This is a genomic window from Bifidobacterium sp. LH_416 (genome assembly GCF_056357055.1).
In genome coordinates this window covers 57,672-115,342 of record NZ_JBKEVJ010000003.1, presented here as the reverse complement: position 1 = coordinate 115,342, position 57,671 = coordinate 57,672, and the positions used below count along the sequence as shown (strand labels likewise).

Annotated in this window: 47 protein-coding genes, 1 tRNA gene and 1 riboswitch (2 of these 49 cut by a window edge); of the genes, 17 read left to right on the top strand and 31 right to left on the bottom strand. The window is 55.0% G+C overall.

Annotated features, from left to right (window positions below):
• From AC1AY0_RS07615 to AC1AY0_RS07585, 7 genes are all read right to left on the bottom strand, one after another.
• Positions 1 to 17: the 5' end (the start) of a DivIVA domain-containing protein gene (locus AC1AY0_RS07615; RefSeq protein ID WP_476523596.1), read on the bottom strand. Its footprint begins 1,294 nt before the window's first position; 17 of the gene's 1,311 nt are visible here — the first part of the coding sequence; its start codon is at positions 15 to 17; its stop codon lies off the left edge, out of view.
• Between the two features lie 148 nt (positions 18 to 165).
• Positions 166 to 468, bottom strand: coding sequence for a YggT family protein (locus AC1AY0_RS07610; protein ID WP_476523816.1), 303 nt, complete (start codon positions 466 to 468; stop codon positions 166 to 168).
• Between the two features lie 136 nt (positions 469 to 604).
• The gene (locus AC1AY0_RS07605) at positions 605 to 1,093 is read right to left on the bottom strand and encodes a cell division protein SepF (protein WP_476523597.1); all 489 of its coding nucleotides are present in this window, start codon (positions 1,091 to 1,093) and stop codon (positions 605 to 607) included.
• A gap of 12 nt (positions 1,094 to 1,105) precedes the next feature.
• Positions 1,106 to 2,311: a cell division protein FtsZ gene (gene ftsZ, locus AC1AY0_RS07600; RefSeq protein ID WP_476523598.1), complete on the bottom strand. Its 1,206-nt coding sequence runs from the start codon at positions 2,309 to 2,311 to the stop codon at positions 1,106 to 1,108.
• Between the two features lie 185 nt (positions 2,312 to 2,496).
• The gene (gene dusB / locus AC1AY0_RS07595; protein WP_476523600.1) at positions 2,497 to 3,741 is read right to left on the bottom strand and encodes a tRNA dihydrouridine synthase DusB; all 1,245 of its coding nucleotides are present in this window, start codon (positions 3,739 to 3,741) and stop codon (positions 2,497 to 2,499) included.
• 155 nt (positions 3,742 to 3,896) lie between these two features.
• Positions 3,897 to 5,369 (bottom strand): glycine--tRNA ligase, encoded by a 1,473-nt coding sequence (locus tag AC1AY0_RS07590; RefSeq protein ID WP_476523602.1) that lies wholly within the window; start codon positions 5,367 to 5,369, stop codon positions 3,897 to 3,899.
• A gap of 71 nt (positions 5,370 to 5,440) precedes the next feature.
• Entirely contained in the window at positions 5,441 to 6,844 is a 1,404-nt protein-coding gene (locus AC1AY0_RS07585; RefSeq protein ID WP_476523603.1) for a C1 family peptidase, read from the bottom strand.
• Between the two features lie 199 nt (positions 6,845 to 7,043).
• Positions 7,044 to 7,150: riboswitch (TPP riboswitch) on the top strand.
• Here AC1AY0_RS07585 and thiM point away from each other — a divergent pair.
• From thiM to AC1AY0_RS07530, 11 genes are all read left to right on the top strand, one after another.
• Positions 7,142 to 8,038, top strand: coding sequence for a hydroxyethylthiazole kinase (gene thiM / locus AC1AY0_RS07580; RefSeq protein WP_476523604.1), 897 nt, complete (start codon positions 7,142 to 7,144; stop codon positions 8,036 to 8,038). Its footprint overlaps the riboswitch before it by 9 nt.
• Positions 8,039 to 8,128: 90 nt before the next feature.
• The gene (gene thiC, locus AC1AY0_RS07575; RefSeq protein WP_476523606.1) at positions 8,129 to 10,891 is read left to right on the top strand and encodes a phosphomethylpyrimidine synthase ThiC; all 2,763 of its coding nucleotides are present in this window, start codon (positions 8,129 to 8,131) and stop codon (positions 10,889 to 10,891) included.
• A 57-nt stretch (positions 10,892 to 10,948) separates the two neighbouring features.
• Positions 10,949 to 11,746: a bifunctional hydroxymethylpyrimidine kinase/phosphomethylpyrimidine kinase gene (thiD, locus tag AC1AY0_RS07570; RefSeq protein WP_476523607.1), complete on the top strand. Its 798-nt coding sequence runs from the start codon at positions 10,949 to 10,951 to the stop codon at positions 11,744 to 11,746.
• 78 nt (positions 11,747 to 11,824) lie between these two features.
• The gene (locus AC1AY0_RS07565) at positions 11,825 to 12,205 is read left to right on the top strand and encodes a thiamine-binding protein (RefSeq protein WP_476523609.1); all 381 of its coding nucleotides are present in this window, start codon (positions 11,825 to 11,827) and stop codon (positions 12,203 to 12,205) included.
• Between the two features lie 259 nt (positions 12,206 to 12,464).
• On the top strand, positions 12,465 to 13,841 hold the full coding sequence (locus AC1AY0_RS07560; RefSeq protein ID WP_476523611.1) for an MFS transporter: 1,377 nt from the start codon (positions 12,465 to 12,467) through the stop codon (positions 13,839 to 13,841).
• Between the two features lie 122 nt (positions 13,842 to 13,963).
• The gene (locus tag AC1AY0_RS07555; protein ID WP_476523612.1) at positions 13,964 to 15,328 is read left to right on the top strand and encodes a serpin family protein; all 1,365 of its coding nucleotides are present in this window, start codon (positions 13,964 to 13,966) and stop codon (positions 15,326 to 15,328) included.
• A gap of 51 nt (positions 15,329 to 15,379) precedes the next feature.
• Positions 15,380 to 16,423 carry a LacI family DNA-binding transcriptional regulator gene (locus tag AC1AY0_RS07550; RefSeq protein ID WP_476523614.1) on the top strand — a complete coding sequence of 348 codons (1,044 nt, stop codon included), beginning with the start codon at positions 15,380 to 15,382 and terminating at the stop codon, positions 16,421 to 16,423.
• Between the two features lie 211 nt (positions 16,424 to 16,634).
• Entirely contained in the window at positions 16,635 to 17,975 is a 1,341-nt protein-coding gene (locus tag AC1AY0_RS07545) for an oligosaccharide MFS transporter (RefSeq protein WP_476526139.1), read from the top strand.
• 183 nt (positions 17,976 to 18,158) lie between these two features.
• A complete protein-coding gene (locus tag AC1AY0_RS07540) occupies positions 18,159 to 19,715 on the top strand; it encodes a glycoside hydrolase family 32 protein (protein WP_476523617.1) in 1,557 nt (518 codons plus the stop codon).
• A 287-nt stretch (positions 19,716 to 20,002) separates the two neighbouring features.
• Positions 20,003 to 21,058, top strand: coding sequence for an ABC transporter substrate-binding protein (locus AC1AY0_RS07535; RefSeq protein WP_476523818.1), 1,056 nt, complete (start codon positions 20,003 to 20,005; stop codon positions 21,056 to 21,058).
• A gap of 110 nt (positions 21,059 to 21,168) precedes the next feature.
• On the top strand, positions 21,169 to 21,945 hold the full coding sequence (locus AC1AY0_RS07530; RefSeq protein WP_476523619.1) for an ABC transporter permease: 777 nt from the start codon (positions 21,169 to 21,171) through the stop codon (positions 21,943 to 21,945).
• Positions 21,946 to 22,205: 260 nt separating this feature from the next.
• On the opposite strand, the gene AC1AY0_RS07525 is transcribed toward AC1AY0_RS07530, so the two are convergent.
• The 10 genes from AC1AY0_RS07525 to AC1AY0_RS07480 form a co-directional block, all read right to left on the bottom strand.
• Positions 22,206 to 22,997, bottom strand: a complete 792-nt coding sequence (locus AC1AY0_RS07525; RefSeq protein WP_476523621.1) for an isoprenyl transferase — start codon at positions 22,995 to 22,997, stop codon at positions 22,206 to 22,208.
• Positions 22,998 to 22,999: 2 nt separating this feature from the next.
• The gene (gene recO, locus AC1AY0_RS07520) at positions 23,000 to 23,719 is read right to left on the bottom strand and encodes a DNA repair protein RecO (RefSeq protein ID WP_476523623.1); all 720 of its coding nucleotides are present in this window, start codon (positions 23,717 to 23,719) and stop codon (positions 23,000 to 23,002) included.
• 58 nt (positions 23,720 to 23,777) lie between these two features.
• A complete protein-coding gene (locus tag AC1AY0_RS07515; protein WP_476523624.1) occupies positions 23,778 to 27,404 on the bottom strand; it encodes a tetratricopeptide repeat protein in 3,627 nt (1,208 codons plus the stop codon).
• A gap of 99 nt (positions 27,405 to 27,503) precedes the next feature.
• A complete protein-coding gene (locus AC1AY0_RS07510; protein ID WP_476523820.1) occupies positions 27,504 to 29,216 on the bottom strand; it encodes an alpha/beta hydrolase family protein in 1,713 nt (570 codons plus the stop codon).
• A gap of 155 nt (positions 29,217 to 29,371) precedes the next feature.
• Positions 29,372 to 30,574, bottom strand: coding sequence for a flavodoxin-dependent (E)-4-hydroxy-3-methylbut-2-enyl-diphosphate synthase (gene ispG, locus AC1AY0_RS07505; protein WP_476523625.1), 1,203 nt, complete (start codon positions 30,572 to 30,574; stop codon positions 29,372 to 29,374).
• A 72-nt stretch (positions 30,575 to 30,646) separates the two neighbouring features.
• Positions 30,647 to 31,834, bottom strand: coding sequence for a 1-deoxy-D-xylulose-5-phosphate reductoisomerase (dxr, locus tag AC1AY0_RS07500; RefSeq protein WP_476523626.1), 1,188 nt, complete (start codon positions 31,832 to 31,834; stop codon positions 30,647 to 30,649).
• Positions 31,831 to 33,504 (bottom strand): DivIVA domain-containing protein, encoded by a 1,674-nt coding sequence (locus AC1AY0_RS07495; RefSeq protein WP_476523627.1) that lies wholly within the window; start codon positions 33,502 to 33,504, stop codon positions 31,831 to 31,833. The genes dxr and AC1AY0_RS07495 overlap by 4 nt, the downstream gene beginning before the upstream one ends.
• A 188-nt stretch (positions 33,505 to 33,692) precedes the next feature.
• Positions 33,693 to 33,766, bottom strand: a tRNA-Val gene (locus AC1AY0_RS07490).
• Between the two features lie 109 nt (positions 33,767 to 33,875).
• Entirely contained in the window at positions 33,876 to 34,301 is a 426-nt protein-coding gene (locus AC1AY0_RS07485) for a DUF3052 domain-containing protein (protein WP_476523629.1), read from the bottom strand.
• Between the two features lie 126 nt (positions 34,302 to 34,427).
• Complete coding sequence (locus AC1AY0_RS07480) at positions 34,428 to 35,288, bottom strand: YlbL family protein (protein WP_476523822.1); 861 nt, start codon at positions 35,286 to 35,288, stop codon at positions 34,428 to 34,430.
• Between the two features lie 154 nt (positions 35,289 to 35,442).
• On the opposite strand from AC1AY0_RS07480, the gene AC1AY0_RS07475 reads away from it, so the two are divergent.
• Entirely contained in the window at positions 35,443 to 37,116 is a 1,674-nt protein-coding gene (locus AC1AY0_RS07475; RefSeq protein WP_476523631.1) for a zinc-dependent metalloprotease, read from the top strand.
• 32 nt (positions 37,117 to 37,148) lie between these two features.
• Here the strand turns inward: AC1AY0_RS07475 and AC1AY0_RS07470 are convergent, their stop codons facing one another.
• Positions 37,149 to 38,708, bottom strand: coding sequence for an ATP-dependent helicase (locus AC1AY0_RS07470; protein WP_476523632.1), 1,560 nt, complete (start codon positions 38,706 to 38,708; stop codon positions 37,149 to 37,151).
• Positions 38,709 to 38,819: 111 nt separating this feature from the next.
• On the opposite strand from AC1AY0_RS07470, the gene AC1AY0_RS07465 reads away from it, so the two are divergent.
• Positions 38,820 to 40,508 carry a phosphotransferase gene (locus AC1AY0_RS07465; RefSeq protein ID WP_476523634.1) on the top strand — a complete coding sequence of 563 codons (1,689 nt, stop codon included), beginning with the start codon at positions 38,820 to 38,822 and terminating at the stop codon, positions 40,506 to 40,508.
• Positions 40,509 to 40,570: 62 nt separating this feature from the next.
• The gene (locus tag AC1AY0_RS07460; protein ID WP_476523636.1) at positions 40,571 to 40,795 is read left to right on the top strand and encodes a DUF3107 domain-containing protein; all 225 of its coding nucleotides are present in this window, start codon (positions 40,571 to 40,573) and stop codon (positions 40,793 to 40,795) included.
• 126 nt (positions 40,796 to 40,921) lie between these two features.
• Here AC1AY0_RS07460 and AC1AY0_RS07455 read toward each other — a convergent pair whose 3' ends face one another.
• The 6 genes from AC1AY0_RS07455 to AC1AY0_RS07430 form a co-directional block, all read right to left on the bottom strand.
• Positions 40,922 to 41,980 carry a LacI family DNA-binding transcriptional regulator gene (locus AC1AY0_RS07455; RefSeq protein WP_476523637.1) on the bottom strand — a complete coding sequence of 353 codons (1,059 nt, stop codon included), beginning with the start codon at positions 41,978 to 41,980 and terminating at the stop codon, positions 40,922 to 40,924.
• A 42-nt stretch (positions 41,981 to 42,022) separates the two neighbouring features.
• Positions 42,023 to 44,107: a beta-galactosidase gene (locus AC1AY0_RS07450; RefSeq protein WP_476526137.1), complete on the bottom strand. Its 2,085-nt coding sequence runs from the start codon at positions 44,105 to 44,107 to the stop codon at positions 42,023 to 42,025.
• A 192-nt stretch (positions 44,108 to 44,299) separates the two neighbouring features.
• The gene (locus tag AC1AY0_RS07445; RefSeq protein ID WP_476523640.1) at positions 44,300 to 45,307 is read right to left on the bottom strand and encodes a carbohydrate ABC transporter permease; all 1,008 of its coding nucleotides are present in this window, start codon (positions 45,305 to 45,307) and stop codon (positions 44,300 to 44,302) included.
• A 2-nt stretch (positions 45,308 to 45,309) separates the two neighbouring features.
• A complete protein-coding gene (locus AC1AY0_RS07440; RefSeq protein ID WP_476523642.1) occupies positions 45,310 to 46,269 on the bottom strand; it encodes a carbohydrate ABC transporter permease in 960 nt (319 codons plus the stop codon).
• Positions 46,270 to 46,526: 257 nt separating this feature from the next.
• The gene (locus AC1AY0_RS07435) at positions 46,527 to 47,879 is read right to left on the bottom strand and encodes an ABC transporter substrate-binding protein (RefSeq protein WP_476523644.1); all 1,353 of its coding nucleotides are present in this window, start codon (positions 47,877 to 47,879) and stop codon (positions 46,527 to 46,529) included.
• Between the two features lie 136 nt (positions 47,880 to 48,015).
• Entirely contained in the window at positions 48,016 to 48,909 is an 894-nt protein-coding gene (locus AC1AY0_RS07430; protein WP_476523645.1) for a PHP domain-containing protein, read from the bottom strand.
• Between the two features lie 140 nt (positions 48,910 to 49,049).
• On the opposite strand from AC1AY0_RS07430, the gene AC1AY0_RS07425 reads away from it, so the two are divergent.
• Positions 49,050 to 49,763, top strand: a complete 714-nt coding sequence (locus AC1AY0_RS07425; protein WP_476523646.1) for a vitamin K epoxide reductase family protein — start codon at positions 49,050 to 49,052, stop codon at positions 49,761 to 49,763.
• A gap of 37 nt (positions 49,764 to 49,800) precedes the next feature.
• Here the strand turns inward: AC1AY0_RS07425 and dapF are convergent, their stop codons facing one another.
• Positions 49,801 to 50,694 (bottom strand): diaminopimelate epimerase, encoded by an 894-nt coding sequence (gene dapF, locus AC1AY0_RS07420; RefSeq protein ID WP_476523648.1) that lies wholly within the window; start codon positions 50,692 to 50,694, stop codon positions 49,801 to 49,803.
• A 51-nt stretch (positions 50,695 to 50,745) separates the two neighbouring features.
• Here dapF and murI point away from each other — a divergent pair, with 51 nt between their 5' ends.
• Together murI and AC1AY0_RS07410 are read left to right on the top strand one after the other, a co-directional pair.
• Positions 50,746 to 51,540, top strand: coding sequence for a glutamate racemase (murI, locus tag AC1AY0_RS07415; RefSeq protein WP_476523649.1), 795 nt, complete (start codon positions 50,746 to 50,748; stop codon positions 51,538 to 51,540).
• A gap of 111 nt (positions 51,541 to 51,651) precedes the next feature.
• On the top strand, positions 51,652 to 52,500 hold the full coding sequence (locus tag AC1AY0_RS07410) for a patatin family protein (RefSeq protein WP_476523650.1): 849 nt from the start codon (positions 51,652 to 51,654) through the stop codon (positions 52,498 to 52,500).
• Positions 52,501 to 52,544: 44 nt separating this feature from the next.
• Here the strand turns inward: AC1AY0_RS07410 and AC1AY0_RS07405 are convergent, their stop codons facing one another.
• The 6 genes from AC1AY0_RS07405 to AC1AY0_RS07380 form a co-directional block, all read right to left on the bottom strand.
• Positions 52,545 to 53,432 (bottom strand): SPFH domain-containing protein, encoded by an 888-nt coding sequence (locus AC1AY0_RS07405; RefSeq protein WP_476523824.1) that lies wholly within the window; start codon positions 53,430 to 53,432, stop codon positions 52,545 to 52,547.
• Between the two features lie 222 nt (positions 53,433 to 53,654).
• Positions 53,655 to 54,317 carry an amino acid ABC transporter permease gene (locus AC1AY0_RS07400; RefSeq protein WP_476523652.1) on the bottom strand — a complete coding sequence of 221 codons (663 nt, stop codon included), beginning with the start codon at positions 54,315 to 54,317 and terminating at the stop codon, positions 53,655 to 53,657.
• A gap of 89 nt (positions 54,318 to 54,406) precedes the next feature.
• Positions 54,407 to 55,222 (bottom strand): transporter substrate-binding domain-containing protein, encoded by an 816-nt coding sequence (locus AC1AY0_RS07395; protein WP_476523653.1) that lies wholly within the window; start codon positions 55,220 to 55,222, stop codon positions 54,407 to 54,409.
• 73 nt (positions 55,223 to 55,295) lie between these two features.
• Positions 55,296 to 56,054, bottom strand: coding sequence for an amino acid ABC transporter ATP-binding protein (locus tag AC1AY0_RS07390; RefSeq protein WP_476523654.1), 759 nt, complete (start codon positions 56,052 to 56,054; stop codon positions 55,296 to 55,298).
• Between the two features lie 156 nt (positions 56,055 to 56,210).
• Entirely contained in the window at positions 56,211 to 56,453 is a 243-nt protein-coding gene (locus AC1AY0_RS07385) for a mycoredoxin (protein ID WP_476523656.1), read from the bottom strand.
• Between the two features lie 111 nt (positions 56,454 to 56,564).
• A protein-coding gene (locus AC1AY0_RS07380; protein WP_476523658.1) for an O-acetylhomoserine aminocarboxypropyltransferase/cysteine synthase family protein crosses the window boundary here: on the bottom strand, positions 56,565 to 57,671 show its 3' portion. Its footprint extends 204 nt past the window's final position; 1,107 of the gene's 1,311 nt are visible here — the last part of the coding sequence; its start codon lies beyond the right edge, outside the window; its stop codon occupies positions 56,565 to 56,567.

The window sequence follows — 57,671 nt, the reverse complement described above, 5'->3', positions numbered from 1 at the left end:
GGCGTCAACAGAGCCATAAATATTGCACCTCGCTTTGGGGCTTTGCCCTCGCTTACGTTGGTATCAAGTATTGATGCTATCACGACCCCTTCGATTCATGGGAGTTTTGTGCCGATTTTCAAGGTGCGACATGCCGTATTCGGCACAAAAATCAGCAATCAAGCATCAGAAAATAAGATAAACGACGCTTTCGAGCACAACCAGCGCAAAATACAGCACTATAAAGCTCATATCAAGATAGACAGCTCCCAACGGAAGCGGCTTGATGTACTGACGCAACCAGCGCAACGGCGGCTCAGCAATCGTGTACACCAAATTGATGAGCTGGGCCACAATACCACGTGGATACCAATTGCGGGCCAAAATGGACACCCAATCAAGAACCATACGAATAATGAGCACGGTGATATATGCATTAATCAGCCACGCAAGAATACGGCCAATCAGCGAAAAGACAAAAGGCAACATGGGGGTAAGCGTAACAAGGCTATGTGAAAAGTTTGCTGGGAGCTCAATGAGAATTGGCCGACTCCCTCGAAAGGAATCGGCCAATTCTTAACAGCTCAATAAGTGCAACGTGCGATGCAACGTGTACTTGTGCAGGTCAGTCGGAGAACAAATCTCGAGCAGACGCCGCGTTTGCAGGCTCTTCAACCTTGATGTTCACCTGAGCAGGACTCAGCAGGAACACACGCGGAGTGACACGTTCAAGAGAACCGCGCACACCAAATACCACACCTGCAGAGAAGTCAACAATGCGGTATGCCACCGCTTCAGATACGCCGGTCAGGTTCAGCACCACAGGCACACCGTCGCGCAATGCACGGCCTACCAACTGAGCATCCTCATATGACTTCGGATGAATCGTGGTGATTCGGTTGACTCGCCCGCCTTGGAAAGGCGTAGTCTTCGAACTCTGGCTCGGTGCCGGAGTGGTCTGAGCCAACGGGGTTACCGTGTGGTCAGAGTCAAAGTTCGACTTCGGCTGAGGCTTCTGCTGCTGCTCCTCTTCCTCCTCAACGAACTCGTCATCGTCATCTGCCACATCGCTCATGCCCAGGTAAGACATCGCGTTTTTCATGAACCCAGCCATGGTTCAGTCCTTTCAGCGCAGGAAGTCGGGGATGTCGAGATCGCCCGCCGGATCGTTGAGAGAAATGGTCGGATGTTCGGAAGTCGGATCATCGAACGGCAGCGAAGCGGAATCACCGGTGCTCGGGGTGAACGTCGGCTGCACGGTTGGCTGCGCCACTGGAGTGGGCTGAGCGGCCTGAGTCGGGACAGCGGCAGGCTTAACAGGCTGTGCAGGCACAACCGGAGTCACCACTTCCTGATCGTCAGCATCCTGTGCGGAAACATGATCAAAGCCGGCAGCGATAACCGTAACGCGGACTTCGTCACCGTAAGCATCATCCAGAGCAAGACCCCAAATAATCTGAGCCTCAGGGTGAATAGCCTTACGAACCAGTTCGGTAGCTGCGGAAGCTTCCTGCAGCTTCAGATCAGTCGGGCCAGCGATGTTAATCAACGCACCATGAGCGCCCTCGATGCTTTCCTCCAGCAGCGGGGAGCTGATAGCAATTTCGGCGGCCTGCGTAGCACGATCCTCGCCCCGCGCGGAACCAATGCCGAACAGTGCGGTACCTGCACCACGCAGAATGGAATTCACGTCATTGAAATCGACGTGAATGTAGGAATTCATGGAAATAAGATCCGTGATGCCCTGCACACCAGCAAGCAAAGCGGTATCTGCGGTCTTGAACGCTTCAATGATGCCGATGGAACGATCGGAGAGCTCAAGCAGACGATCGTTCGGGATAACGATCAAAGCATCGACTTCTTTACGAAGGTTCTCGATACCGTAATCAGCAGATGCGGAACGCTGCGGACCTTCGAAGCTGAACGGACGGGTCACCACAGCAATGGTCAAAGCACCCTGCTGATGAGCCGTACGAGCCACAATCGGGCTGGCACCCGTACCGGTGCCGCCGCCCTCGCCACAGGTGACGAAGACCATATCGGCACCCTTCAGGGCCTCCTCGATATCGGACTGATGATCCTGAGCGGCCTTTGCACCACGCTCGGGGTCGGCACCGGCGCCAAGACCACGGCTGGTTTTATCAGACAAAGAGATCTTGACGTCAGCGTCAGAACGCAACAAATCCTTGGCATCGGTATTTACCGCCACAAATTCAACGTTCTGCAATCCTTCGGCGATCATACGGTTAACGGCATTGCCGCCGGCTCCGCCTACGCCGACGACCTTAATGTTGGTCTTGTCGTTGAACTCAGTCTGGGCGATCTCGCTCACGTTTGGCTCCTGTCACTTCACGGTTACACCCAAGAGTAGCGCAACTGCCCTACTCGTGGAGTCAATTCGCACATGGATTAGTGCGTGTTGTGCAATTTTTTCTGCGAGCAGACCAAAAAGTGCCGTCAAAGCACCTTCCCAGTCCAACTCGTTGTCTATTCCCAACAGGGAATTACTGGAAAGAATTAATAGCTGGCGTCCATCGGATCATCACCGAAGAGGGCTTCTCTCTCCTCATGGGAGGTGGTACGGGATTCCAGCCAGCCGTAAGGAAGATGCACTTTTTTAGCGAAGCGCACACGTCCACGGGGTTTGTCGATCACTCGCGGCGGATATTCGATGGTGGGGTCAAGGCGAGCAATCTCACGATCCACGTCGGCGAGATTCTCGCATTCCATGAAGGCTTTTCTCGTTGATCCACCTACAGGGAATCCCTTGAGATACCAAGCGATGTGCTTGCGCAAATCATGCACAGCCATCATTTCATCGCCATCGTAGAATTCGGTCAACAATTCTGCATGTCTATGGATGACCTGGCAGACTTCGCCAAGGTTCGGATTGATTCGCTCAGGCTTGCCGGCGAATGCGTTCTTGATATTGGCGAACAACCATGGGCGGCCTTGGCATCCACGGCCAATCGCCACGCCATCGCATCCGGTTTCGCGAACCATTTCCAAAGCGTCTTCGGCACCCCAAATATCACCATTGCCGAATACAGGAATGCTCACATGCTCTTTGAGCTCACCAATCCGGGACCAATCCGAATGACCACCGTAATATTCAGCGGTGGTACGAGCATGCAAAGTTACTGCTTTGCAGCCTTCTTCCTGTGCAATATGCCCAGCTTCAAGGAAGGTCTCATGCTGATGATCAATGCCCACACGAATTTTTGCAGTAACAGGAATACCTGCCGGCTCGCATACCGCAACAACGCGCGACAGCAAGTCGGTGAATATATCTGTTTTCCAAGGCAGCGCTGATCCGCCGCCACGACGGGTGACTTTAGGAACAGGGCAACCGAAATTCAGATCCACATGATCAGCCATGCCTTCATCGACCACGATTTTGGCGGCTTGCTCAGTGATAGAAGGGTTTACTCCATACAGCTGAAGCGAACGAATCTTTTCACTCGGCGCAAAATGACACAGTCGCAACGCTTTAGGGTTCCTTGCCACCAAAGCGCGCGCGGTAATCATTTCCGCTACATAGAGGCCATCTGGACCGTATTCCTCACAAATCACACGGAAAGGCCAATTCGTTACACCGGCCATTGGAGAAAGTACCACCGGAGTCGGCACAGTAATATTGCCAAGTTTCACGGGAGCGATATGCACAGGCTCGTCTGAACGAGTTGGCGAATCTGTACGAGGATCGAGATTATCAGTCTCGTGAGGTTCAGTAATGACGGTTTCGAGATTGGGTTCTACCATGTGTTTCCCTGTTGGATACTGCTGCTCGAGATGCAAAAGAGCCTGCGATGAAGCAGACTGAGGGGAGCCCCGTATTTTAGCAGGGCTCCCCTCAGTCACCTTCTGGTGACAGCTCCCCTCTTGTGCGAGGGGAAATCACGTTAGACGGCTATGGCTTAGTACAGGCCGCCAGCTTCCTGAATGCCGGAGGCAGGCCAAGGTTCGCCACCCATTTCGACCGGCTTGAGCGGCACGCGGGTACGCTTTTCGCTGATGCGAGCGGCAACGTAATCGGCCACCTTGTCCAGAGCAACGCGTTCCTGAGCCATCGTGTCACGTTCACGAATGGTCACGGCGTGATCTTCAAGCGTATCGAAGTCCACGGTGATGCACAGCGGGGTGCCGATTTCGTCCTGACGACGGTAACGACGGCCGATAGCACCGGACTCATCGTAATCAATCATCCATTCGTTGAAGCGCAGATCAGCAGCCAGGTTGTGGGCAACCTCCTGCAGCTCCGGCTTCTTGGACAGCGGCAACACAGCAGCCTTAATCGGGGCCAAGCGCGGGTCAAGACGCAGCACAGTACGCTTGTCAACGCCACCCTTGGTGTTCGGAGCCTCGTCCACATCGTAGGCGTCCACCAGGAAGCACATGAGAGAGCGGGTCAGGCCAGCGGCCGGCTCGATGACGTACGGAATGTACTTCTCGCCAGTGGCCTGGTTGAAGTAGCTCAGGTCTTCGCCGGAGTGCTTGGCATGAGCGGTAAGATCGAAGTCCGTACGGTTGGCGATACCTTCAAGCTCGCCCCAATCGGAGCCCTGGAAGCCGAACTTGTATTCGATGTCCACGGTGCGCTTGGAGTAGTGAGCCAGCTTTTCCTTCGGATGCTCGTAGTGGCGCAGGTTCTCCGGCTTGACACCGAGATCCAAGTACCACTGGGTACGGGCGTCAATCCAGTACTGATGCCATTCCTCATCGGTGCCAGGCTTAACGAAGAACTCCATCTCCATCTGCTCGAACTCGCGGGTACGGAAGATGAAGTTGCCAGGGGTGATCTCGTTACGGAAGGACTTACCCATGTTCGCAATGCCGAACGGCGGCTTGGAACGGGAGGAGGTCATCACGTTCTTGAAGTCCACGAAAATACCCTGCGCGGTTTCCGGGCGCAGGTAGTGGAGGCTGTTCTCGTCCTCAACCGGGCCAAGGTGGGTGCGCAGCATCATGTTGAAGTCACGCGGTTCGGTCCACTCGCCACGGGTGCCGCAGTTCGGGCAAACGATATCCTTCATGCCGTTTTCCGGCATCTTGTCGCCGTGCTTTTCGGCATAGGATTCTTCAAGCTTGTCAGCGCGGTTGCGCTTGTGGCAGTTCAGGCATTCGACGAGAGGATCGTTGAATACGCTCACGTGACCGGAAGCCACCCATACTTCAGGAGGCAGAATAATGGAGGTATCCACGCCGACCACGTCAGGGCGAGTGACGACCATAGAACGCCACCACTCACGCTTGATGTTGTCCTTCAGCGCGACGCCGAGCGGACCGTAATCCCAAGCGGAACGAGTGCCGCCATAGATTTCACCGGCAGGGAATACGAAGCCACGACGCTTTGCGAGGGATACGACTTCATCGAGTTTAGATTGAGCCACAATGCACCTTCTGGTTTGAACGGTTTGGGGACTTACTTACAACCGCTTCAGAATAGCGGCACTCCCCTACATCAGCGGCAGGGGCGAGTGAGTGGTTCCCACGGTTCGAGCTCGACCGGCTCGGACTGGGCGATGGCCAGCGTCGCCTCATCGAGCACATCCTTGCGAATAATCATTTCGGTGACGTACTGGTCGAACCACGCATCGGAGGCCACATAGTAACCGTCCTTGCCGTTGTCTTTGCCCCAGCTGTTTTCAATCTTCCAGCGATTCGGCTTACCGTTGCTATCAAGATTGACACCGGTGAGGGTCATGGCATGGTTGCTCGGTCGGTCGCCATATTCAAGTCCATTGGCCTTGTCAAACGTGAATTCAGTGCCGAACAGCTGATCAATACGCACAGTGTCACGGTCGAATACGCCCTCGCCGCGCAATGCGAACTGCATGCAGTCGCAGGCGAACCAAATCGGATGACCTGCAGCAACTTGATCAACCGCCGCCTTTTTGAATACGTCCAGCGGCACATTGACGAATTCCATGTCACCGGATTCAATCACGTTCGCGCTATAGCGAATACGGTAACGCTTGCCGAACGGGGTACGAGCCATCGGAGCATTGCAGATGGTCACGAAATCGTTGACGTCAACCGGCACATACTTCTTATAGAACTCCAGCGGAGTGATACCAGTTTCGCGAATCTGCTTACGCTCATCTTTACCGGATTCCGGCTTGGAATCGTTGGTCTTCTCCTTATCGTCGTCATCATCATCCTTGACGCGAGCAAGAAAATCGAACGTAGCCGGTGGCTCGCCCAAAGCAATCGCGCACATACGGTAGACGGTAGCCATATCCTCGCACTTTGCTTCACGCAAAGATTCCAATGATTCACCGGCTGTATGGCGGCGACGCAAATCCGCAGCGAACTCACGCAACTTGGTATTGAGGTACTGCTTGAACGCATCCGAATCACGGGAGTTCGCGGATTCCGGATATGCGGACTTCGGTACGAGACCATACTTGTTTACCAATGCGGCGAACATCTGCCACCAGCCGCCATCATCGGACGGGCCTTCGTTGATGATTTCGAAAATACGGGAATCCGTGGGCTCATCCAAGGTTTCCAATACGTACTCAAGGTAGGTGTTGGACTTTTCGATGGCATCCCAGAAGAATAAATATGTTTCAGAGAACTCGAAATCCTCGAGATTCCAATGGTGCATCAGTTCGTAGCGCAAGGTGTTCAGGGATGCGAACATCCAGCATCGGCCGGAACGCTCCTGGTTGGTGATTGAGCCCTGCTTCAATTCGATAGAGAAATCGCGAGGAAGATTACGCAATCCTTGGTAGTCGGTGGCTGCGGCAAGCACGCCAGTAGAGACAGCAGCATTGGCGGCTACGAGATTGGCTCGATCAGCATTGAACGCGCGCGAATATTCCTTGACTTGTTCGATATCAACGGCAGATTGATTGGTCATAGTTCCTCCCCGAAACATGGGCTCACGCAAACGACTTCATCCTACACGCCACAACGATATCCATGCATGATCCATGTAGCAGAAACGAACAGCGACCTCATACCATCAGAAAGCACGACGCGCCAGAGGTAATGGGCAGAAATCAATGATTCTGTTCGATTTTGTAAAGAAATTGTCCGCAATAGCGCATAGCGTCAGTCATGTAATGCAGGGGGACCCGCGACAACGGCGGGTTGAGAATGGCGCAAGCCTAACCCTTAGAACCTGTTGGTTAAGACCATCGTAGGGAGCAGTGATATGAGCGATGATTCGCACGTACATTGTGGTACACACACAAACCAGCCAGATGATATAGCGCCGCTGCGCGCGTCTATTGCGCAAGCAGTACGGGACGTGAAAGATAAGACGCCGCTGGCGCAATCGTTCACGAATTTCGTCACCATTAATTTAGTCGCCAATGCCCAGCTCGCGGCAGGTGGCACGGCAGCTATGAGTTTCTTGCCGGATGATGTAATCGAAACGGCAAAAATTGCCGGCGCGAACTATATCAATGTCGGCACATTACTGCCGTTCTATAAGGATGCGTTACCGTCCATCGCACAGCGCCTCAATTATCTCGGTAAGCCGTGGGTGCTGGATCCGGTGGCTGCCGGCATTGGCAAAACCCGAACTTCGATTTTGCAATCGTTCAAAGCCGCTCCCCCAACGGTAATTCGCGCCAACGCTTCCGAAGTCATCGCGCTGGCAACCATGTGGGGCCTGTTCGATGCAGACAAAGCCAGCCGCCCAGCCGGCGTGGAATCGGTGGATGAAGTTGACGCCGCCGTGGAACCCGCGAAACTACTGGCACAATTCCTTGCCTCATCTACGCCAGCGCATAAGGCTGCTGTAGCCGTATCAGGTGCAGTTGATTTGGTGACCGATGGCGAGCACGTGTACCGTCTGCCCGGTGGCAGCGCAATGATGGCCAAGATTACCGGTGCCGGCTGTTCTCTGGGCGGAGTGACTGCCACGTATCTTGCCGTTGCCGAACCGCTGGTAGCAGCGTTGGCCGCTTCCCTGTTGTATGACCGTGCAGCTGAAATCGCCGAAGCCAAGGCTGAAGGCCCGGGTTCCTTCCAAGTGCATTTCCTTGATGCCCTGTGGAATGTGAGTGCCGAGCAGGTGGCTGAATCGGAAATTCTGGTGCGGTAACTCCCCTCAGTCAGCTTCGCTGACAGCTCGTCCAGCAATTAAGGACGGGCGATATTACAGACTTCCTCAATATCAAACAAAGGAATAATAATGAGCAACGAATATCCGTATGCATCCATGCGCGATTCATTCGATCTTTCCGCATACTTTGTGGTGGGACCGGACGATTGCAAAGGCCGACCGCTGACTGACATTGTCGATCAGGCCTTGCGCGGCGGCGCCACCTTCCTCCAGCTGCGCGCTAAGAACGCTGATGCCTCCGAACTGACCGCCATGGCTCAGGACATCGCACAAATCATCGAAGACAACAACAAGTCCGATTCCGTGGCTTTTGTTATCGATGATCGTGCGGATGTGGTCTGGCAGGCTCGCCGCAAGGGAATCAAGGTCGATGGCGTGCATATCGGTCAGACGGACATGGAGCCGCGCGAAGCCCGTGCGCTGCTCGGCGATGACGCCATTGTTGGTCTTTCCGCTGAAACCGAAAGTCTGGTCAAGCTCATCAACGAGCTACCTGATGGCTGCATCGATTACATTGGCGCAGGCCCGCTGCACGTTTCCACGACGAAGCCGGAAGCCTCCGTGGGTGGCAATGATGGTTCTGGCAAGACTTTGGATGCCAAGCAGATCAATACGATTTGCGCCGCATGCGAGTTCCCTGTGGTTGTGGGCGGCGGTGTGACCATTAAGGATATGGCCATGCTCGCCGAGACCAAGGCCGCAGGCTGGTTCGTGGTTTCCGCCATCGCCGGAGCTGACGATCCGGAGCAAACCACCAAGGATATGGTTGCGGCTTGGAAGGCTGTGCGCGGCGATGCCAAGCACGGGTACGCACCCCGCATTGTGACTCACACTCCAGCTGCCGATACGCAAGCCGCACAGGAAGGCACTGCAGAAGCCGGCAGCGAAGCCACTGAGAAGAAGTTCACCAACGCCAAGCAGGCCAAGGACGCACAGAAGCTCGCCAAGCAGCAGCGCGTGGATATCGCGGCACGCGGTTCCAAGCAGCGCGATAAGGCGCACATTCGTAAGACCAAGCCGGTGCATTTCGAGAATCAGTTCGGTTCTTACGATCTTGAGGTGCCTTACACCGAAATCAAGCTCTCCGACACTCCTGGCGTGGGCCCGAACCCGCCATTCATCGACTACAACACCGAAGGCCCCAAGTGCGATCCGAAGGAAGGCTTGAAGCCGCTTCGTCTGGACTGGATTCGCGACCGTGGCGATATTGAGGAATATGAGGGCCGCCGCCGCAATCTCGGCGATGACGGCAAGCGCGCCATCAAGCGTGGTCGTGCCACCAAGGAATGGCGTGGCCGCAAGCATCAGCCGATGCGCGCCAAGGACCACCCGGTGACTCAGATGTGGTATGCCCGCCACGGCATTATCACCCCGGAAATGAAGTACGTGGCCGAGCGCGAGAACTGCGACGTCGAGCTGGTGCGCTCCGAACTGGCTGCAGGCCGTGCGGTGATGCCGTGCAACATCAACCATCCGGAAGCCGAGCCGATGATTATCGGTTCCGCATTCCTGACCAAGCTCAACGCGAACATGGGCAACTCCGCAGTGACCTCTTCCATCGATGAGGAAGTGGAAAAGCTCACTTGGGCTACCAAGTGGGGTGCCGATACCGTGATGGATCTTTCCACCGGTAACGACATTCACACCACTCGCGAGTGGATTTTGCGCAACTCCCCTGTGCCGATCGGTACTGTGCCGATGTATCAGGCACTCGAAAAGGTTGAGGATGATGCGTCCAAGCTCAGCTGGGAGCTGTTCCGCGATACCGTGATCGAACAGTGCGAACAGGGCGTGGATTACATGACCATTCACGCCGGTGTGCTGCTGCGCTTCGTGCCGCTGACTGCAAACCGTGTGACCGGCATCGTCTCCCGCGGCGGTTCCATCATGGCTGAATGGTGCTTGCAGCATCATCAGGAAAGCTTCCTGTACACGCACTTCGATGAACTGTGCGATATCTTCGCCAAGTATGATGTGGCCTTCTCTCTCGGTGACGGTTTGCGCCCGGGCTCACTGGCGGACGCCAACGATGCCGCGCAGATCGCTGAGCTGATGACACTGGGCGAGCTGACTGAACGCGCCTGGGCCAAGGATGTTCAGGTCATGATCGAAGGCCCAGGCCATATTCCGTTCGACACCGTTCGCATGAACATCGAAATGGAAAAGGCCATCTGCAAGAACGCTCCGTTCTACACTCTTGGACCACTGACCACGGATACCGCGCCCGGCTACGATCACATCACTTCGGCCATCGGCGGCGTGGAAATCGCCCGTTACGGCACCGCCATGCTGTGCTATGTGACGCCGAAGGAACACCTGGGTCTGCCGAACAAGGACGATGTGAAGCAGGGCGTAATCGCCTACAAGATCGCCTGCCATGCCGCAGATATTGCCAAGCATCACCCGCATGCGCAGGATCGCGATCTGGCGATTTCCAAGGCTCGTTTCGAGTTCCGTTGGCTGGACCAGTTCAACCTCTCTTACGATCCGGATACTGCCATTGCCTTCCATGATGAGACTCTGCCCGCTGAGCCGGCCAAGATGGCACACTTCTGCTCGATGTGCGGCCCGAAGTTCTGCTCGATGGCTATCTCCCAGAACATTCGCAAGCAGTTCGGCGGTGCCGCTGCGCAGGAGAAGCTGGTGCAGGACACGCTGGCTGGCAAGATTCCTTCCGCACAGGAAGCTCGTGGCGCTCTGGCCACTGGCACCAGCACACTTGGCACCTCCGGCACTACTGGCACGAATGCTGACGATATTGCCGCTGGTATGGCCGAGATGAGCCGCAAGTTCCAAGAGGGTGGCTCGAAGCTGTACCAGAAGGCGCAGTAAACGTACAGCCGCCTCGCTACGCTCATCAGTATTAGCAGGAGACCAAAGGAGACATTCATGAGCACCACATTGCCAGCAGTACTTGCGATTTCCGGTTCGGATTCATCCGGTGGCGCCGGCATGCAAGCTGACCTGAAAACCATGCTGGCATGTGGTGTATTCGGCATGAGTGCTATCACTGCGCTCACTGCGCAGAACACCACCGGCGTGCGTTCCATTCAGGATACCGAGCCGAAGATTCTGGCCGATGAAATTGACATGGTGTTCGAGGATATTCCTCCGGTCGCCGTCAAAATCGGCATGGTTTCTTCCGCGGACATCATCAACGTGATCGCTGACCGCCTGACCGCGCATCGTGCCACCAACATCGTGCTTGACCCGGTGATGGTGGCCACTTCAGGCGCCAAGCTCATCAGTGATGATGCTGTGGCTGCACTGACCGGCCGACTGTTTGGCATGGCCACTGTGGTAACGCCGAATATTCCTGAGGCTGAAGCGTTGACCGATACCCTGATTCACGATCAGGAGGATATGGAAACCGCTGCTCGTCGCATCAGCGAACAGTATGGCTGCGCGGCTCTGGTTAAGGGTGGTCATGGTACTGAGGATGCCAATGACGTGCTCGCTGAGAACGATGGCACCGTAACGTGGTTCGATGGCGTGCGCATCAACAATCCGAACACGCACGGCACCGGCTGCACTTTAAGCTCCGCCATCGCCTCGTATTTGGCTCTGGGCGATACCCTGCCCAAGGCTATTAAGCATGCCAAGAAATATCTGACCGGCGCGCTCAAGGCTCAGTTGGATCTGGGGCATGGTTCCGGTCCGATGGATCACTTCTGGAAGTATCGCTGATTCTTTTCTGGCTCCTCTGCCTTTCGGCAAGAGGAGCCATTGTTTTGTTTTATGAAGCTTGTTTATGGAAGGACGATTATGGTTCTTGATCGCAATGCCGTGAAGCAGGAAGTACCGATTGACCCGGAAACCGGCAAGCCGTATCTGAACACGGTGGCGGCAATTCAGGTTTCGGCTGCAGGCGTCGGCTCCGAGGTTTCTCCTTATGTGTCTCAGGCCATTGAAGTAATCCGGGAATCCGGTCTGCCACAGGAAACCAATGCCCTGTTCACTAATGTGGAAGGCAACCTTGACGACGTGCTGAAAGTAGCCGGCGAGGCCGCTAAGAAGCTCGCTGAACAGGGATACCGTACTTCTTTGGTACTGCATATGGATATTCGCCCCGGTTTTACTGGTCAGTTGACTGAAAAGCCGAAGTTGGTGGATGAGATTCTGGCAGCGAAGCAACAACAGCAGTGACTACTCCCATTCGTTACCGTTCACAATGTGACCCTGGACGGGAACGAATGGGAAACGCTCCTATAGTTCTTTCCTGACGTACGTGAGCCATCTCACAATGATGGTTCGATGTAGGTGAATTCAAGACGTAGGCTTGGAATCGTTGTCCATTCCACACAATGGAAGGGCAAACGAAGTCGAACCCGCGCTATGAGTTCGTTGCAAGGCAATATACCGTTGAGCGGTTGCCTTGCAACAGGATGTAGAAGAGGCGCTCACTATGACTGCTGCTGAACAGCAGATTCCCGGAAATTCCGCAACCATGAACACCATGCAGGAGCGTGGCACTGTTGCGAATCAGGCACAGGTAGAAGAAATTGTTTCGCGCATGGATCGTGCGCATGAGACTCCGATGTTCTATCGCATCGTCGCCCTGGTGGCGGCTGGCATGCTGATGGACAGCATCGACGTATATATCGGCAGTGCCGTGGCTTCCAGTGCACTGTCCACTCACTGGTCCACCGTGGCCCAGAACTCCACGTTCATGTCCGCTGGCTTCCTGGGCCTTCTGGTTGGCTCGCTGCTGGCCGGTTTCGTCGGCGACCTGAAGGGCCGCCGTGTGGCTTACCAAATCAACTTGCTGCTGTTCGGCGGCTTCACCTTCCTCGGTGCGTTCGCCCCGAACATGGCCATTCTTTCCCTGTGCCGCTTGGGTGCAGGCTTGGGTCTTGGCGCTGAAATTGTCACCGGCTTCGCTATGGTCAACGAGTTCGCTCCGATGAATCGCCGTGGCCATTGGTGCGCGATTGTCTCGCTCGTGGCTAACTGCGGTGTGCCAATCGCTATGCTGCTGTGCGCGTTCATCATTCCTCGTTGGAGCTGGCGTCCGCTGTTCGTGGGCATCGGCTTGGTGGCTGCTGTGATTTGGTGGCTGCGCCGCGATATTCCGGAATCTCCGCGTTGGCTTGCCGTGCACAACCGTTATGACGAGGCCGATGCTATCGTCAAGCAGCTTGAAGCCAACGGTTCTGAGCCTATTGAAGCTACTAAGTCCGCAACTGATTCCACTCGTAACGCCGGTGGCCGCTCGCTCGGCATCTGCCTGCTTGTGGCCATCGTGGCCGTGAGCGCCACCAACGTGTGCTCCTACGCCTTCACCTCCTGGGTGCCGACCATTCTTGTCAAGCGCGGCATCAACCTTTCCGCTTCGCTGACCACCTCCACCATGATGATGCTCGGCGCTCCGGTCGGCTGCCTTATCGGCTCCCTGCTCATCGACCGTATCGGCCGTAAGCGCACGATTGTGCCGGCATTCCTCTTCACTGGTGTGTTCGGTATGATGTACGCTTTCCAGACTTCCACCGTTGGCGCCATTGTTGTGGGCTTCCTGCTCATGATGTGCCTGTACGTGCTGATGGCTTCCGTGGTGGCCGTGTACGCTCCTGAACTGTTTGCTACCAAGGTGCGCTTCCGTTGCGTGGGTGTGGCCAACGCCATCGCCAAGCTGCTCAACGTGTTGATGCCTATGGTAGTGGGCTGGATGCTCGTGAATCTTGGTGCCACGTCCATCTTCGTGTCCATCAGCGTGATCGCCATCGCTTCGATGCTCATCGTCGGCTTCTTCGGCGTGGAAACCGCTCGTCGTTCGGTCAACTGAACATACGGATATCATTCCTGTCTGTAAGGCGGGTTTGGCAATGCTGGTTCATTGCCAAACCCGCCTTATTCATTAATAATGAGTAGTGCAGCATATCGTTCGCAATGGAGAGGAGATATGCCATGACTTCGACTCTTGATCATTATCGAACATTGCAGCGCAATCGAAAGCGAATCGTACGTATTATCGCCGCAGCGATAGCGGCACTACTGTGCATCATCGCAGGCGGTATATGGTGGACTGCCGGCGATGGACGTCTGTTGACCCTTCAGCTGTTCAAGCCAGCGGCACAATCAGCTACACAATCCGTGAACACGAGCACTTCTGACTTTGCATATCAATCCGCCTCAGCGTTTCTGCAAATGGAGTCAGCACAAAATCAGCAAGGCAATGTGAACTACTCCCCTGTCTCGATGTGGATGGCATTGGCGATTGCCAACCAGGGAGCAGCCGGCGAAACCCGCTCACAGCTCGATACATTGCTCGGAACCAAAGCACTCAGTACCGACGATTATCAATCGCTGCCCCTTTCCATTAATGGGCGGTACAGCGGTTCACAATCACAGATGAGCACTGCGAATTCATTGTGGGTGGATGATCAGCACGAGCTCAGCAATGATTTCAAAGCCAACGTTACGAATGCTTTCGAAGCAGAAGTGCAGTCGCTGCCATTCAATGACTCAACGGCACAACGCATGAGCCAATGGGTTAATCAGCATACCCAAGGTTCCCTCAAACCACAAATCACATTGGAGGACAACGAAGTCATCTCCATCATCAATACCGTATATGCGGATGGGCGCTGGCAGGACCCGTTCAAGACTGAATTCACCGACGAGCAAACCTTCCACGGCACGGTCGGCGATAACGATGTGCCGATGATGAATCGCAGTTTCGATGGCATGGTATGGGCGCATGACACAAACAACACTTGGCAGCGAGTTTCCATACCGTTCGACAATGGCGGTGCGTTGACCATTCTTCTGCCGGCAGCCGGCAGCTTTGACGATATTGTGCAAGACACTACAAAGCTTCGTTGGGCGTTAAGCACCTGCCTCGGGGCTTCATACCAGTATGGTTGCATGACTGATGCCCCTGAAGGTTGGGGCGTCTCCGCCGAACCAGCCTTGGTCAATGTTTCCCTGCCACGGTTCACTATTGACACTACGTTCGCATCTGATGACACGATTGCAGCATTAAAGGAACTAGGTGTAAGCGACGCCTTTACTCCCGGAACCGCCAATCTAGGCAAGATGACAGATTCATCGACCGACGCATTATTCATCGGCTCGATTATCCAGGGCACCCGAATCGAAGTGAATGAGCATGGGGCAAAAGCCAGCGCTTTCACCAAAGCAGGGACCGACGCAGCCGGCGCGCCTGCTCAACAGCAGTCTGTGGATTTCACAGTAAATCGGCCATTCCTCTATGCGCTGACGACGCCGGATAACATCCCACTGTTTATTGGTGCGGTACGAAATCTGTAGCATGGCGCGAGATGTGACGCGCCGTGCTTATCAGGTGTATCGTTTGACGTTATGGTAACCATGAAGGAAATTGCACAGCAGGCAGGCGTATCCGTATCCACTGTGTCGCTGGTGCTTAACAATCGCGATGAGGGCCGCGTACGAAGCAACGTTGCCGATCAGGTACGCGCCATCGCCAAACAGCTTGGCTATAAATCCAATCCTCTGGCCAGTTCGCTGCGCACCGGCCGCACGCATATCCTCGGTTTCATCAGCGAGGAAGTGGCCACCACACCGTACGCTGGCGGCATTATTCTGGGAGCCCAGCATGCGGCTCAGCAGCTCGGGTACATGCTCATCGTAGTGAGCACGGACGCCCAAGCTGACGAGGATCAAGAGATTGACGCGCTCAAACGGTATGGTTCGGACGGCTTCCTATATGCCAAGATGTCCAACCGCATCACTCGGGTGCCCGCCGCGCTTAAAGACACGCCATTGGTACTGGTAGACGCCACCGATGAGGAAGGCATGATTCCCAGCGTGGAACCGGACGAGTTCCGCATCGGCTACGACGCCACCATGCGGCTGGTCCGTGCAGGCTGCGAGCGTATTGCCTATGTGGGCTGCGCCGAAACGATGATCGCCCAAAACGGGCGTCTTGAAGGCTACCAGGCCGCGCTGAAGGATGCCGGACGCCCATACGATGAGCGACTGGTGGCCAACGTGCTCAACAATGATCCAGCCCTTGCGGCCGTGGACCGCCTATTCGACGAAGTCCACCCTGACGGATTCTTCTGCTTCAACGATGCACGCGCGTGGTACGTGTACGAGTGCGCGGCGCGGCGCGGATTGACCATAGGTCACGATATTTCGGTGGTGGGTGTGGATAACCACCGCGTGCTGGCTGAGACGCTGGCGCCTATGCTCACCACGGTAGCGCTACCGCACTTCGAGATGGGCTATTGGGCCACAATCAAGCTGGTCTCAATGATCGAGGACCGTCCTCTTGACGGCCTTGAATGGCCTGAGACCACTGCCCCGCTGCCACCGCTTAACGCGCCGATTCCGGCGAAGATTCATTGCACGCTGATTGAAAAGCACTCGGTACGGCAGTAGGTAGGCGCCTTGCTCGACTTTCTTTTCAGGCTTCTCTCACGATGAGAGAAGCCTTTTTTTATACCCGACACGCCGAGTACGTCAATCGATTGACGTAAATCGATTGACGCGGCATAATCATTGGTGTCATAACACATTCCGCACAAGGCATTGCAGCTGAATGCGGAAGCAACGAAGCAACCAACCAACAACATGTAATCAAAGGATGATTATGGCAAGTGCATCCAAGTCTGCTTGGAGGAACCCCTCCTATCTGCAGAGCTCCCTCGGCATTTTCATGTTCTTCTGCTCCTGGGGCATCTGGTGGTCCTTCTTCCGCGTCTGGCTTGAGTCCATCGGCTTGACCGATGGCGAAGCCGGCATGATTTACACCATCAACTCCGCAGCGACCATGGTCATCATGTTCGCTTATGGAGCCATCCAGGATCAGCTCGGTATCAAGCGCAAGCTTGTGGTCTGCACCTCCGTGATTGCGGCGCTCGTGGGCCCGTTCGTCCAGTTCGTCTATGCGCCAATGATTGAGGCCGGCGGCACCACCCGTTGGATTGGCGCACTCATCGGCTCCATTGTGCTCTCGGCTGGTTTCATGGCCGCCTGCTCACTGCTTGAAGCCGTCACCGAACGCTATTCACGTCACTTCAACTTCGAATACGGCCAGTCCCGCGCATGGGGCTCCTTCGGCTACGCCATCGTGGCCCTGTTCGCCGGCTTCCTGTTCAATATCAACCCGATGATCAACTTCTGGGTCGGCTCCGCCTGTGGTCTGGGCATGCTGCTCATCTATGCCTTCTGGGTGCCCGCCGAGCAGAAGGACAAGCTCAAGGCCGCCGCTGACCCGAATGCTGAGAAGTCTGGCCCGACGTTCAAGGAAATGATTGGCGTGCTCGGCATGCCGACCCTATGGGTGCTCGTGGTCTTCATGCTCTTCACCAACACTTTCTACGTGGTGTTCGATCAGCAGTTCTTCCCGGTCTATTACCGCAACCTCTTCTCCACTCCGGAACTCGGCCAAGCCACCTACGGCACCCTGAACAGCTTCCAGGTGTTCCTCGAGTCCGCCATGATGGGCGTAGTCCCGATCATCATGCGCAAAATCGGTGTGCGCAACTCCCTGCTGCTCGGCGCCTTCGTGATGTTCGCCCGCATCGGCCTGTGCGGCGTGTTCCACGACCCGATCACCGTCTCCATCGTCAAGCTGTTCCACTCCATCGAGGTGCCGCTGTTCTGTCTGCCGGCATTCCGCTACTTCACCCTGCACTTCGACACCAAGCTGTCCGCCACGCTGTACATGGTCGGCTTCCAGATCGCCTCCCAAGTGGGCCAGATCGTCTTCTCCACGCCGCTGGGCATCCTGCACGGCTACATGAAGGAACTCATGCCTGACAACGACATGGGCATCCGCATCACCTTCTGGATGATCTCCGGCATCGTGCTGCTGGCCCTGATTTATGGCTTCTTCGTCATCAAGAAGGATAACGAAGACATCGGCGGCGACCCGTTCTACACGGACAAGCAGCTCAAGCAGATGGAAGCAGCTAAGGCTGCCTCCTGATGCACATCCGGCTCCCTCAACATGGAAGCCGGACCCATCCGAAAACCTGTGGCGGCTGGGAGGTTTCCTTCCCTTTTCTCCTCCGGCCGCCACCATCCTCGAAATCCCCTGCCGTCTACAGCACATCCCTTACAATCGCAACAACAACGTTCCTATCAATCCCAACTATCGCAAGGACGTATCATGACTGACTTCACTCCAGCAAACCCCGTACTTACCACCATCCGCGATCATCAGGCTGAACTGGCCAAGGCCGAGGCTGGCGTGGCTGAACTCGCCGCCAAGCGTAACGACCGCTGGTACCCGAAGTACCACATCGCTTCCAACGGCGGATGGATTAACGATCCGAACGGCCTGTGCTATTACAAGGGCCGGTGGCATGTGTTCTACCAGCTGCACCCCTACAGCACCCAGTGGGGTCCAATGCACTGGGGCCATGTTTCCTCCACCGACATGATCACCTGGAAGCGCGAGCCTATCATGTTCGCTCCCTCGCTGGAGCAGGAGAAGGACGGTGTATTCTCCGGTTCCGCCGTCATCGATGACAACGGCGAGCTCAAGTTCTACTACACCGGTCACCGTTGGGCCAACGGCCACGACAACACCGGCGGCGACTGGCAGGTGCAGATGCTCGCCACTCCGGACAACGACGAGCTCACCTCCGCCACCAAGCAGGGCATGATCATCGATTGCCCGACCGACCAGGTGGATCACCACTACCGCGATCCGAAGGTCTGGAAGACCGCCGGCACGTGGTACATGACCTTTGGCGTTTCCTCCAAGGACAAGCACGGCCAGATGTGGCTGTTCTCCTCCGAGGACATGGTGCGCTGGACCTACGAGCGCGTGCTGTTCGAGCACCCGGATCCGAACGTGTTCATGCTTGAATGCCCCGATTTCTTCCCGCTTAAGGACAAGGACGGCAACGAGAAGTGGGTTATCGGCTTCTCCGCGATGGGCTCCAAGCCGAAGGGCTTCATGAACCGCAACGTCAGTAACGCCGGCTACATGATCGGTACGTGGGAGCCGGGCGGCGAATTCAAGCCGGAAACCGAATTCCGCCTGTGGGACTGCGGCCACAACTACTACGCCCCGCAGTCCTTCAACGTGGACGGCCGCCAGCTGGTCTACGGTTGGATGAGCCCGTTCGTGGAGCCGGTTCCGATGCAGGAGGACGGCTGGTGCGGTCAGATGACTCTGCCGCGCGAGATCACACTGGGCGAGGATGGCGATGTAGTGACCGCTCCGGCCGCCGAGATGACCGGCCTGCGCGAGGACACCATCGACCTCGGCTCCATTACGCTGGAACTGGACGGCGAGCAGATCATCGCGGATGATGCCGAAGCCGTGGAGATCGAAATGACCATCGATCTGGCTCATTCCACCGCCGAGCGCGCTGGATTGAAGATCAACGCCACCGAGGACGGCGCATACACGTACGTGGCATACGACGATCAGCTGGGCCGCGTGGTGGTGGATCGCCAAGCCATGAAGTACGGCGACCGCGGCTATCGCACCGCTCCCCTGACTGAAGCCGAGCTCGCCGCTGGCACGCTGGATCTGCGCGTGTTCGTGGACCGTGGCTCTGTTGAGGTGTACGTCAACGGCGGCCATCAGGTGCTGAGCTCCTACTCGTATGCTTCCGAAGGTCCGCGCGCCATCAAGCTTTCCGCCGAATCCGGCTCGCTCACGGTCAGCTCGCTGAAGCTGCACCATCTCAAGTCCATCGGACTGGAGTAAGCGTAACACTCGACTGCAATGCTCCCGCTGGCTTATGTCAGCGGGAGCATTTGTATTGCCGCGCCTTCCACGCATGCGGCTATACTAAAGGGCGTTCGCGCGGTTGGTGGCAGCAGCCGTGCCCACATCAGTTGAATAACACTTGGATTTATGCGCAATTATGTACAGCACGCATAAGTAGACACAAGTGTATGGTTTGATGTCTCGCGCGGGCTCCTCACCTTCCCACGCATGGGCATCAGGCCGAAAGCGCATAGTGCGCAGAAAGCAAGGTGAAAGAGAAGATGATGAATATCAAGAAGGGCCTGACCATGTTCGCGGCAGCAGCCGGAGCAATTGCCCTGTCCCTGACTATGGCTGCATGTGGCAGCACTAATTCCGCTGATTCCAGCAACTCCAGCACTCCTACTGTGTCGTTCATGCTCGATTGGACGCCGAACACCAACCATATCGGCCTCTATGTGGCTCAGAAGCTGGGCTATTACAAGGATGCTGGCGTCAATGTGAAGATTTTGCCGACCGCTCAGGCTGGTGCGGAAACCAGTGTGGAGAACGGCGTGGCCAACGTGGGCTTCACCACGTTGAGCAATGTGGCTGCCTTCAACTCTCAGGGTGCCAAGTTGAAGTTCGTGTTTGATTTGACCCAGAAGCCGGTGGCCCGCTGGTGTGCATTGGCTTCCCGTACCGATATCAAGACCCCGAAGGATCTTTCCGGCAAGACCTTCGTGAGCTTCGGTTCGGCCGAGCAGACCGCTGTGGTGCAGCAGATGATTAAGTATGCTGGCGGCACCGGTGAAATCAAGACCGCTACCGCAGGCACGAACACCTTCGAGACGCTGACCAGCGGCAAGGGCGATTTTGGTGGCTTCTACGTGACTTGGGAAGGTGTGGAAAGCGAGCTGAACGGACCGGCTCTGAACTGCTTCGTGGCTTCCGATTGGGGTGTGCCCGGCAACCCGGATCAGCTCGGTTTTGCTGTCAATGATTCCTGGCTGAAGGATTCCAAGAACGCCGACGCATTGAAGAAGTTCATCTCCGCCACCAAGAAGGGCTACGATTACGCTCTGGCCAACCCGGATAAGGCTGCTGACATTCTGGTGGCCCAGGCCAAGGAAGCTCAGCTGGATTCCAAGCTGACTCGCACTTCCATGGAAGAGATCGCTAAGAACGGCTATTGGACCACCGATGATGCGACGAGCCTTCCTGGCACCGTGAACTTCGATGATGCCCAGCCGTATCTGGACTTCCAGTATAAGGCCGGCACGTATAAGGACAAGGATGGCAAGAACCCGGCCGAGGCACCGCAGGCCAAGGAACTCGCCACGAACGATTACGTGGCCTGAGCCTCTTTCAAACTCCCCTCAGTCTCACTTCGTGAGCCAGAGGAATAACGGCTCCCTTTTTGTATTGGGGAGCCGTTTGAGTTTTACGAACAAGACTGGAATTCATCGTTATGAAACCACTGAAATCTTGGATTGCGCGCATCGCACCGCCAGCAATCACCATTGGCGGGCTGCTGATTATCTGGGAGATTGCGGTTCAAGCCGGGCATATTTCTGAACGCGTGCTCGCCTCCCCCACGCAAATCGTGGCCTCGATGATTGATACTTGGCCTGATTTGATGACAGCTGCGGCAATCACCACGTATGAAGGCCTGACCGGTTTCGGCATTGCGATTGTGGCAGGAATCCTCATTGGCATTGGACTCTATGTGTCCAAAACCATGTATCGTGCGTTCTATCCACTGCTGGCCGCAGCCCAAACCATACCGTTAATTACGGTGGCACCATTATTCATGATCTGGTTCGGCTTTGAACCATTAGGCAAAATCGTGATTGTGGCCATCTTTGGCGTGTTCCCTATTGCCGTACAAACCGCACGCGGATTACACGCAGTACCTGGCTTCTACGAGGATGTGGCCTTGACTTGCGGAGCCACGCGCGCGTGGACACTGTTGCATGTCAAGCTACGCGTGGCCGCACGTCAGATTTTCGGCGGTATCCGCATCTCCGCAGCATACATCTTCGGCACCGCAGCCACTGCCGAATACTTGGGCGCAATGAACGGCCTGGGCATCTGGCTACAAGCCGCCTTCAACTCATTCCGCACGCCATTAATCTTCTCCGCCACGGTAGTGGTTATTGCAGAAACCGCAATTTTGCTCGGTGTTATTTCCCTAGTCGAATGGCTCACACTCGGCAACGGCAAAGACGAAGACCTGGATCAATAACAATCGGAGAGGTGGATGGTGGGATGCATGTTGTTCGACCGTAAGCAGCGGAGGCGTGTGCTAAGCTCTGCGAGCACACGCCGGAGCGAGGCCGAACGGCCTTGAGTGTGTCGAACAACATGCATCCCACCATCCACCGACCAAACGCTGCTTTTTCACGCCTCCAGCAATTACTGACTGCCTTCGGCAGGCTCAGCATCACCTCACCGGGCGCTATCGCGCCCAGCTCGGCGGCGTGAGTGAACAGCCTACTAGGCTGTTCACTTTTTCACGCCGCCAAATCGACGATCACGGTGGATGTAGTCATCGATGGCACGCCAGAGGACTTCACGGCCACAATCAGGGAAGAGTTCTGGAACGAAATCGAGTTCGGCGTAGGCGGCTTCCCATGGCAGGAAGTTCGAGGTGCGCTGCTCGCCGGAGGTACGAATTACCAAATCGCAATCCGGAATATCCGGATTGTAAAGATGATCGGCAATCATCTTTTCGGTTACACGATCGCCAGAAATCTTGCCGTCACGAACCTCACGCGCAATCGCCGCGCATGCATCGGCAATCTCCGCACGACCACCGTAGTTGATGCAGAACACCACGTCGATGACCTTGTTATTCTTCGTGCGTTCCATTGCTGTTTCCAGCTCATCAATCACAGACTTCCAGAGCTTCGGGCGGCGACCCGACCAGCGCACGCGCACGCCCCATTCGTCCATCTGCGCGACACGACGATGAATGATTTCACGGGAGAAGCCCATCAGGAAGCGAACCTCTTGAGGCGATCGCTTCCAATTTTCAGTGGAGAACGTGTACAAGCTCAAATAGCGTACACCTGCTTCGATGGCGCCGGCGATGGTATCGAACACCACAGGTTCTGCAGCCTGATGACCATTCGTGCGAATCATGCCACGCTGTTTGGCCCAACGGCCATTGCCATCCATGATTACGCCCACATGGCGAGGCACCTTGCCCTTAGGGAAATCGGGGATGCGAGATGGGTCGCTGAACGGTGCAGCGGGAATGTCCAATGACGTGTAATCAACGTTCTCAAAAGCCATACTCATGAATCTATCAAGCGCAGCGAACGAATCGGCCGTTCGAGGTAATACTCCGCCCAATCTTCAACCAACTCTTGCGTGACACGCTGAAGCGGCTGCGTATCAAGCACGGACCAGTCACCTTGAATCAAGGCTTGGAATTCCTGTAATGCTCGAGGTGCAATACGGCGAGCATCAGTCGTATGGTCAGCTTCGCACATCACACCACCTGCAGCGATGGAAAGATACGCGCATTCAGTCTTGCCACATACAACGCATGCGGCAAGCCGCGGAGTCCAACCCGCTAGCGACATTGCGCGCATCACGTATGAACCGCTAATAGCACGAGGCTGGTGAGCGCGTTTGGCCAACGCATTCAATGCACCGATAAGCAATCGGTATTGTGCAGGAACGCATTCATGCTCAGTATTGGCAAGTTTGTCAATGGTTTCCACAATGACATTCGCAGCCTCATACGCCTGATAATCAACCGCGATTGATGCTCCATAGGCGGCTATGGATTCCGCTTGGGAAACATTGTCGAGCGTTCGGCCTTCTGCAATCAGCAGATCAGCTCGCATAAAGGGTTCGAGGCGTGCGCCGAACCGAGACTTTGTTCGGCGCACGCCTTTGGCTACCGCACGAATCTTGCCGTGATCACGCGTCAGAATGGTGATGATGCGATCGGCTTCACCGAGTTTTGCAGTGCGCAAGACTACGCCCTCATCTCGGTATAACGCCATCTCATCCTCCGTTCATGCAACATCATTCATGATAGTGAATGAGATTGTAATCAATACGTCAGAGGATATTCATGGCGGTAATGATGGTAATGACTGTCATCACTACGGTAATGAGCCAATCCAACCACTTCGGCAAATCGATCTGCGCACCGTCCAAAGGATCGACCGGTGTCAGCGCCGAGCCGATTACCACCAATGCGGTTGCGGAGGCCATGCGAATCATCGGCACGGAAGTAACGATGGCTGCCACGCACATGGCGATGGTCACTACTCCGAGCACGCCCATGCCCCAACGTCCTTTCCGGCAGGCTATTTCCTTGCCATCAACCGATGCGTCAATCGGTGAGGGCGGTGCGAAGCCTAACTGGAACGGTGTGAGTATCACAGTAATCACGGAAGCCGGCCAGAAGGAACGGTGATGATCGATTTGGCTGCGATTCTTGCCGATCCATGCCGCGCTGATCGCCGGCAGTATGAGCAGGGTCAACGAAATCACGCCAGCTAATACATATTCGGCAATTGAAGAAGCTCCACTAATCCAGACCAAGGATACGAACGATACCACCATGGTCAGTAATGGACCGCTGATGATTCTTGCGGCAATTGAGGCACTGGATTGTGACGCAGAATCTGCTGCCACGTTCGCCGCACGTGTTCTGCCAAGTGGGCGTAGCAGCGCTACGATGCGTTTGCGGATCTTATCCAGCAAAGGTGTCACATCCTCACTGACCTTGCCGGTGACCCAATCTCCGGCAAGAGCGATGATGATGCGGCCAATCACCAACAATCCCAAGCTCGCTGTCAGCATGCGCGGAGCAGAACGTAGGTTCTCAGCCAGTTGAAGATTGTTCGGAATGGCTTTAGACACATCGATATTCGAACTGTAGGTATTATCGTCGAACACGAATTCCCTATCGGCGTTCTTCAATTCCGCGTCAAGACTGCCCGCCTTGCCGAAAGCGCCTTGCGAGCGCAGGAATGACACAGGATTCGCATGCATGGATTCCGCCACGCCCAGATTGAACCAACCCAACGCGTAATCCGGTTTGGCGGCCACAGCTCTCTCGAAGGAATTGATGGCTGTGTCAATATCGTTTTGCCGTGCTTGCAGCACACCAAGATTGTTCCATGAAGAGAACAGTGAGTTGTTGGCTTGCAAGGCGTCGCGATAGTTCTCCATCAACTCGTCAGTATTGGATATGGACTGCTTTTGCGAGGATTGGTCATCGTTCTGTTCGCTAGCACCGGCACTGGTATCGGAAGATTCGGACGAAGCGGTATCCGAAGCATCACCCGATTCATTCGACGAAGAATCCGATTCTTCCGCCAAAGCACGCTTGGCGTCAGCGAGCGCCTCCTGATACAACGGGCTCTTGGGATCATAGGCCAAGGCTTTGGTGGCCCAAACTTCCGCAGCCTGATAATGACCGGCTGCGAACGCCGATACGGACGCCAGCTGTTCCGCTGCGCCTCGCACCGCCTTTTTCTCGGAATCAGCATCGGAGGCGTCACGTAACGGAACAGCTTGCGTGGCAAGATCGAACGCCTCATCATACTGCTTCTGGTCGTAATAGTTCTGGGCTTGCTCCTGCTTAGCATATGCCAGCTCTGCTGTCCGCTCATTTGCTGCGGGATCGTAATTCGTGGAGAATCCGCTGTTGACCGAGGTTGCAGGGCAAACGCCAATCAATGACTCAACATCTGCCGCCGCAACGCGAGCATCGGCCACATTGCCGGCCATGCGCAGTGCTGTTGCTTGGCGCAACTTGGCCCATGCCGGGTCGGTGGCCGAGCCACTGTAGCCATAGCAATATGATTGGTAGCCTTCTGAAACCTGTTCAAACTGCTTTGCGGCGGCTGCATAGTCTTCATCAAGGAACAGAATCTCACCTAGGCGATCATTGAGCATTGGCGCCGAAACGCTTGTGGATTGCTCCAGTGTCTCCTTGGCTTTATCGCGCTGACCGTAATACCGCCATAGATTTTGCATCATATCCACTAGTGCGATGGTGGAATCACCGAATGGTCCTTCAGGAGCCGTATTGTTGCCGCTATATGCCACTAAACACAGCCTGCTGACGTAGTACTCCCCGCCTGGGCAGTATTGCTTAGCGGTATCGTATTCACCAGCAAGTACTAAATAGATGATGTAGGCACGTGGCGCATCCATCAGTTCAGCAACTGTACTGCCATACTGGTTCTTGGCTGGCTGGAATCGTGCTTCTACCGCATCGGTCTCCTCAGAGTTCAATGTCACATCACTGAGGGAACGGTATTCAGGAATGTACGTGAAATCCTGCACGACAACAGGAGCACCACAGTTCGGGGAAAGCGCAACCTCACGCACATTGTCTGAGTATGTGACCGTTAGTCCCATTGCCTTGGTCAGCTCAGTTTTCACGGCGGTGTCTTGCTCTTTGCCGTATGTGGACATGTATTGCGCTTGCGCTTTCGCCGCCAAATCGAACTTGCCGATATGTGCCAGCGCGTCAGCATAGGTACTGCGCGTAGTACGTATCTCCTGTGCCGCATCATTATCATCAAGCAGCGTGACCGCCTGCTCATATTCTCCGGCATTGGCATAGGCGATAGCCAGGGAACTTGCTATCTGCGGGAGCGTGGATAGCTTATGCGCGTTCTCATATGCGGCAATGGCATTCTTGCGCAGGTATTGAACGAAAAATGTTCCATAGCCTTGCGGACTGACCATATCGGCAACAGCCGTATACACGTCTCCAGCCACTGCATATGCCGCAGGCACTGTGTTATGTTTCATTACCGTGCTCAGCTGATCGTCGATATCATCCCATTGCCTGTTATTGACCAAAGCGTCATACCCGACCGTATGCTCTTCGGAGCAATACGTTTCCGACATGGACATCATGTATTGGATTTTGGCCACTGCAGGTGTGGCATCATCCTTGCATAAGGCGATGGCATTATCGTAAGCGCTGATAATATCCGACCCGTTCGAGGGCGCGAACAAATCCAACATTTTGGCGGATTGCAATTGCATATCGCAAGTGTTGAATACCCGCGGAGCCTCATACGCCAGAGCCAACGCAATGACGAGATAATCCGCATTGCCTGATCCATAACCAGGCCAGTCGCTGAATTCAGAATTCGATGAGCTCGTGGTAACAGCACGAACATCACCAAATGATGCCAAGAGACCCATCAGATTGACTACATCGTCAGCCTTGCTGGAATCCATTGTTTGCAGCATATTGGCTATCTGCGATTGAATGACACTATTGGTGGAGTGAAGGAACATACCTGAACTGTGTGTATTAGCACCACTGACCAAGGTTTCCCATGTATCGCCGAACACTGTTCTGCCGGCATCATCCACGGCCTGAGCGTTCTTGTCTTTCACTGACTTCGTTGCGGCATCATTCAACAATGGCAAAGGCCTGGTACCCATACCGTTGATTTTCTTGGTGCCCTTGGGAACCGCGGTAATCTGCTGCGTATTGAACATCGAAGCATCAGGAATTGATTGTTCAGCATATATACGCGCCCCAAACGGAAACGCCAAACTGATCACTACGATGAGAGCAATCGCAATGGTGAGCACGAGACGGCATATCGGCCAGAGTTGCGATGCGGTAGCGGTTTTTGGATGATTGCCGGCGGCAGTGCCAGACGATTCAGATCCAGTTGTATTGGAATTCGGGGATGACATGGGAGTCTTCTTTCCCTCATGCGAATCACCTCATGCATAACCACATTGTTATGCGACGATTCGATTGAACGCTCTTCTCATCGTCCAGTGTATCAATGATTAGTAAATAAACAGACCCCAGAAAGCGAAGAACAGCAGTACGTAGAGCATGGTGAACGTTACCAGCCAAAACAGGATACGACCGAATCTGGTGGAAGCCAATACAGGTTCCTGCCCGGTAATGATGTTTTTGACCGCATCCTTACGCGGCGGAAGCTGAATCAATCCGCGATGCCAAGCCACTTCAATCAGTCGCATGAACACACGAGACCACGCCCATACCACCACGATGGACACCACTTGAATAACCGGCCAGCTCCAATACATGACGCCTGGTGTTTCCGTAGGGGCGCCGCCCCAAGCCAGTTTGACCACGCCCATCACCACTTGACCGAGTCCAGCCACGAAAATAAACAATGCGGCAAGCGTAGACAGCGTCAAGGTAAGCAGAGCATTGCCGAACCCGTGAGAGAAGCCCAAAATCACCGGTTTAGGAGGAGCAGGTTTGCCTCGTCTCACGGCCTGATATTTACGCCGACGCCAGCGGACATCAGCGATTATCTTGCGGCATAACGCCACCACAGCCATCACAACCGAAGCAATCAGCATCAGCACCATCGTTGCGTGAATAATCACACCGTATACCGTGCCCGTTCGGCGCGCTTTCAACGCTCCCGGCAGCCCAATGGACTGGTACAGATTCGTGCCGGCCACGCGTTCGCTGGTCTGAGTCAAACCTGAAGTTGTGCCTACTGCCCAATCGATAACATCGTCCACGTACGCGTCCGCAAACGGAGTGCCTTCCTCGGCTTCATCGCCCAAGCGCAGCACATGATTGGCCACCGGGTAACTCCGTACAGTCACGTTCCAGTTGTTCGCCTTATGCGCGTTGTAGAGAATCGCACGCACGCCTTCCACTTGCGCGGTCATCACATCTTTTGACCCGTATGCCACATAGGTGGGCACTGCGTACGCGCGAGGAGTCAACGTTTGAATATCGAAATTCGTTAATCCGAACAATGCTGCATCAACGCTGAACAGTCGCTGCACAATGGACTGGTATCCATCATTGGCACCGACCAATGTGAAATCTTGGGTGACGAAGAATCCCAATGATTGTCTTGGACTGAATACCATTGGGCTTAACAGTATTTGGAAAGCGATATCAGAATCGTCTTGCAGCAGATATGAGGAAATCCAAGTTGATTCCGAAGTGGCGTAGATGCCAACCTGTTGAGCATTCACATTGCTCAGCCCGCGTAAATATCGAATAACCTGATCATAGGCTTTGGCGGACGCTGGATAATCACGACTGATATCCGTAGTGTTCCACACTGGCTTATCGAGCACCGCCGTAACAAAGCCGGCCGAAGCAAGATCTGATGCGACATCGCCAAACGAATTGTCACAGGTACCGTATCCAGCACCATGCATAAACACTACTGCCGGGCGCGATCCGCTAGCATTTTTCGGCTCGCGAATCAGTACTTTAATGGCCTGCACGCCATCAGCAGTGGCCTTGTTTCGGACGCCTTGTTTGTGGCTGAGAGAACCATCTCGAGCAATGTTCAATGTGATGTATCGCTCGGAAACCTCATAACTGCCTTGAGCAGGCAATTGTTCGCCGGTTGGATTATCGAATGTTACTGAGGTATCGCTGGCGAGCGTGGCCATCGATTGGCCGGTGGGCTCGATATTCCACGGCACTGTAGTGAGGTTTGAAATGGCGACCAGCACACCAATCAGGATGATGAAAATAGGCAGGCTTACCATCAACCGATGGCTGCGAGTCCATGGTTGATCCAAACGCTGCTGTTCCTGATCCAACACTCGAATTATTGTACGCGCAAAAAACGCCTGTGAACTGAATGTTCGCATTCAGCCCACAGGCGCACCGTTATCTGCCGATTGGCAAGAAATCCAGGAAATCAGTGACCAGGATGTTGGATAGGCACTACTACCGGACCGGTAGCATTAGCCGGCACTTGACCATCCGCTTCCATTTGTGCAGCAATATCATTGGCGATGGAAAGCAACGTCTCAACAATCTGATCTTCCGGCACAGTCTTAATAACCTTGCCCTTAATGAAAATCTGACCTTTGCCGTTGCCGGAGGCCACACCAAGATCAGCCTCGCGGGCTTCACCAGGCCCGTTGACGATGCAACCCATAACCGCCACGCGAATCGGCGCGGTAATATCCTTCAGACCTTCAGTCACGGCGGAGGCGAGCTGAATAACATCCACTTGGGCGCGGCCGCAACTCGGGCAGGAGATGATATCGAACTTGCGCGGCCGCAATCCCATGTATTCCAGCAGCTTGCAACCGACCTTGACTTCTTCTACAGGAGGAGCGGAGAGGGAAACACGAATCGTATCGCCGATACCTTCAGCCAGCAATGCGCCAAACGCCAAGCAGGATTTAATAGTGCCTTGCCATGCTGGGCCAGCTTCGGTAACGCCAAGATGCAGCGGCCAGTCTCCCTTGGATGCGAGCAGACGGTAGGTTTCCACCATCGTAATCACATCGTGGTGCTTCACTGAAATCTTGAAATCGTGGAAGCCAACATCTTCAAACATGTGTGCTTCCTTCAGTGCGGAAGCCACCAATGCTTCAGGAGTCGGACCGCCATACTTGGCGTACAGTTCCTTATCCAGTGAGCCGGCGTTCACACCAATACGCAGGCTGATGCCTGCATCGGTAGCGGCCTTGCAAATCGAGGGGCCAACTTCGTCGAATTTGCGAATATTGCCCGGGTTCACGCGCACTGCTGCACAACCAGCATCAATGGCTTGGAACACGTATTTGGACTGGAAATGAATGTCTGCAATCACTGGAATCGGGGATTTGCGGCAAATCTCCGGCAAGGCATCGGCATCATCCTGGCTGGGCACAGCCACACGTACGATATCGCACCCTGCTGCGGTGAGCTCTGCGATCTGCTGCAGCGTTGCTGGCACATTAGCAGTAAGCGTGTTGGTCATGGACTGCACAGAGATGGGGGCTCCCCCACCTACCGGCACCGGTCCGACCATAATACGGCGAGACTTACGACGCGGATGCAGTGGAGATTCACTGGTTAATTCCACCGGGTCGCCGGTTTTGCGGAATGGTTTGTCGACGGTGTTCACGCTTTTGCCTTTCTACCCCTTCATCTCACTTCGCGAGCCGGCTCCCCTGATTAAGGGAGCCGAAAAGGTGCCTTACTTGTCTATCAGGTCATCGGCACGGCGACGCGCTTCAAGCTCCAGTTGATTCATTTCCTCCACGTTGGTGAACAACGGGTTGCCTCGAAGCTCAGCATCCATGTCATCCAGCACAGCCTTCACCGTGTCCACAATGCCAAGGTATGGCAGGCGATGCTCCAAGAAAGCATGCACTGCCTGTTCGTTGGCAGCGTTCAACACCGCCGTATGCTTTTCGGATGCAGTAAGGCAATGGCGAGCCAACTGCACAGCGGGAAATGCCTCGTTGTCCAATGGTTCGAATGTCCATGTGGCAGCCTTCGTCCAATCGCAGGCGGCAGCCACATTATCCATGCGGTCAGGAGCGGACAGGCCCAAGGCAATCGGCAGACGCATATCCGGTGGCGATGCCTGACTGATGGTGGCACCGTCCACAAACTCGACCATGGAATGAACGATGGATTGCGGGTGCACGGTTACATCAATACGTTCCGGTGGAATATCGAACAGGCGGGATGCCTCAATAACCTCAAGTCCCTTGTTCATTAATGTCGAGGAATTGATGGTTACTACAGGACCCATATTCCACGTGGGGTGGTGCAACGCCTGTTCAGGAGTAATGTGCTCCATATCGGCACGCTTCCAACCGCGGAATGGACCGCCTGATGCGGTGACAATCAGCTTGGCGACTTCAGCGTGAGTGCCGGAGCGCAACGACTGCCAGATGGCAGAGTGCTCGGAATCAACCGGATTGATCTGGTTGGCACGCACTTGCGAGCTGAACAGCAAATGGCCGCCAGCAACCACAGATTCCTTATTGGCCAATGCCAGTTGCGAGCCTGCCTGAAGCGCTGCGATGGAAGGCTCCAGACCAATGGATCCGGTGATACCGTTAAGCACTACGTCGGCGCCTGAAGCAGCGATGGCAATCACTGCATCCGGACCACCACTGACTTGTGTATGCTCGGCACCGACCTGAATCAGAGCTGCCTCAAGATCCTTGACCTTGGATGCGTCATACACGGCCACATGCTGCACATGGAACTGGGCTGCCTGCTGGGCAAGAAGATCAATATGCGATCCGCCTGCAGCCAATCCAGTGACCGTAAAGCGTTCAGGATGACGCTGAATAACGTCAAGGCCTTGAGTGCCAATGGATCCGGTGGATCCAAGAATAACAACGCTGCGATTAGAAACTTCGCTCACTGTTCCTTCTTTGTGTTGTCATCGTTGAGCGTGGGGAATTGTAGATCCGGGATGGAGATGTTGAAATCGCTGTCGAACGAAGGCATCATCGGGAAGACCGTGTCCGGAATCGATTCCTTGTCCTCGCTCTTGTCGGCATCCTTGGTGGTATCGGCCGGCTGCTGTACAGGCTGGACCTGAGTGGAAGCATTATCATCGGCTGCCGGAGTGGAAGCAGCGCTAGCAGCATCAGCATGCGTATGAGCTGGCTGAGTTGCCGGAGCAAAGGAAGCCGGCATATCAGCACTGTGCACTGGAGACGGAGTCTCGTTGAGCTTCAAAGCACTCGGGGTATCCAAGCTTGGCATCTTCGGAGTGAATGATGACGTACCGACGGCCGGCATCTCCTGAGAGATTTCAGCCATGTGGGCCAATGCTGCCAGCGAGGAACTCGAAGAGTCATTGCTTACAGTGCTGCTGTAACCGGGAGCTGGAGTTGCTGCCGGCTGCGGTACTGCTGCCTTGTTTACGCTCGGCGTGCTCGGAGCGCTTGGCGTGCTTGATGTACTCGGTGCAATACCAAGCGTGGTGACCGGTATGGTCGGTTCAGCAGCCGTGGAAACAGGGCGGCCTGCAGGGCGGAAGGACGGCAATGGCTGAGCTGCTGCCTGCGGGGTAGAGGGAGCGGCGGCAGTAGGTGCCGGCTGCGGTGTTGCAACAGGAGCAACAGAAGCGGTAGCAGGCTGCGGCTGTACAGCAGGTGCTGCAGCCGTGGCAGCCGGAGTATATGCCACAGGAGCAGGGCTTACAGCAGGAGCGCTCGGGGTCACCATAACCGGGGATGTTGCTGCAGCCGGGAACAGATTCTGCTCAGCCTTGCGCAACGCGTCGAAGGACTCCCCTGCGGCTACAGCAGCTACAGTCGGCGCTGCTGCGGTAGCAGTGCGCTGTGCCTCTGCGGAAATCAGCGGAGAGACTGCATCCTTAGCTGGGGTTGCAGCAACAGTCGCTGCTTCGCTTTCCTGATCGGAAGCAGCTGAGGTATTGGAAACGTAATCGCCAACGCGAGCGTATGATTCTAATCGGCTCAGCAGTTGGACGCAAATATTGAGGAAGTAATCGACCTGACGTTCGTCGTATCCCTTCTTGCCCTTGCGCTGAGTGAAGATGACATTGTTAACGGATGAGGCATTCAGATCAGCCAGTCCACGCACATCGTCCTGCGTCACACCATCCATGCCAAGAGCGGCAGCAGCCTTGTCGACCACCTGATCGGCAATGCGATCCACTTGCTTCCTGTCATAGGACGGATGCTTAGGTTCGCCTGGCTTGAAACGCTGGCGAGGAGCACGCTCCACGTGGGAGGCAATCTCCTGGTACAACTTCTCGGTCTGGGCCTTCCAGGCCACACGACCCTGCTGTGCAATCTCCCAAGCGGTCTGCTTATCCACTACTGCGCGTTCCAAACGGTTCAGCGCAGCATCAACTTGACTGATCACATAACCGTCTTTAGCCAAATCAAATGAAACGGACTGGATATCCTGCTGGGTAAGGTTGATGCCCTCGCTGTCGTACAGGGCATGGGCACGCTCCAGAAACGCATCCACCTGCGCGGTATCATATCCCAACTTGCGCTTACCTGCGCGTGCGATTCCGGCCTTGCCGTCCCCTTCACGAAGTTCCTTCGCCATCGGCTGATCAACCTCCTGCTGGATAAAACACTCTGCTCACCACTCTACGTGAGTGTTACGACTCAGCCGGGGAACGAAACAGAATTTCACAGTTTTTAACCGGAAACATAATGTGGCATAACGCGAAAATGCGAGAAGAAAAGCTCTATGCAAATCAGTGCAGAAGCACAGCATAGAACATGAAACTGTGGGCAATGAGGGACTCGAACCCCCGACATCCACCGTGTAAAGGTGGCGCTCTAACCAACTGAGCTAATTGCCCGCGAGTGTCCACAATAGCGCATACCAGACCCAGTCTGTCAACTTCCCGTTTTCGGGCGTGCCGCAGACCGACTGTAGGCTATGTGGACTACTTACCAATCAGCGACTAATCAGCGGCCCTTGCCGAAAGCGCGCAGACGAATGCCATTCCAGTCCTTGCTGACAGTCAGCGGAGTGGCGGCGTTCATGCCTGCGGTCTGTGCGGCGGACTGCACGGTGGAGGAGCTGGCGGCACCTGGGCGTCCGGGCTTCGGAGTCAACACCCACAGTGGCGCATCGTCATCCAACACTCCGCATGCGTCAACGATGGTGTCGGACAGCTCATCTTCATCATCGCCATCGCGCCACCACAGAATGACACCGTCTACAGCGGAGTTGTAATCCTCATCCACGAGCTCTTCGCCCGTGAGCTCCTCGATTTTGGCGCGGATAGAATCATCCACGTCGTCGTCCCAGAGCCATTCCTGGACGATGTCGCCAGGCTCAAACCCAAATTCTTCAGCGTTCTGTGATGCCGTTTGATTCACAGAGGCCACATTAGCAAGTCTTGGCGAACAATCACGTTAACTCGCGTAAAAAATCTCGCTGTTTGACCATCAACGCGATAAGTTGACGTCGTTTTTGTTCTTGCGCAAGCGCTCGAAGAGCTACTGGTATGCGGCTTATGCGGCACAATGAGGCAACTGATCGCCCTGCCCTTTCCCTATGGCGACCAACGCCTGATACGCGTCGTCCAGCGTGGAGACTTTCACATCGCGCAAGCCCTGAGGCACATGCCCTACAACCTCACTGCAATTGTCGGCAGGAGCTAAAAACCAAGTGGCGCCATCGCGCTTTGCACCAAGCATTTTCAATCGAATGCCACCGATTTTGCCGACCTTACCTTTGGCGTTAATCGTGCCGGTGCCCGCAATGGTTTGGCCACCGCTTTCGTTGGTTGCAGTCAGTTTGTCGATTAATCCCAAGGTATACATCATGCCGGCCGATGGGCCACCAATCTTATCCACGTGCATGGTGATATGAGCGTCCTGCACTGTGCTGGCATCGACGCCCAGCTCGCTGGCATGGTCCTTCACATATTGCAGGCCGACCGCGCTTGCCTTGTTTTGCGAGCCAGACATATCCTTATCCACCTTGTTCTGGTATTCGTCAGCCGTCTGCCCGACCGGTACCACTGCTTCGCGCGGCATGATTTCCATGTGTGGATTGGCCCAAGCCCACACTGCCTGCGCGTTGACGATGGGATACCCGGGCACGCCGGAAGCGCTGACCGTAACCAGCAACAGTTTGCCGGAGTCCTGATACGTGCGCACCTGCGAGCCGGAAATGGCGATAACATCCTCGCCATCGACCTTCCCTAATACATCTTGGGTGGGCCCCGGCATTTCGATGACATACGCGCTCGGCAATAGCAGCACCACAATGGCAATAATCACGGCCACCGCTCCGGCAAAATATTTCGGAGAGCGAGACACCACATAGTGTTTGATGCGTGCGCAACGTGCAAAGATATCCACGAACATAGCCAATAGTGTATGCAGAGGTGCGAAAACTCTACGAAGGTTTGCCACTCCAATGCCCGTCTTGCACTTGGCCTCAGGCGAACGGCGCGGGCACAGCATACACTTGTGGTAACCAAATCTTGGAGTAACCATCACGCGGTAAAGAAGGACACGCATGGACGACAACGCGATTCACGAATGGCTTATCAAGTGCTTCGGCCCCGTTCAGGGTGAGTTGGCATGGCAGCAAATCAGCCAGCTGCCAGAGGAGATTCGCGAACAGTTGATGAGTCAGGATCCAAGCCGTTTGCCAGATCCCACTGAAGTGCAGCAGATGATGGCCGCCTTTACCGCCGGCGGACTCAACACCATGTCTGATATGCAGCGCACGGTTGAAGAGGGGCCAATCAACGTCAAACTGGCTAAATCAATCGCATTGCAGCAGGCCAACGCCTCCGGCTCCAATTCCAGCGTATCCGCAGTGGACGGTGAGGCGGCACGCCGCGCGATGAGCGAAGCGAACCTCTGGCTGGATACCGCATGCGAGTTCAATCCCGCCCCCGGCGAACCTGATGTGCTTACTCGAGCTGCATGGGTTGAGGGAACCATCGATCAGTGGGCCAAGTTTGCGGCACCGGTAGCGGAATCCATGAATGATGCGCTGGCCTCGGTGATTTCCGAAAGGCTCGGCGGCATGTTTGGCGATGGTACTGGTGAGATTGCAGGCATGTTTGCCGGTCCTGTGCCGATTCCGATCCCCGATGGCATGAAGGATCCTGCGCAGTTGATGAAGCTGCTGGGCAACACGTCATTCGCTATGCAACTGGGTCATGCCGCAGGCAATCTCAGCCATGAAGTGCATGGCAGCTTTGATCAGGGTATCGCACTGCTCAAGAATCCAGCAGGCGGTCTGATCGCACAGAACGCGACCGAATATGCGGCACTGCTTAACGGTCAGGGGCCGAGCGCTGCCGCTGATGCCAATGAGCAGTCTACGAACCATCCCATTGGCTTTACTTCCGCCAAATCAGACGCAAGCGAGCCGGAATCACAGGATGCCAAGCTCGACGCGGAATTTGAGGAAGCTTTTGCCAACTTCAATACTGCAGAGAAAATCCCTGAATCCGAAGTTCTTTCCTTCCTTGCTTTGCAAGAGATGGCTCACGCTCGACTGTACGCGTCAGTACCGTGGCTGATGCCGCGATTTGAAGCGCTCATCGGCAAGTATGCACGCGGTATTTCCATTGATTTGGATGCTATGGAAGAGCAATTGCGCGACGCTACCGCCATGGATCCTGAGTCAATTTCCGGTGCCGTCAACCTCACCAAGGTCGGTATTCCGGATACTCCTGAGCAGCGTGAGGCATTGGCGTCATTGGAATCGCTGCTGGCCATGGTGGAAGGCTGGGTTGATTGCGTGGTATGGCGTGCCGGCATGGCTCACTTGCCTCATATCGAACAGCTTCGCGAAATGATGCGCCGCGAACGCGCTATGGGCGGCCCGGCTGAGCGCACATTCGAAAGTCTGCTCGGTCTTCAGCTGCGCCCGAAGCGCATGCGCGAAGCTGCTGGACTCTGGGAGATGATTACTGCGGCCGAAGGCCCCGAAAGCCGCGATTCCAAGTGGTCTCACCCGGATTTGTTGCCAACATTGCCTTCCGATACCGCTGATGCGCCAGCTGCCGCAAACGGTCAGGCTGGCTCTGCAGCAACGTCTGGTAACCAGGCTAATCATCCGGCTGCGGACGGTAAATCCTCGGATATTGATTGGGATGCCGAACTGTCCAAACTGCTTGATGAAGGCAACGGCGGATCAGACGAGAACCCTGATTCTGACACCAACCAGTGATTAATCCAGCGTCGCTCTTGATCGAAACCTCTTTACAGGAATCGAGAAGAGCGACGCTGTTGGGCGCCATAGCCGTCTTTGGTTTTGGCAAACGATAAATGCAGCGAATCCTGCGCTCGAGTAATACCCACATACATCAGGCGTCGCTCTTCCTCCAGAGCGTCGCCTGATTCCGGAGCACCATACGGCAGTAAGCCTTCCGAGCATCCAATAAGAAACACATGGTCGAATTCCAAACCTTTCGACGCATGAATAGTGGAGATCGTCACGCCCGGATCGTCAGCGAGCGCTGTTCCGCTGGCATTCAAGCCCATGGCTTCCAATATCGCTCTTTTGGATGCAGCATCGTCAGCGAGCGCTGACGATTGCCATCCTGAATCTTTGCGTACCCGATAGTGCAATCCTGCTTGGCGCAGCGCTGCCGCGAATACTTGCTGTTGCGCGTTGATACGGGTCAGAATCGCACAATCGGATGGCTTGACGCCTTGCTGAATCATTCGCAGAATGCGAGCAGCCACTCCTTGTGCTTCTTCAGCATCGGTTGCGTATACGGTTCTGCTGATGCGGGCACCGGCGTCTCGAGCAGACACGAGTTTGAGATAGTCGTCCCTATTCGGCGCTGAGGCAAGAACTTTGTTGGCCAGCGATACGATTTGCGGCGTTGAACGGTAGTCCGTGTTCAGGTCAATGTCTGCGGCGAGAGGGCCGAATTCGTCGGCGAACCGCAGTAAATCCCAGCTGGATGCACCGGCAAATGAGTAAATGGTCTGCGCTGGGTCTCCCACTACGCAAACGTTGCGGTTCATGATGGTTGACCCGTCTGCTGCTCCCCCACCTAACCATAGGGTCATTAATCGGTGCTGCAGTGGAGAAATATCCTGATATTCGTCCACCGTGAGCCATCCGATGGATGAGCGGATATGTGCGGCTGCTTCCGGAAAATCATCCATGATGTGGCATACCAGGAGCAGGATATCGTCGAAATCGATTTCACCTCGCGAGGTTTTTTCCTGTTCGTAGGCGGCATATATATCCGTGAAACGGGAGGGCTCGATGCCTGCTGGAGGCAGATGATGTGCCGCAGCGCACACGCGGGCGTAGTCGTCGAGTGCGATGAGCGAGACTTTGGCCCAGTTGATCTCCGCGAGGACATCGCGCACGGTGAGCGGGTCAATATCCGAGTTGGCGGTAACGCGTGTGATGGCGCGAGAGACTACGTCTCGTTGATCTTCGATAAGGTGCGGGAATGGGGCGTCGCATACGTCTTCCCAGACGCTGTTGAGCTGGTGTAATGCTGCGGAGTGGAATGTGGCAGCGGTTACTCCGGTGTTTGTGCCTCCGCGAGAGTCGGTAAGTCCGAGTTGGGTGAGTCGTGCGCGCATTTCTGCAGCGGCTTTTACTGAAAAGGTGACTGCGAGCGCTCGTTCGGGCTTCCATGCTCCTGTGGCACAGGCATAGGCGATACGGCGGGTTACGGTACGTGTTTTGCCCGCACCGGCTCCTGCGATAATTCGCACTGGACCTTGCAATGTGGTGGCGGCCATGCGCTGCCGTTCATCAAGGCCTTCGAGGATTTTTTGCGCCTGTTCCATGCCCTCCATTGTGACACGATGCCGGTTTTACCGCATCGACGTCCAATTCACGAACTTTGAGCCCGCGCCACGCCCCTCAAAGCGCAAGGCATGTATTAGTGTGGAAGGGTGATGAGACGAAGCAATTACATGTTGGCGGCATTGACCTCGGCCGTCCTGCCGAATCTGGCCGTTGCCGGCGTAAGGGAAAGCACCCAGCAAAGCACGACCGACCAGGCTAAGGGCATTGACCAGGCGGTTATACAGGATGCCTCCGGCAAACTGTACGACGTATATGCCACCGACACCAAAGAGGGGCGTACTCGTCTGATTCGCCGTGTGAAGGCAGCTCAGACGCTGTCTGCCGCCCGCGAACCGGGTGGTCTTGGCTTCGATTTGGATCGTGTGATCGCTTTTGCTCCGGGTAATGTACCGCAGCCGGGAGCGAGCTCCACTGCTCAGGCGCTTGATCATTCTCCGGCATCTGCCGCGAAGAAGCCGGTGAAGCCTGGCCCGACCGGTGAAACCACGGTGATGATTGCTTCTCATCTGGATGGTCAGGCTCGTTCGCTGGATTTGCTGACTTTGGATGATTGCGCTTCGGTAGGTACCGCGCTGGGTGCTATTCATCGCCTACCAACGGCATTTCTGAAGGCTTCCAAATACCCGGTGTTCACCACTGGCCAGATTCGCTCACAACTTATCGCATGGATTAAGCGTTTGCGGGCAGCAGGTCATGTGCCACAGGAAATCACCAATAGTTGGGCTCGTATCATCGAGACTGAGGGACTATGGTCATTCGCCACGTGCACGGTGCATGGTGGTTTCTCAGACGGTGATCTGCTGTTCTCTGGATCGACTATTACCGCCATCACGAATTGGCAGGATATGCAGGTGAATGATCCGGCCCGTGATTTGGCTTGGATTTTCGGCAAGCTTGATGAGTCACATCGCAATGCTGTACTTGCTGCATATGGACGCATGATGGGATCTCGTTTGGATGATCTTATTATGCTGCGCGCTAATCTGTGGCTGCAGATGGAGCAGGTGGGTGATTTCATTTCCGCGTTGAATCGTGCGGATAATGATCGCATTATTCAGTTCAAGGCTCAGGTGGAGCGTCTCGCTCACCAACTGGGTGTGATTAACCGTTCTACTGCGACTACGGCATCTCAGTCCGGTGCTGCTGCCAAATCGGGAGATAATCCGTCCACGATTACGGTTGGTACGCTGCTCAATGATGATGCGCAGCATGCTGGACAGTCCAAGGCTCAATCGGCACAGTCTGCTACCGCTCCGGAATCTGATGATACGAATGATCCTGATCGTACAGGTTCTGCGGATATCGTCGCTGCAGGAAGCGTGGATGTAACGCCGAAGGTCACTACTGCCGCTGTTCGCCATGCCGCACAGATTATGGCGGATAAGGACGATCAGACTGCGAACCGACCGGTAACGTCCACCGGTTCCACCAAGCCGCAACCGGAAAGTGAACCGAAGCCGGCTTCTGCGTCCACGATTACGCTCAAAGAGCTCATCGACATGAACGAACGCGAGCAGGCGAATCGCGCAGCATCCGCTGACTCCCAAGAATCGCTTGAGGCAACGTCTCAGCAAGCTGATGCATCGAGCACTTCGGATGATGATGACGACGATACCGGCGAGCATGCTCCGCAATCATGGAATTCAGTGGAAACCACGGTGATTCCGCTGTTGGAGCGTGAAGAGCGCGCATTACGCGATGCTCGAGCTGGTCTGAACGGCTACGATCACGAAGGCAATACCATCACCAGCCCGCAGACTTCCACGCCACAAGCGTAACCCGCAGGCGTACGGCACAATAACAAGTACACACAACCATTTTCCCGCTATCAAGGAGCATTATGGATATCGAATTGGGCATTCAGAATGTGGCACGTCCGGTCAACTTCGGCACCGAACAGTCCGCAGATGAGGTCAGCAAGATTATCGCTCAGGCTGTTTCTGAGGGTACGACCATTGATCTGACCGATGATAAGGGCCGCCGCATTATTGTGCCGGGCAAGGCACTGGGCTACGCGATTATTGGCTCCGATACCAAGCATGCTGTAGGCTTCGGCGCACTGTGATCGGTGCCGCAACAGACTGAAAATGGGTTCTTTCTGACTATGAGCAGTCAGAAAGAACCCATTTTTTGTGTTGGCATATCACTATGCCGCACTGTTTTGCGCGATTACCCCTCAATCAGCAAGAAGCTATCGTGTGGAAGCTCGCGCGATAACCTGCGACGAGCAGGTCAATAATTCCGGCTTGATGAATTCTCCACGGATACGCCCAAGGATGCGATTTACTGCAGTAGGTGCAGTCCATTCCAGTCTGGAATCCATAGTGGTCAATGGAATCTGCAAATAAGGCGCTTCTTCAATGTTGTCGAAGCCAATAACCTGTACTTGCTGCGGCACATCATATCCTGATATGCGCAATGCGGTCAGTGCGCCGATAGCCAGCTGATCGTTCAACGCCACAACGCCGTCAAAAGGCACACCTGAGTCGATAAGTTGTTGCGTCACACGTGCGCCAGCGCCAATAGTCCAATCCTGATCGGTGGTGCCCACCAGACGGGGGTCAATCTCCACTCCCCTGCGATGTGCTTCTTCGATAACACCTCGCAGACGAAGTTGCGCATTGCCTTCAATGGATTGCAGCAATGCAGCTTCATCATAAACGCCTCGGGCACCGATTACGGCAAGCCTGCTGGATCCATGATCATAGAGATATCCTGCTGCCTGAGCCGCCGCATTCACATCATCCGGAGTCACATGATCGGCGATGCCCCACGTGGTACGCGCACCCACCACAACAAGAGGAAAATCAACGTCAAGATCTTTCTTGCTGATGTTTTCCACCTCACTCATGGAGAGAATCATGCCATCGGATACCGTGGAATTGAATTTCTTCAACAAATCACGGGCACCTTTAGCGGATCCTTCCGCGTAGGTGGTCACATATACGGAGTAATCATGCTGCCGCGCGGCATCAATCGTACGATTCGCCAGTTCAGCCAAATATGGAGGGGTAAGCGAGGGCACAGCGAGCGTAATGAACCCCGTATGATTGCGGTTCAGGTTGCGCGCGGCCACATTCACCTGATAACCAAGTTCTTTGATAACCGCCTCGACCTTGGTTCGGGTCTCGCTGCTCATACGGCCGGAACCGTTAATCACATTCGAGGCGGTTTTGAGCGAGACACCAGCTGTCTGAGCCACGTCGCGTAACGTTACGCGCCTCTTTGTGCCCGGATGTGTCTCGCTCACGTGAACCACCTCGTCATACCGTGTATTGAATCAATAACGACGCTATTCTACTCGCTTGGTGATGAGTATGGCGTTCGTCTCACACACGTACTCGCCCATCGCATTACCAGCTTCGCAACGGTATGCGATAACCGGATCACCCTGGATATGCGTCATGGTGACCGGCTGCGTATCCCTATTGAGATAGAAGTCAAACACCACAGCACCATCTGGCATTCGTCGAGTCGTGTGCACGATTCGAGAATCATCATCGCCAATATTGAGCGCCTTTGCCAAGGTTGCAATGCCGTTGCGATTCATATCGCATCCAACATAGATGGCGGTTCCCGCACCATACGGATGGCTGGTGATAGCGGGAACATTATCCAGTTCCCAGCTAGCAGCTTCAGCACCCGTGTAGGAGGCAATCACCTGGGTATCGGATGCGATGGAAGTCACATCGTTTTGCCAGAGTTGAGTGGTCAGGCCGTTGGATAGACGAATTTCACTCGGCTCGCCTTCAGCTTCGGCTCCGAGGATGTTGAATTCCTCGCTGCGTATGCCGAGCATAGTGCGCAGGAGACCATTGCCAGCTCCCGGGTATCCGCCGAGGCCGATTCGGAAATGCTCGTCGATCAGTCCTGTGGCATAGCCGATAATAACTGTGCCACCGTTGTGTGCGAAGTCTACGATGCGCTGTACGTCCTGATCGGACAATGCCAGCACTGTAGGCAGGATGATCGTCTGGTAGTCGCTCCAATCGTAGGCTAGCGGAACCACGTCGGCACGGTGGCCTGCGTCCAGAAGCCCGCGATACCAGTCGCGCACGTCATGCCAATGGTTGAGTTTCATGCTGGGCAGGGTCTGGGAGCGTGTGGCCCATTCGGATTCCGCACTGAACAGGATGGCCGTATTCGAGCGCTGCAATTCGGTGCCTTGCAAGCCCGCATCAGACAGTGTTTCCAGAGCCTTGCCGAGCTCGCATACGCCGCGGAAAATCTTGGAGTTCTCGCCGGCGTGGGGCAGCATGGCCGAATGGAATGCTTCGGCGCCGGATGCGGATTGACGCCATTGGAAGAAGTTGATGGCGTCGGCACCCATGGCCACATGGGCTAGGGCGTCGCGCATCAATTCGCCGTGACGCTTACGCGTGTTCAACGGCTTCCATTGCACGGCGGATGTGGAATGCTCCATCACATACCACGGCTTGCCCAGTGCAAGGGAATTCATAAGCGCATCCGAGCAGAGCAATTCATCCACATGGGATTCGCCTTCATGGAAGTAATGGTCGTTGGAAACGAAGTCCACTTCTTTGGCCCACTGGGCGTAATCCATCGTGCATTGGTCGGTGGAGACCATGAAGTTTGTGGTGAACGGCTTGCCGGGGCAAATCTGTTCGATGGCGTCGCGTTCGGCCTTATAGAAGTCGAGTAGCATGTCGTTGCCGAATCGCTCATAGTCGAGCTGCTGGGCAGGATTGACCATGGCGTCACCGCCCATGTGCCGCGGCAGCAATACTTCCTCGAACGAGTTCACGTGCTGGGACCAGAATGCCGTGCCCCATGCTGCGTTCAACGCATCGATGGTGCCGTATTTGGCTTCGCACCATGTGCGGAATGCTGTGAGAGCGTTGTCCGAGTAATCGTATCGGTTATTCCAACCGTATTCGTTGCCCAGATGCCAAGCGGTGACAGTTGGATTGTCTTTGTAGTGTTCGGCGAGCTTACGGCATAGGGTGAGTGCGTAGTCCTTGAATACCGGGCTGGTCGGCTGCCATGACTGGCGGGAGCCTGGATTGACGATATGACCGTATTTATCGACGGGAAGCACTTCTGGATGCTTGGCGTACAACCACATCGGTGCCGAAGCTGTGGCCGAGGCCAGGTCGACTGCGATGCCGGCCTTCCCAAGCTTGTCGATAATCCCATCGAGCCATTCGAACGTGAACTCACCCTCGACCGGCTCGATCCGGTCCCAGCTGAAAATCGCCAGTGCCACGGTATTCACGTGTGCCTCGCGCATCAAACGGATATCGTCGTCGACAACACTGTCCGGCCACTGATCAGGGTTGTAATCACCGCCGAATGCGATGCCGCGACCGTTCTGCGTCAACAATGACGGCCAAGAGAACGCTCTGCGAGTAGTCATATCAATCAAATCCTTTAATCGAATCGGCTATAGAACCAGTACCGCACTACCTGTCTTGGCTCCCCTCCCTTAGAGGAGCCTTATTGAGCCTCCCTCTGACGAGGGAGGTGTCAGCCGAAGGCTGACGGAGGGAGAGACCCCGCCGACAGGCGGCAACACCACCGTGTCGGCGAAGCCGACTCCTCCTCCACATCACTCCTTAACAGCACCAGCCGCCAAACCAGACTGCCAGTACTTCTGCAGGCACAGGAAGGAAATTACCAGCGGGATGATCGTGATCAACGAACCGGTAATCACCAGGTTCTGAATGGCCTGACCGCCAGCAGTCGATGCCTGATCCTTCCACTGGTTCAAACCAATGGTCAGCGGGTACCAGTTGGAATCCTTCAACATGATCAACGGCAGGAAGTAGTTATTCCACGTAGCCACGATGGCGAACAATGCGGTGGTCACAATGCCGGGTGCCAGCAACGGCAGAGAGATTTGGAAGAAGGTACGGAACTCTCCTGCGCCATCCACTCGTGCGGCTTCCAGCAGTTCATCCGGCACAGCCTGATCGGAGAAAATCCACATCAGGTACAGGCCGAAGGTGGAAACCAAGCTCGGGATAATCATGGACCATGGGGTGTTCGTCAGGTTCAGCTTGGCGAACAGGAGGAACTGCGGCACAGCCAACGCAATGCCCGGCACGGAGATAGCACCAATGATGATGGCGAAGCACAGGTTGCGGCCCGGGAAGCGGAACTTCGCCAGTGCATAGCCACCCATAATAGCCAGCAAGGTTGCACCACCGGCACCGACCACCACGTAGAGAATCGTGTTGATGAACCAACGGCCGAAGATGCCGTCCTGATAAGTGAACACGGTGACAATGTTGTCCCACAAGGCGAACGTCTTACCGAAGCCGAGGCCAAAGGTCGAGGTGAAGTCAGCCTGCGTCTTCGTAGCGTTGATCATCAGGTAGACGAACGGGAACAGGCAGTAGATGGCAAAGATTGCGCACACTACCGTCAGCGCGATGGAGCGGGTCGGGTTGGCCGGATTGGAGAAACCGTTCTTGGCTGCACGCTTGCGTTCGGCCTTTTCGTCAGCAGCAATACGCTTCTGGCGAGCCTTCTCAGCAGCCTTAGCGGCCTTCTCCTGAGCCTTCAGTTCAGCCGCGGTCAGGCGGGAGGTGGTAGAAGTTGTTGCAGTGCTCATGATTACTTCATCTGCTCCTTCATGCTCTTCAGCTGCACAATGTAAGCGATAGCCATCGTGATGACAGCCATGACAATGGCCAGTGCAGCGGCGTAATTGCTCTGGTTACCGGAGAAGCTCAGGTTGTACGCGTACATGTTCGGCGTGTAGTACGTGGTGATCGCGTTGCCCGGCACCATGTTCTGCAAAATGGAAGGCTCGTTGAACAACTGGAACGAACCGATAATCGAGAAGATCACGGTAATGGCCAGGGAGCCCTTGAGCTCAGGAAGCTTGATGCTCTTCACAATCTGCCACTCGGAAGCACCATCGATAGAGGCGGCCTCATACAGGGAGTGCGGAATCGTGGACAGGGAGCTGTAGAAGATCAGCATGTTATAGCCGGTGAACTCCCACGTATTGATGTTTGCGATGGCGGCGAGCAAAACATCGGGGCTTAGCACGTCGATATTGGTTCCGAAGAAGTCGTTGAACGAGCCAACCAGGCCGTACTTCGCACCGTATACGAAGCCCCAGATCAACGTGGAGACCACGGCGGGCACTGCGTATGGCAGGAAGGTGGAGATACGGAAGAACTTAGTACCGTGCAACTTCATCGAGTCCAAGGCCAATGCCATGGCGGCGGCCAGGAACAGCATCACCGGCACCTGGAAGATGGTGAATAGTGCCACGCGGCCTACGGAGCTCCAGAACTGCTGGTCCACCAGCAGGCGCTGGTAGTTCTCCAGACCGACGAACTTCGTACCGCCGATCATCTGCTTCTTAAAGAACGAAATGTAAATGGCGTAGCAGATTGGAATAATAAAGACGAAGATGAACACCAAGGCGAATGGCCACATGAACTTCCAGCCTCGCCAATCAGCCTTATGCTTGTTAATTCGCGCCTCGGGCGTGTGCAGGTCTGCTTTTTCGGGCAGGATACCCACGTTCTGCGCAGTTGCAGTCGTTGTGTGTGCTGACATGTTGGACAACTTTCTTGTCAATGTGTGTGATCGACGCCGATTCATGAAATGGTCAGATGCTTATCACTATCGGGAAAATGTTCGGCGGATTACAGACATGGATTCAGACATGACAAGGCGGGGATACCTTGGGGAGCATCCCCGCCTTGGGATTGTAGGCCTAGCGGAAGGAGTGAACGGCTCGGCCTCTTGTGGTGTGTGATCCGCCGCCACGGTACTGGGATGGGAAGCGGCGGAATCAGGTGTTGGTTATTGGATTACTTGACGGTGACGGTGTAGCCCTGCTGTTCGCCCTGCTCGGCCAGCTTCTTGCCGTAGTTCGTCAGAGCCTGTTCCAGGGTGATTTCGCCGGTGTAGGCCTTGGAGACTTCATCACCGTAAGCGGACTGTGCGAACGGGTTGTACGGCAGGTACTGGAACTTCTCGGTCGGACGCTGTGCGGCTTCGGAGAGGACTTCGTTCACGTTCTGGCCGCCGAAGTAATCGTTGGTCTTCTTGTTGGCTTCAGTGGTGGGGTCGGTGAAGGAGTCAGAGGTGAGGATCTTCTTCAGGGACGGGAAGGTACCGGTGTCGGCCATGACCTGAGCGCCATCACCGTGGGTCATGTATTCGACGAACTTGTAAGCAGCGGCCTGGTTCTTGGAGAGCTTGACCACGGCAAGTGCGGAACCACCATCTTCAGCGGAAACCTCATCGCCTTCGTTCCACTGCGGCAGCTGGGCGACGCGCCAGTTGCCAGCCTGGTCAGGAGCACCGGTCATCAGGTTGATCGGCATCCAAGCGCCGATGGTCAGGGATGCGATGGTGCCGTCGTTGAGCTCACGGTTCCAGTCATCGGACCAGTTTGGGGTCTTAGTGTCGACGAGGTCTTCGTCGATGAGCTTCTGGACGAACTTGATGTAACGCTGCATGCCTTCGTCCTTGGTCATGTTGATGGTGATGTTCTCGCCATCAACCTTCCACGGCTGGGCGCCGGCCTGCCAGATCTGTGCGGTGAACGGCTGATAGTCGCCGGAGGTGCCAGCCAGGTTGGTGATGTAGGATCCGGTGGCGCGAATCTTCTTGGCTGCCTCGTAGTAGTCATCCCAAGTCTTGATGGATTCGCCATCCACGCCGGCCTTGTCGAAGACGGCCTTGTTGTAGAAGAACATTTCCGGGCCGGAATCAATCGGCAGTGCGTACGGCTTGCTGTTGTACTGGAGCTTATTCCACGGGCCGGCTGCAAAGTCGTCGGCCAGCTTGTCCGCACCGAACTCGCTCAGGTCCACGAGACCATCGGTGACGGCGAACTGGGTGACGGTCGGATCTTCGAGCATCACCACATCCGGAGCACCATTGCCGGCTGCGATAGCGTTGGAGAGCGCGGTGGAGGTCTTCTCGGCGGTACCGGTGTTGTTGAACTTCACGGTGATGCCAGGGTTGGCCTTTTCAAACTTGGCGATGATGTCCTTCATCGAGTTGCCGGAATCCCAGCCCCAGAACACGAGTTCGGCGTTATCGGCATCACCCTTGTTGGCGCTGCTGTCACTGCTACCGTTTCCGCAAGCTGCGAGGCCGACGAGCGTGGCGACTGCCGCGGTTGCCGCGATGACCTTCTTGATGTTGCGCATGATTGTTCTCCTCCTACCCCATTGTTTCGGGATGTTTCTTTGGTACAGCTGTGTACCAATACCTATGATGATACACCTGTGTACCAAAATGTCAAACTCCGCGACACGCGAGCAAAATCAAAGGAAATTCGACCGGCTAGCGGTACAACGGCAGCACACCTCGGCTGACGATTTCCGCTACCGTCGCATCGTCAGTGAGGTTCTCTCCCAAGAGGTTCGGCTTGCCTTTGCCATGCCAGTCGGAACCTCCAGTAACCAGCAGATGGAACTTTCGGCATAGCTCAAGCAACCGCACACGCTGTTCCGGCGAATTACCACGATGCCATACTTCAAGACCATCCAAGCCTTCATGCACCAAGGCCTCAATCTGCTCATCGGAAAGCAACCGACGATTACGGCTCGCATCACCGGGATGAGCAATAAGAATCACGCCACCGGCCTCTTTGATTGCAGCCACCACTTCATGCGAGGTCGGTGAAGGAGTGGGAATATAGTATTTCGACGTCGAATTCACAGCGTCAGCAAACGCTTCAGAACGATTCTGGTACACGCCAGCACTCACCAACGCATCGGCGATATGCGGGCGGCCAATAGTGGTTTTGCTGCCTTCTTTGACTTGAGCCAATACCGACTCCCAAGAAATCGGATAATCATGAGACATCAATTCCACCATGCGCTGCGTGCGCTTGAGGCGCGCAGCCCGCGTGGAAGCAAACAAATCAACGATATGAGGATTATTCGGGTCATATTGGAAGCCCAGCATATGCACTGAAACATCCTGATCAGTAGCAGTGATTTCAGTGCCCCGCAGCAAAGGCAATCCCACAGCAGTAGCCCCCGCCTCAGCTTCGGCCCAGCCTGCAGTGGTGTCATGATCGGAAATAGCAACGCCCTTCAACCCCTGCTTCTTGCACATGCAAGCAAGCGTGGCCGGCGTCTCCGTACCATCGGAGAACACGGTGTGGCAGTGAATATCCCAGCCGGCCGTCGGCGGAGCCACAGGCATCTCATATCCAGTCATACCTTCCATCGTAACCGCATCAATGCGGTCACACCACGATTGACGTGCATCATCCGCCTCTTTAGTACCTATTCACATACCGCTTTTCCCACAGCGGTACGGCGAGGGTCACAGCTAAGGTAGTGCACAATCACATCTGGAGGGGAATCATGACTCGCAACAGTAACGCCAAGCAAACCACCGAACAGACTCAGGCCACCGAAGAGCCAATGGAATCCATAGCACCGGCAACAGCGCTCACCGGCTGGCGTCATAGTGCCACGTGGACGTATCTGATTATGCTGATCGCCTCAGTGATTGCGCTGGGCACTTCATTCATTCTGTCTGCCGAGACGCTGCAATTGGCTCGGCATCCAGAGACGCAGCTTGGCTGTGATGTCAACGCCGTCATCTCCTGCACTACTGTGGCGCAATCCTGGCAGGCTGAAATCATCAAGTTCGGTGGGCTCAGCTATCCGAATGCATTCTTTGGCATTGCAGCCGAATCCGTATTCATTACCATTGCGGTGATTGGCTTGGCTCGCGTACGCGTGCCGCGATGGTTTGCCACTTGCACGTGGCTGGGCGGTTTGGCGGCACTCGCCTATTCGTATTGGCTCAGCACTCAATCATTGTTTGTGATTCATGCGCTTTGCCCTTGGTGCTTGACGCTGATGTTCTCCACCACTATTCAGTTCATGGCGTTGAGTCATGCGACGGTAGCCGTGCAAGAGCTGCCGAGCAGCAAGGCTACCGGTGAAGTGCCGGCTGGCTTGAACAAGTACTATCGACTCAACTTCGACTTGATGGTCGACGTGCTGTGGATTGTGGCTATTGTGGCGCTGATTGTAGTCACCGAAGGCGCAGCACTGTTTGCAGCGTAAGTTTTGGCTCCCCTCCGGGAGGGGAGCCTAGATACTGCTACAGCAGGGTGATATCGGCTACGAGCGTGGCGGCACCCGTGAGCTTCACATCGTCATCGGTGATGTCGACACGCAGCGTGCCACCGCGCACAGTAATATCCCAGTGATCAATACCGGTTTTGGCACGAAGCACAATGCCGGTGGCGCACAATCCAGTGCCGCACGACAGCGTCTCGCCACAACCGCGTTCGTTCACACGCATAGTGGCCTCACCGGTGCCGGCATTCTCATCGATATCATCGATACGCACGAATTCCACGTTTTGGTCAGATTCAATCTCAGGCGTAACCACCGGCTTGGTAACCAGATCAAGATCTTCAACCACCGGCAGTGAAGCGAACGCATCCTCGATAACCGCCACCACATGCGGATTGCCCATATCCACGAACGTGCCACGAGCCGAACCTTCAGTGCCGGGAATCGTCACCTCATAGGCGTCAATCTCACCAATCTTCCAAGCACCCATTTCCACTTGGAACACGTCCGCACCATACGGCTTCATATTGCCCTTAGGCGTCAGAATCTTTACGCCTGCACGCGTGCCGAGACGGAACGGCTCGGTGGAATCCGCCACACCTTCTCGCTGGGCGAACAAGGTGATGGCACGCGTACCATTGCCGCACATTTCAGCCAGCGAGCCGTCAGCATTGCGATAATCCATAAACCATCGCGCACCGCCTGCAAGCATCTGCGCGATCTGCTCATCGTTCAAATCAGAGACGGAATCGGGGCGGGTCAAACGAATCAAACCATCGGCGCCAATACCGAAATGGCGGTCGCAAAGGAATCGAACTTCCTCTGCGGTAGGTTCAAACTTGCCGGAGCGGTCCAGGTAGACCACGAAATCGTTGCCGGTGCCATGCGCTTTGGTTACTTGTTTCGGAAGGCTCATGCCTTGTAAGAGTACTCTAGTAATCGACACAATGACAGGAAGGATTCAGGCATGAGTTCGTCGGCTCCAATTGGCGTGTTCGATTCCGGTCTTGGCGGCATTTCCGTAGCACGGCAAATCGCCAAAGATATGCCGGCCGAGCATGTGCTGTATTTCGGCGATTCAGCTAACGCACCTTATGGCACGAAAACACCCGAGCAGGTGAAAGCGCTGAGTTTTGCCATCGTGGAGCGGTTCGTCAACCAAGGCGTTAAGGCTGTGGTGATTGCTTGCAATACCGCCACTTCCGCAGCCGTGAACGATTTGCGCGAACAGTATGACATTCCGATTATCGGTATGGAACCGGCGTTGAAGGTGGCTTGCGATCGAGGAGATGTGCCATCCGACCCGCATCATATTCCTCAGCGCGTAATCGTCGCCGCTACTCCCCTGACGCTGCGCGAACAAAAATTCGCCAAACTCATGGAGCGATTCGACTCGGATAATGAGATTTACAAGGAGCCGTGCCCTGATCTGGTGGAAATCGTGGAGTCCGGCCAGCTGGACAATCATGACCTCGTGATGAGCACCTTGCACCGGTATTTCGATCAATATGATTTGAACCGTATTGATTCAGTGGTGCTTGGTTGCACGCATTTCGTGTTCTACAGGGATTACTTCCGTGAACTGTTGCCCGAACGTGCGGCCATTATCGACGGCAATGAGGGTACTGTGCGCCATTTGGGCGTGGTATTGGAATCACTGGGCAAGCTGGCACCTGAAGGTGCCGTTGGCGGAGTTGAGCTAGCGAATTCCGACCCGTCTGAGCGCATCGCACAGCTTTCGCACGAGCTGCTCAATCGATAGCAATACTCAACGCGCAGCTATTCCTACACATCGGGCTGTATTGACTATCCCCTTGTTCAATAAACGCGCGTAAGCTCAGAACCAGCTTGGGTTTAAGAAGGGAACATTCGAATGACGTACAAAACAGCAATGATTGATGTTGGCGGCGGCTTCCGCGCGATTTTCGGCTGCGGTGTGATGGATCGCATGCTGGAAGACGGTATTGATGTGGACATGTGCTACGGCGTTTCCGCCGGCGCCGCCAATATGACGTCATTTATCGCACGTCAGCATGGCCGCAACCACAAGTTCTATACGAAGTACGCGTTCCGTAAGGAATATGCCAGCGCGGAAAGCTTCTTCAAGAACCATAACTTTGCGAATCTGGACTATATTTATGGCACGTTAAGCAACCACGATGGTGAGTATCCGGTGGATTTTGACGCATTTGAGGCGAATCCTACCGGTTTTACGGTGGTGGCTTGCAACGCTGAGGATGGTTCTGCGAAGTATTTCGATAAGTCCCGTATTCGTTTTGATGATTTTGATATTGTCAAGGCTTCATCTGCCGTGCCGGTGGCCTGCGAACCATATGTGGTTGATGGCGTACCGTATTTCGATGGCGGCATTGCCGATCCGGTACCGGTGCAAAAAGCGTTGGATGACGGATACGAGCGTGTGATTCTGATTCTTTCGCGTCTGCGCGATGAGGTGCGCCAGCAGCGTAAGGATTTGCCGCCTGCCCGTATTTTGGAGCGCACGTATCCGGCTGCCGCCGAACGGTTACGTGAACGGTATAAGACGTATAACGATGAAATCGAGTTGGCGAAGCGTTATGAAGCCGAAGGCAAAGTGCTGATTCTGGCTCCGGAAGATTTGTACGGGCTCAATACGTTGAAGAAGAACTTCGAAGGCCTGGAAATGATGTATCGCAAGGGCTACGCTGCCGCTGAGGCGATTCCAGAGTTTTTGGCCCGATAGACCTTTTGGCTCCCCTTGTTCAGAGGGGAGCCAAAAGGGGCGTGTTACTTGGTTTCTGAGGCGGTGAGCATGGCCTTGGTGACCTGCTCGTAGAGGTCCTGGTAGCCGCCAGGAGTGGAAGCAGGCAGCACCACGGTCTTCGCGTTGTTGGATTCAGACAGCGAGCGCATCACGTCGAGGTACTGGTTGAACAGCACCACGTTGTTCACATCGTTGATGTTCATGCCCACGGCCTGCAGGCTCTTGATCTGGTCAACAATACCGTTGGCGATTTCACGGCGGTAATTGGCCTGACCTTCACCCTGCAGACGAGTCTTCTCTGCGTCAGCAGCAGCCTGAGTTTCAATCTGAATACGCTGGGCTTCAGCACGCTGGCGAGTGGCTTCCTTCTCACGCTGAGCAGCGTTGATGGAGTCCATGGCGTTCTTGACCTGCGGGCTCGGATCGATAGCGGTAATCAGGGTCTTGACCACGGTAAATCCGAAACGGCTCATCTCGTTGCCCACGGTCTTCTGCACGTCGAAGGCCACATCATCCTTGCGAGCGAAAGCATCATCCAAGCTCAGAGCCGGAATAGCGGAACGCAATGCATCCTCCATGTAGCTGCGGAGCTGACCGGCCGGATCGCGCAACTCGTAGTATGCGGTGGCAACATCATTCGGATTCACACGGAACTGCGTGGAAGCCACCACGGTGACGAACACGTTATCCAACGTCTTGGTTTCCAACTGCACATTGAGCTGGTTGACTCGCATATTGGTTTTCATCGCAATGCGGTCGACGAACGGAATACGAATATGGATACCGGCAAACTGCACTTTCTGGAATTTACCGAATCGTTCGATGATATATGCCTGTTGCTGCGGCACTACGAAAATAGCCGCGAACAGCAGCAGGATAACAATAATGAGCAGAATCAGCAGCAATAGCATAGTTCCTCCCAACAGAGCTGCGACGGTAGCCATTGAAGTCCCCCTTTCAAGGGCCAAGCGCGGCATGTCATTATGCCGCGGCTTACGAGTCCCATGCTACCAGTGCACAGCATCGCATTGATAGCCCCTTTCAGACGAGTCCACGCAAAGTCTGAAAGAATTCAGCCTGCATTCATTACAAAAAAGGCGTCTTCCATAAGGAAGACGCCTGCACTATCACATTTAGAAATGTTCGTTAAGTTTCTTTTCGCAGTAGTCTTGCAACCATCCCAGCAGTGTGCAGAACACCAGATAAATAAGACCGACTTCGATGTACAGCACAAGCGGCTCATAGTAAATGGCCACAATGCGCTGTGCGGTCATGAACATTTCCACCACCGTAATATTGGCGGCCAGCGACGTGTCCTTCACCAATGCGATGAAGGAATTGAACAGTGCCGGGAATGCTGAGCGGAATGCCTGCGGCAGGATAATACGCCGCATAATCGTCACATACGGCATATTCGCTGCAAGACCGGCCTCAAGCTGGCCCTTAGGCACAGCCAGAATAGCGCCGCGCAAAGTTTCGGCAGCATAAGCGCCCACGTTCAGCGAGAATGCAATCACGGCGGAAGGCAGAGCCGGAATCGTAATGCCAATCGACGGCAGACCGAAGAAGATGACGAACAATTGCACCAGCAGAGGCGTGCCGCGGAATACCCAAATGTAGAACCAGGCAATCTGAGATGCCACCGGTACTTTTGCCACACGAACCAGTGCCACCACAATCGCCAGCAGCAGACCAATGGCAAAGGAAATCAGTGTCAGCGGAATGGTAACGGTAATACCGGGGATCAGTAGTTTAGTAAAGGAATCGACGACTATTCCCCATACTCGCGCATCCATGAAGTCATCCTTTGTTGGTTGGTGTTCATCAATCGGCTCCTCTTACTGTTCAGGTAAGAGGAGCCGTCCAGGCTCAAAAGCCTGATTCATCACTCCTGAGAGAAGTCCTCGCCGAAGTACTTCTCGGAAATCTTGGTCAGCGTGCCATCCTTCTGCAGCTTGGTGATGGCATCATTGACGGCCTTGACCAGGTCATCGCTACCCTTGCGGAACGGCAGGTAGGCGGCCGGAGTCTTCTCGCTCTTGGCGGCGATCTTGATATCCGCGTCAGGCTTTTGCTTCAGGTAATCCAGTGCAGCCAGACCGTCGTTCAGCGACACGTCAGCGCGGCCGGAAGTGATGGCGTCGACCTGCTGGCCGAAGTCATTGACCTGAACAATCGTGGCACCCTTCTCCTGAGCGGTCTTGTTCCAGTTGGAGGTACCGGTTTCAGCAGCGCGCAGACCTTTGACATCATCAAAGGACGTGACGTTCTTCGGGTTCTCCTTGGTGGTGATCACCACGCCATACGAATAGGTGTACGGTTCAGAGAAGTCGTACTTGGCCTTACGCTCATCGGTGGCGGAAATCTGATCGGCAACCGTGTCATACTTCTTGGCGTCCACACCGGCGAGCAGGGAGTCGAAGCTACCCTCAGCGAACTCAGCCTTGACGCCAACTTCCTTGGCGATGGCCTTGGCTACTTCAACGTCGTAACCGGTCAGCTCGTTGGTTTTGGAATCGTGGTAGCTGAACGGCGCGTACGTACCTTCCGTGGCGAACACGATCTTGCCGGCCTGCTTGACCTGCTCCAGAGCGCTGGCATTGGAAGAAGCGGAGGCGGAGCCGCAGGCAGCTACCGAAAGCAGCACGGCTACACCGGAAAGCAAAGCAACAGCCTTGCGAATAACGTGATTCTGAGACATGACAAACCCCTCTCTTGATATTGTCATCAATGGTTGAATCAACAAACCTTGATAAAGAAAAACACAGCTCCCGCTATCGAGATGCGGGAATCATGAGCACATTATTAGTAGACGACAGGAATTCCGCAGTACGCTCCTCGCGTGGATGCTCGAAAATCTGCTTGGGATCGCCCTGTTCAATCACATGACCGCCTTCAATGAACACCACATGATTTGACGCCTCATATGCGAAACGCATTTCATGGGTGACCATCAGCATGGTCATGCCATCCTTGCCGAGCTGCTTAATCACCTCAAGCACACCGGTCACCATCTCAGGATCCAATGCCGAAGTCGGCTCATCAAGCACCAGCAGCTCCGGATTCATGGCAACCGCGCGGGCGATGCCAACACGCTGCTGCTGACCGCCGGACAAGGTGCTCGGGAAGCGATCCTGATAATCAGCCAGACCCACTCGGTCAAGCTGCTCAGCGGCAATCTTGCGCGCCTCAGCAGGCTTCAGCCCCTTGGCATAAATCAGCGGTTCGGCCACATTCTCCAGTGCATTCTTGTTCAAAAACAGGTTGTAGTTTTGGAACACGAACCCGATTTTGGAACGCACTTTACGAATATCGGCGGCCTTGGTAGTGGTCAAATCAACTGGACCGTCGCCGAAATCCACCGTGCCAGTATCAGCATGCTCGAGAAAATCCAGAATGCGCAGCAATGTGGATTTGCCTGAACCTGAAGGCCCGATAACCGTAACCACATTCTGGCGCGGAATGTCAAGGTCAAGCCCATCCAGCACTGTGGTGCCTTCAAAGCTTTTGCTTACATTCCTGATCTGAATCATCCCAAAACTCCTGCAAATTCCATCGCGCAACGGAACCCTTCCGTTGTCTACTCAGCCAACCTAGCCCCGCTCACCTCAATTCGCGGCGGCGTTGCTATATCTGTTGTCTATGAAAGGCTATTGAACCAAACAAATGCAGACTTGGTGCAAGCCTGATTACAGGCTCAGTTCGCCAACCTTGTTCTTGATATCCACTGCGGAAGGCTCCACTTGGAAGCTACCATCCGGGTACAGCACCACTGGAATATGCTGCTGACCGCTGATGGCCACAGCGCGATCAGCTGCACCTTCCTCGGTTTCGATATTGTGCCAGTTGTATTCGGCGCCAAGTTCCTCAAGCGTGCGCTTAGCCTGCTTGCAATCACCACACCACGTTGCGCCATAGACTTCAATAGCCATGATGAATCCTCCTCTTATGAATTCCAAACCCTTAAAACGTCACCTAAGAATAACAGCACGGATTTTTCTCAGGACGAACAATCGAACTGTGGACTGCGAATCATTGATTGCCTAGTATGCATTGGCAATCGCCTGGTCAAGATCTGCAATAAGATCGTTGACGTCTTCCAAACCAATGGATAGGCGAATTAGATTATCGCTGACTCCGGCACGGATGCGCGCTTCGACGGGAACCTCACGATGCGTAATATGCGCGGGGTCTACGATAAGCGAGCGCGCGTCGCCAATATTGGGCACGTAAGAGAACAGCTTGGTGCCATCGATAATGCGGCGCACATTGTCTGCGCTGCCATCCACTAGGAATGAAAGAATCTGGCCAACGCCGCGCGGGAAATACTTTCCCACAAGCTCATACTGAGGCGTATATCCCAGTCCTGAATAGTTGACTTTCATCACATGCGCAGCACGGCTTAAATGTTCAGCAATGCGTTGTGCCGAGGCCACTTGCTGGCTCACACGCTGCGGTAATGTTTCCAGTCCAATCAATGATAGATATGCATTGAACGGGCTAGCTACCGCGCCAAATGTGCGCAAATATTTGATACGAATACGTTTGATGAAGGCAGCTTTGCCGAACTTTTCCGCAAAACTGTGCCATTCGTTAGTACGGTCATCGCTGATGACCTGCTGCTGTGCAGTGAACTGTGGGAACCGGCCGTTGGCCCAGTCGAAAGTACCGCCGTCGATGATGGCACCGCCAATCGCATTGCCGTGACCGGTGATGCCTTTGGTGGTGGAATGCACCACGATATCCGCGCCAAATTCGATTGGCCGCAGCAAGTACGGCGTAGGTACCGTATTATCGACGATCAACGCAATACCATGGCGGTGAGCCAACTGTGCGAGCGGCTCGATATCCAAGAGTTCCGTGGACGGGTTTGCTACAGTTTCAGCAAAAATGGCTCGCGTCTCCGGACCGATATGCGATTCCACTTCAGCCAAATCATTAATGTTGCTGACGAAATCGGCATGAATGCCGAATTGCGGCAGGAAATCGCCGAGCGCGTCAACGCTTGCTCCATACAGATTGCTGGGCGCGATGACTCTTCCGCCGCCTTCGCCCGCGCACATCAGGGCGTAGCTTACGGCTGCCATACCCGAGCCGAGCGCTACAGCTCCAATGCCACCTTCCAGAGCTGCCAGACGCTTTTCGAGCAC

Coding starts and splice junctions, on each gene's coding strand:
- AC1AY0_RS07610 (WP_476523816.1), bottom strand. CDS start 468: ATGTTGCCTTTTGTCTTTTCGCTGATTGGCCGTATTCTTGCGTGGCTG.
- AC1AY0_RS07605 (WP_476523597.1), bottom strand. CDS start 1,093: ATGGCTGGGTTCATGAAAAACGCGATGTCTTACCTGGGCATGAGCGAT.
- dusB (WP_476523600.1), bottom strand. CDS start 3,741: ATGGTAGAACCCAATCTCGAAACCGTCATTACTGAACCTCACGAGACT.
- AC1AY0_RS07585 (WP_476523603.1), bottom strand. CDS start 6,844: ATGACCAATCAATCTGCCGTTGATATCGAACAAGTCAAGGAATATTCG.
- thiM (WP_476523604.1), top strand. CDS start 7,142: ATGAGCGATGATTCGCACGTACATTGTGGTACACACACAAACCAGCCA.
- thiC (WP_476523606.1), top strand. CDS start 8,129: ATGAGCAACGAATATCCGTATGCATCCATGCGCGATTCATTCGATCTT.
- thiD (WP_476523607.1), top strand. CDS start 10,949: ATGAGCACCACATTGCCAGCAGTACTTGCGATTTCCGGTTCGGATTCA.
- AC1AY0_RS07565 (WP_476523609.1), top strand. CDS start 11,825: ATGGTTCTTGATCGCAATGCCGTGAAGCAGGAAGTACCGATTGACCCG.
- AC1AY0_RS07560 (WP_476523611.1), top strand. CDS start 12,465: ATGACTGCTGCTGAACAGCAGATTCCCGGAAATTCCGCAACCATGAAC.
- AC1AY0_RS07555 (WP_476523612.1), top strand. CDS start 13,964: ATGACTTCGACTCTTGATCATTATCGAACATTGCAGCGCAATCGAAAG.
- AC1AY0_RS07550 (WP_476523614.1), top strand. CDS start 15,380: ATGGTAACCATGAAGGAAATTGCACAGCAGGCAGGCGTATCCGTATCC.
- AC1AY0_RS07545 (WP_476526139.1), top strand. CDS start 16,635: ATGGCAAGTGCATCCAAGTCTGCTTGGAGGAACCCCTCCTATCTGCAG.
- AC1AY0_RS07540 (WP_476523617.1), top strand. CDS start 18,159: ATGACTGACTTCACTCCAGCAAACCCCGTACTTACCACCATCCGCGAT.
- AC1AY0_RS07535 (WP_476523818.1), top strand. CDS start 20,003: ATGAATATCAAGAAGGGCCTGACCATGTTCGCGGCAGCAGCCGGAGCA.
- AC1AY0_RS07530 (WP_476523619.1), top strand. CDS start 21,169: ATGAAACCACTGAAATCTTGGATTGCGCGCATCGCACCGCCAGCAATC.
- AC1AY0_RS07525 (WP_476523621.1), bottom strand. CDS start 22,997: ATGGCTTTTGAGAACGTTGATTACACGTCATTGGACATTCCCGCTGCA.
- recO (WP_476523623.1), bottom strand. CDS start 23,719: ATGGCGTTATACCGAGATGAGGGCGTAGTCTTGCGCACTGCAAAACTC.
- AC1AY0_RS07515 (WP_476523624.1), bottom strand. CDS start 27,404: ATGTCATCCCCGAATTCCAATACAACTGGATCTGAATCGTCTGGCACT.
- AC1AY0_RS07510 (WP_476523820.1), bottom strand. CDS start 29,216: ATGGTAAGCCTGCCTATTTTCATCATCCTGATTGGTGTGCTGGTCGCC.
- AC1AY0_RS07495 (WP_476523627.1), bottom strand. CDS start 33,504: ATGGCGAAGGAACTTCGTGAAGGGGACGGCAAGGCCGGAATCGCACGC.
- AC1AY0_RS07480 (WP_476523822.1), bottom strand. CDS start 35,288: ATGTTCGTGGATATCTTTGCACGTTGCGCACGCATCAAACACTATGTG.
- AC1AY0_RS07475 (WP_476523631.1), top strand. CDS start 35,443: ATGGACGACAACGCGATTCACGAATGGCTTATCAAGTGCTTCGGCCCC.
- AC1AY0_RS07470 (WP_476523632.1), bottom strand. CDS start 38,708: ATGGAACAGGCGCAAAAAATCCTCGAAGGCCTTGATGAACGGCAGCGC.
- AC1AY0_RS07465 (WP_476523634.1), top strand. CDS start 38,820: ATGAGACGAAGCAATTACATGTTGGCGGCATTGACCTCGGCCGTCCTG.
- AC1AY0_RS07460 (WP_476523636.1), top strand. CDS start 40,571: ATGGATATCGAATTGGGCATTCAGAATGTGGCACGTCCGGTCAACTTC.
- AC1AY0_RS07450 (WP_476526137.1), bottom strand. CDS start 44,107: ATGACTACTCGCAGAGCGTTCTCTTGGCCGTCATTGTTGACGCAGAAC.
- AC1AY0_RS07445 (WP_476523640.1), bottom strand. CDS start 45,307: ATGAGCACTGCAACAACTTCTACCACCTCCCGCCTGACCGCGGCTGAA.
- AC1AY0_RS07440 (WP_476523642.1), bottom strand. CDS start 46,269: ATGTCAGCACACACAACGACTGCAACTGCGCAGAACGTGGGTATCCTG.
- AC1AY0_RS07435 (WP_476523644.1), bottom strand. CDS start 47,879: ATGCGCAACATCAAGAAGGTCATCGCGGCAACCGCGGCAGTCGCCACG.
- AC1AY0_RS07430 (WP_476523645.1), bottom strand. CDS start 48,909: ATGGAAGGTATGACTGGATATGAGATGCCTGTGGCTCCGCCGACGGCC.
- AC1AY0_RS07425 (WP_476523646.1), top strand. CDS start 49,050: ATGACTCGCAACAGTAACGCCAAGCAAACCACCGAACAGACTCAGGCC.
- dapF (WP_476523648.1), bottom strand. CDS start 50,694: ATGAGCCTTCCGAAACAAGTAACCAAAGCGCATGGCACCGGCAACGAT.
- murI (WP_476523649.1), top strand. CDS start 50,746: ATGAGTTCGTCGGCTCCAATTGGCGTGTTCGATTCCGGTCTTGGCGGC.
- AC1AY0_RS07410 (WP_476523650.1), top strand. CDS start 51,652: ATGACGTACAAAACAGCAATGATTGATGTTGGCGGCGGCTTCCGCGCG.
- AC1AY0_RS07405 (WP_476523824.1), bottom strand. CDS start 53,432: ATGCTATTGCTGCTGATTCTGCTCATTATTGTTATCCTGCTGCTGTTC.
- AC1AY0_RS07400 (WP_476523652.1), bottom strand. CDS start 54,317: ATGGATGCGCGAGTATGGGGAATAGTCGTCGATTCCTTTACTAAACTA.
- AC1AY0_RS07395 (WP_476523653.1), bottom strand. CDS start 55,222: ATGTCTCAGAATCACGTTATTCGCAAGGCTGTTGCTTTGCTTTCCGGT.
- AC1AY0_RS07390 (WP_476523654.1), bottom strand. CDS start 56,054: ATGATTCAGATCAGGAATGTAAGCAAAAGCTTTGAAGGCACCACAGTG.
- AC1AY0_RS07385 (WP_476523656.1), bottom strand. CDS start 56,453: ATGGCTATTGAAGTCTATGGCGCAACGTGGTGTGGTGATTGCAAGCAG.